Annotated in this window: 53 protein-coding genes, 1 tRNA gene and 1 pseudogene; 34 read left to right on the top strand and 21 right to left on the bottom strand. The window is 63.0% G+C overall.

What is annotated here, in order from left to right; all coding sequences use genetic code 11:
- Positions 1-177: 177 nt before the first annotated feature.
- Positions 178-954 (bottom strand): ferredoxin--NADP reductase, encoded by a 777-nt coding sequence (locus ACTHNE_RS04900; protein ID WP_324941390.1) that lies wholly within the window; start codon positions 952-954, stop codon positions 178-180.
- A 324-nt stretch (positions 955-1,278) separates the two neighbouring features.
- Between ACTHNE_RS04900 and ACTHNE_RS04895 the strand changes: the two genes are divergently transcribed.
- Positions 1,279-1,926 (top strand): dihydrofolate reductase family protein, encoded by a 648-nt coding sequence (locus ACTHNE_RS04895; protein WP_324941387.1) that lies wholly within the window; start codon positions 1,279-1,281, stop codon positions 1,924-1,926.
- Between the two features lie 82 nt (positions 1,927-2,008).
- Positions 2,009-2,653, top strand: coding sequence for a glutathione S-transferase family protein (locus ACTHNE_RS04890; RefSeq protein WP_324941384.1), 645 nt, complete (start codon positions 2,009-2,011; stop codon positions 2,651-2,653).
- A gap of 209 nt (positions 2,654-2,862) precedes the next feature.
- Here the strand turns inward: ACTHNE_RS04890 and ACTHNE_RS04885 are convergent, their stop codons facing one another.
- Complete coding sequence (locus ACTHNE_RS04885; RefSeq protein ID WP_324941381.1) at positions 2,863-3,057, bottom strand: hypothetical protein; 195 nt, start codon at positions 3,055-3,057, stop codon at positions 2,863-2,865.
- A gap of 673 nt (positions 3,058-3,730) precedes the next feature.
- Here ACTHNE_RS04885 and dusA point away from each other — a divergent pair.
- The 4 genes from dusA (at position 3,731) to ACTHNE_RS04865 (ending at position 7,189) form a co-directional block, all read left to right on the top strand.
- On the top strand, positions 3,731-4,711 hold the full coding sequence (gene dusA / locus ACTHNE_RS04880) for a tRNA dihydrouridine(20/20a) synthase DusA (RefSeq protein WP_324941379.1): 981 nt from the start codon (positions 3,731-3,733) through the stop codon (positions 4,709-4,711).
- A gap of 81 nt (positions 4,712-4,792) precedes the next feature.
- Positions 4,793-5,122 (top strand): PepSY domain-containing protein, encoded by a 330-nt coding sequence (locus ACTHNE_RS04875; RefSeq protein ID WP_324941376.1) that lies wholly within the window; start codon positions 4,793-4,795, stop codon positions 5,120-5,122.
- Positions 5,122-5,808, top strand: coding sequence for a response regulator transcription factor (locus ACTHNE_RS04870; protein WP_324941373.1), 687 nt, complete (start codon positions 5,122-5,124; stop codon positions 5,806-5,808). The genes ACTHNE_RS04875 and ACTHNE_RS04870 overlap by 1 nt, the downstream gene beginning before the upstream one ends.
- Entirely contained in the window at positions 5,780-7,189 is a 1,410-nt protein-coding gene (locus ACTHNE_RS04865) for an ATP-binding protein (protein WP_440268674.1), read from the top strand. Before ACTHNE_RS04870 ends, ACTHNE_RS04865 begins: the two co-directional genes overlap by 29 nt.
- Positions 7,190-7,194: 5 nt before the next feature.
- On the opposite strand, the gene ACTHNE_RS04860 is transcribed toward ACTHNE_RS04865, so the two are convergent.
- Entirely contained in the window at positions 7,195-7,560 is a 366-nt protein-coding gene (locus ACTHNE_RS04860; RefSeq protein ID WP_324941368.1) for a hypothetical protein, read from the bottom strand.
- Positions 7,561-7,789: 229 nt separating this feature from the next.
- On the opposite strand from ACTHNE_RS04860, the gene ACTHNE_RS04855 reads away from it, so the two are divergent.
- From ACTHNE_RS04855 to ACTHNE_RS04830, 6 genes are all read left to right on the top strand, one after another.
- Complete coding sequence (locus tag ACTHNE_RS04855; protein WP_440268673.1) at positions 7,790-8,761, top strand: biotin--[acetyl-CoA-carboxylase] ligase; 972 nt, start codon at positions 7,790-7,792, stop codon at positions 8,759-8,761.
- Positions 8,758-9,513 carry a type III pantothenate kinase gene (locus tag ACTHNE_RS04850; RefSeq protein WP_440268672.1) on the top strand — a complete coding sequence of 252 codons (756 nt, stop codon included), beginning with the start codon at positions 8,758-8,760 and terminating at the stop codon, positions 9,511-9,513. Before ACTHNE_RS04855 ends, ACTHNE_RS04850 begins: the two co-directional genes overlap by 4 nt.
- A gap of 28 nt (positions 9,514-9,541) precedes the next feature.
- On the top strand, positions 9,542-10,264 hold the full coding sequence (locus ACTHNE_RS04845) for an SPOR domain-containing protein (RefSeq protein ID WP_324941359.1): 723 nt from the start codon (positions 9,542-9,544) through the stop codon (positions 10,262-10,264).
- A gap of 30 nt (positions 10,265-10,294) precedes the next feature.
- Positions 10,295-10,370: transfer RNA gene (locus tag ACTHNE_RS04840), tRNA-Thr, on the top strand.
- A 603-nt stretch (positions 10,371-10,973) separates the two neighbouring features.
- On the top strand, positions 10,974-11,897 hold the full coding sequence (gene rocF, locus ACTHNE_RS04835) for an arginase (RefSeq protein ID WP_324941354.1): 924 nt from the start codon (positions 10,974-10,976) through the stop codon (positions 11,895-11,897).
- A 71-nt stretch (positions 11,898-11,968) separates the two neighbouring features.
- Positions 11,969-13,348 (top strand): tryptophan--tRNA ligase, encoded by a 1,380-nt coding sequence (locus tag ACTHNE_RS04830; protein WP_324941352.1) that lies wholly within the window; start codon positions 11,969-11,971, stop codon positions 13,346-13,348.
- Between the two features lie 57 nt (positions 13,349-13,405).
- On the opposite strand, the gene ACTHNE_RS04825 is transcribed toward ACTHNE_RS04830, so the two are convergent.
- The 3 genes from ACTHNE_RS04825 to ACTHNE_RS04815 form a co-directional block, all read right to left on the bottom strand.
- Entirely contained in the window at positions 13,406-13,795 is a 390-nt protein-coding gene (locus ACTHNE_RS04825; RefSeq protein ID WP_440268671.1) for a BON domain-containing protein, read from the bottom strand.
- Positions 13,796-14,083: 288 nt separating this feature from the next.
- Positions 14,084-15,667: an inorganic phosphate transporter gene (locus ACTHNE_RS04820; protein WP_324941348.1), complete on the bottom strand. Its 1,584-nt coding sequence runs from the start codon at positions 15,665-15,667 to the stop codon at positions 14,084-14,086.
- Positions 15,668-15,852: 185 nt separating this feature from the next.
- Positions 15,853-16,353, bottom strand: coding sequence for a periplasmic heavy metal sensor (locus tag ACTHNE_RS04815; RefSeq protein WP_324941346.1), 501 nt, complete (start codon positions 16,351-16,353; stop codon positions 15,853-15,855).
- A gap of 169 nt (positions 16,354-16,522) precedes the next feature.
- On the opposite strand from ACTHNE_RS04815, the gene ACTHNE_RS04810 reads away from it, so the two are divergent.
- Positions 16,523-17,218 (top strand): response regulator transcription factor, encoded by a 696-nt coding sequence (locus tag ACTHNE_RS04810; protein WP_324941342.1) that lies wholly within the window; start codon positions 16,523-16,525, stop codon positions 17,216-17,218.
- Positions 17,215-18,597, top strand: coding sequence for a sensor histidine kinase (locus ACTHNE_RS04805; protein ID WP_440268670.1), 1,383 nt, complete (start codon positions 17,215-17,217; stop codon positions 18,595-18,597). Before ACTHNE_RS04810 ends, ACTHNE_RS04805 begins: the two co-directional genes overlap by 4 nt.
- Positions 18,598-18,607: 10 nt before the next feature.
- Here ACTHNE_RS04805 and ACTHNE_RS04800 read toward each other — a convergent pair whose 3' ends face one another.
- Positions 18,608-18,991, bottom strand: a complete 384-nt coding sequence (locus ACTHNE_RS04800; protein WP_324941337.1) for a VOC family protein — start codon at positions 18,989-18,991, stop codon at positions 18,608-18,610.
- A 216-nt stretch (positions 18,992-19,207) separates the two neighbouring features.
- Here ACTHNE_RS04800 and ACTHNE_RS04795 point away from each other — a divergent pair, with 216 nt between their 5' ends.
- Entirely contained in the window at positions 19,208-20,665 is a 1,458-nt protein-coding gene (locus ACTHNE_RS04795; protein WP_440268669.1) for an NAD-dependent succinate-semialdehyde dehydrogenase, read from the top strand.
- 120 nt (positions 20,666-20,785) lie between these two features.
- Here the strand turns inward: ACTHNE_RS04795 and ACTHNE_RS04790 are convergent, their stop codons facing one another.
- Positions 20,786-21,262 carry a winged helix-turn-helix transcriptional regulator gene (locus tag ACTHNE_RS04790; RefSeq protein ID WP_324937376.1) on the bottom strand — a complete coding sequence of 159 codons (477 nt, stop codon included), beginning with the start codon at positions 21,260-21,262 and terminating at the stop codon, positions 20,786-20,788.
- A gap of 91 nt (positions 21,263-21,353) precedes the next feature.
- Here ACTHNE_RS04790 and ACTHNE_RS04785 point away from each other — a divergent pair, with 91 nt between their 5' ends.
- Positions 21,354-22,274, top strand: coding sequence for an alpha/beta fold hydrolase (locus tag ACTHNE_RS04785; RefSeq protein ID WP_324937379.1), 921 nt, complete (start codon positions 21,354-21,356; stop codon positions 22,272-22,274).
- A 288-nt stretch (positions 22,275-22,562) separates the two neighbouring features.
- Here the strand turns inward: ACTHNE_RS04785 and ACTHNE_RS04780 are convergent, their stop codons facing one another.
- The 3 genes from ACTHNE_RS04780 to pdhA all read right to left on the bottom strand — a co-directional run bounded on the left by ACTHNE_RS04780 (position 22,563) and on the right by pdhA (position 26,154).
- Entirely contained in the window at positions 22,563-23,945 is a 1,383-nt protein-coding gene (locus ACTHNE_RS04780; RefSeq protein ID WP_440268668.1) for a dihydrolipoamide acetyltransferase family protein, read from the bottom strand.
- Positions 23,946-24,084: 139 nt separating this feature from the next.
- Positions 24,085-25,065: an alpha-ketoacid dehydrogenase subunit beta gene (locus tag ACTHNE_RS04775; protein WP_324936845.1), complete on the bottom strand. Its 981-nt coding sequence runs from the start codon at positions 25,063-25,065 to the stop codon at positions 24,085-24,087.
- A 3-nt stretch (positions 25,066-25,068) separates the two neighbouring features.
- The gene (gene pdhA / locus ACTHNE_RS04770; protein WP_324936844.1) at positions 25,069-26,154 is read right to left on the bottom strand and encodes a pyruvate dehydrogenase (acetyl-transferring) E1 component subunit alpha; all 1,086 of its coding nucleotides are present in this window, start codon (positions 26,152-26,154) and stop codon (positions 25,069-25,071) included.
- Between the two features lie 270 nt (positions 26,155-26,424).
- Between pdhA and ACTHNE_RS04765 the strand changes: the two genes are divergently transcribed.
- On the top strand, positions 26,425-27,273 hold the full coding sequence (locus tag ACTHNE_RS04765) for a tryptophan 2,3-dioxygenase (RefSeq protein ID WP_324936842.1): 849 nt from the start codon (positions 26,425-26,427) through the stop codon (positions 27,271-27,273).
- Positions 27,274-27,517: 244 nt separating this feature from the next.
- Positions 27,518-29,026: a peptide MFS transporter gene (locus ACTHNE_RS04760; protein ID WP_324936840.1), complete on the top strand. Its 1,509-nt coding sequence runs from the start codon at positions 27,518-27,520 to the stop codon at positions 29,024-29,026.
- Positions 29,027-29,086: 60 nt separating this feature from the next.
- Here the strand turns inward: ACTHNE_RS04760 and ACTHNE_RS04755 are convergent, their stop codons facing one another.
- On the bottom strand, positions 29,087-29,560 hold the full coding sequence (locus tag ACTHNE_RS04755; protein WP_324936838.1) for a MarR family winged helix-turn-helix transcriptional regulator: 474 nt from the start codon (positions 29,558-29,560) through the stop codon (positions 29,087-29,089).
- 113 nt (positions 29,561-29,673) lie between these two features.
- On the opposite strand from ACTHNE_RS04755, the gene hppD reads away from it, so the two are divergent.
- The 4 genes from hppD to tpx all read left to right on the top strand — a co-directional run bounded on the left by hppD (position 29,674) and on the right by tpx (position 33,940).
- Positions 29,674-30,768, top strand: a complete 1,095-nt coding sequence (hppD, locus tag ACTHNE_RS04750; protein WP_440268667.1) for a 4-hydroxyphenylpyruvate dioxygenase — start codon at positions 29,674-29,676, stop codon at positions 30,766-30,768.
- Between the two features lie 166 nt (positions 30,769-30,934).
- Complete coding sequence (hmgA, locus tag ACTHNE_RS04745) at positions 30,935-32,236, top strand: homogentisate 1,2-dioxygenase (protein WP_414649682.1); 1,302 nt, start codon at positions 30,935-30,937, stop codon at positions 32,234-32,236.
- 55 nt (positions 32,237-32,291) lie between these two features.
- Positions 32,292-33,272 carry a fumarylacetoacetate hydrolase family protein gene (locus ACTHNE_RS04740; RefSeq protein ID WP_324936834.1) on the top strand — a complete coding sequence of 327 codons (981 nt, stop codon included), beginning with the start codon at positions 32,292-32,294 and terminating at the stop codon, positions 33,270-33,272.
- A gap of 167 nt (positions 33,273-33,439) precedes the next feature.
- Positions 33,440-33,940 carry a thiol peroxidase gene (gene tpx, locus ACTHNE_RS04735; protein ID WP_324936832.1) on the top strand — a complete coding sequence of 167 codons (501 nt, stop codon included), beginning with the start codon at positions 33,440-33,442 and terminating at the stop codon, positions 33,938-33,940.
- A 45-nt stretch (positions 33,941-33,985) separates the two neighbouring features.
- Here the strand turns inward: tpx and ACTHNE_RS04730 are convergent, their stop codons facing one another.
- From ACTHNE_RS04730 to gap, 3 genes are all read right to left on the bottom strand, one after another.
- Positions 33,986-34,777: a hypothetical protein gene (locus ACTHNE_RS04730; protein WP_440268666.1), complete on the bottom strand. Its 792-nt coding sequence runs from the start codon at positions 34,775-34,777 to the stop codon at positions 33,986-33,988.
- A gap of 190 nt (positions 34,778-34,967) precedes the next feature.
- Positions 34,968-35,381 (bottom strand): group III truncated hemoglobin, encoded by a 414-nt coding sequence (locus ACTHNE_RS04725; protein ID WP_324936828.1) that lies wholly within the window; start codon positions 35,379-35,381, stop codon positions 34,968-34,970.
- 103 nt (positions 35,382-35,484) lie between these two features.
- Positions 35,485-36,498: a type I glyceraldehyde-3-phosphate dehydrogenase gene (gene gap, locus ACTHNE_RS04720; protein ID WP_324936826.1), complete on the bottom strand. Its 1,014-nt coding sequence runs from the start codon at positions 36,496-36,498 to the stop codon at positions 35,485-35,487.
- Between the two features lie 167 nt (positions 36,499-36,665).
- Here gap and ACTHNE_RS04715 point away from each other — a divergent pair, with 167 nt between their 5' ends.
- The 4 genes from ACTHNE_RS04715 to ACTHNE_RS04700 all read left to right on the top strand — a co-directional run bounded on the left by ACTHNE_RS04715 (position 36,666) and on the right by ACTHNE_RS04700 (position 41,192).
- Complete coding sequence (locus ACTHNE_RS04715) at positions 36,666-37,478, top strand: S1/P1 nuclease (protein WP_324936824.1); 813 nt, start codon at positions 36,666-36,668, stop codon at positions 37,476-37,478.
- Positions 37,479-38,007: 529 nt separating this feature from the next.
- A complete protein-coding gene (gene pyk / locus ACTHNE_RS04710; protein ID WP_324936822.1) occupies positions 38,008-39,480 on the top strand; it encodes a pyruvate kinase in 1,473 nt (490 codons plus the stop codon).
- 130 nt (positions 39,481-39,610) lie between these two features.
- A complete protein-coding gene (locus tag ACTHNE_RS04705; RefSeq protein ID WP_324936820.1) occupies positions 39,611-40,054 on the top strand; it encodes an energy transducer TonB in 444 nt (147 codons plus the stop codon).
- Between the two features lie 133 nt (positions 40,055-40,187).
- Entirely contained in the window at positions 40,188-41,192 is a 1,005-nt protein-coding gene (locus ACTHNE_RS04700) for a class I fructose-bisphosphate aldolase (protein WP_324936818.1), read from the top strand.
- A 183-nt stretch (positions 41,193-41,375) separates the two neighbouring features.
- On the opposite strand, the gene ACTHNE_RS04695 is transcribed toward ACTHNE_RS04700, so the two are convergent.
- Both ACTHNE_RS04695 and ACTHNE_RS04690 read right to left on the bottom strand, forming a co-directional pair.
- Positions 41,376-41,975, bottom strand: coding sequence for an outer membrane beta-barrel protein (locus ACTHNE_RS04695; protein WP_440268665.1), 600 nt, complete (start codon positions 41,973-41,975; stop codon positions 41,376-41,378).
- Positions 41,976-42,178: 203 nt separating this feature from the next.
- Positions 42,179-42,889 carry an outer membrane protein gene (locus ACTHNE_RS04690; RefSeq protein ID WP_440268664.1) on the bottom strand — a complete coding sequence of 237 codons (711 nt, stop codon included), beginning with the start codon at positions 42,887-42,889 and terminating at the stop codon, positions 42,179-42,181.
- A gap of 238 nt (positions 42,890-43,127) precedes the next feature.
- On the opposite strand from ACTHNE_RS04690, the gene tkt reads away from it, so the two are divergent.
- Both tkt and ACTHNE_RS04680 read left to right on the top strand, forming a co-directional pair.
- Complete coding sequence (gene tkt, locus ACTHNE_RS04685) at positions 43,128-45,122, top strand: transketolase (RefSeq protein WP_440268663.1); 1,995 nt, start codon at positions 43,128-43,130, stop codon at positions 45,120-45,122.
- 362 nt (positions 45,123-45,484) lie between these two features.
- Positions 45,485-46,024 (top strand): hypothetical protein, encoded by a 540-nt coding sequence (locus tag ACTHNE_RS04680; RefSeq protein WP_440268662.1) that lies wholly within the window; start codon positions 45,485-45,487, stop codon positions 46,022-46,024.
- A gap of 245 nt (positions 46,025-46,269) precedes the next feature.
- On the opposite strand, the gene ACTHNE_RS04675 is transcribed toward ACTHNE_RS04680, so the two are convergent.
- Genes ACTHNE_RS04675 through ACTHNE_RS04660 form a run of 4 tightly spaced genes read right to left on the bottom strand, consistent with a single transcriptional unit; the run spans position 46,270 to position 48,401 of the window.
- A complete protein-coding gene (locus tag ACTHNE_RS04675) occupies positions 46,270-46,683 on the bottom strand; it encodes a hypothetical protein (protein WP_324940262.1) in 414 nt (137 codons plus the stop codon).
- The gene (locus tag ACTHNE_RS04670) at positions 46,680-47,141 is read right to left on the bottom strand and encodes an Mpo1 family 2-hydroxy fatty acid dioxygenase (protein WP_440268661.1); all 462 of its coding nucleotides are present in this window, start codon (positions 47,139-47,141) and stop codon (positions 46,680-46,682) included. The genes ACTHNE_RS04675 and ACTHNE_RS04670 overlap by 4 nt, the downstream gene beginning before the upstream one ends.
- Positions 47,142-47,167: 26 nt before the next feature.
- Positions 47,168-47,500 carry a DMT family transporter gene (locus ACTHNE_RS04665; protein ID WP_440268660.1) on the bottom strand — a complete coding sequence of 111 codons (333 nt, stop codon included), beginning with the start codon at positions 47,498-47,500 and terminating at the stop codon, positions 47,168-47,170.
- Between the two features lie 4 nt (positions 47,501-47,504).
- Positions 47,505-48,401 (bottom strand): phosphoribosylaminoimidazolesuccinocarboxamide synthase, encoded by an 897-nt coding sequence (locus ACTHNE_RS04660; RefSeq protein ID WP_440268675.1) that lies wholly within the window; start codon positions 48,399-48,401, stop codon positions 47,505-47,507.
- A gap of 85 nt (positions 48,402-48,486) precedes the next feature.
- On the opposite strand from ACTHNE_RS04660, the gene ACTHNE_RS04655 reads away from it, so the two are divergent.
- From ACTHNE_RS04655 to ACTHNE_RS04630, 6 genes and pseudogenes are all read left to right on the top strand, one after another.
- Positions 48,487-48,810, top strand: coding sequence for a c-type cytochrome (locus ACTHNE_RS04655; protein ID WP_324940272.1), 324 nt, complete (start codon positions 48,487-48,489; stop codon positions 48,808-48,810).
- The gene (gene djlA / locus ACTHNE_RS04650) at positions 48,807-49,613 is read left to right on the top strand and encodes a co-chaperone DjlA (RefSeq protein ID WP_324940274.1); all 807 of its coding nucleotides are present in this window, start codon (positions 48,807-48,809) and stop codon (positions 49,611-49,613) included. The genes ACTHNE_RS04655 and djlA overlap by 4 nt, the downstream gene beginning before the upstream one ends.
- 64 nt (positions 49,614-49,677) lie before the next feature.
- The gene (gene rpe / locus ACTHNE_RS04645; RefSeq protein ID WP_324940277.1) at positions 49,678-50,346 is read left to right on the top strand and encodes a ribulose-phosphate 3-epimerase; all 669 of its coding nucleotides are present in this window, start codon (positions 49,678-49,680) and stop codon (positions 50,344-50,346) included.
- 372 nt (positions 50,347-50,718) lie between these two features.
- On the top strand, positions 50,719-51,342 hold the full coding sequence (locus tag ACTHNE_RS04640; RefSeq protein ID WP_324940281.1) for a hypothetical protein: 624 nt from the start codon (positions 50,719-50,721) through the stop codon (positions 51,340-51,342).
- A gap of 376 nt (positions 51,343-51,718) precedes the next feature.
- Entirely contained in the window at positions 51,719-52,408 is a 690-nt protein-coding gene (gene pdsR, locus ACTHNE_RS04635; protein ID WP_324940284.1) for a proteobacterial dedicated sortase system response regulator, read from the top strand.
- A pseudogene (locus tag ACTHNE_RS04630) lies at positions 52,408-52,673 on the top strand (hypothetical protein); the annotation flags it as partial. The gene pdsR and the pseudogene ACTHNE_RS04630, both read left to right, overlap by 1 nt.

Here is a 52,673-nt window from a genome sequence, read left to right as displayed (position 1 = left end):
TTTACAATTTGCTCGCGCGCTGACTGTGTGGGTATTGGGATACCGAGGGGAAGGGAAGTGTGCGCGACTCGTTGGTTGGGTTAGCGCTTCGTAACCCAACGATTGTTCGCTTTGAGGAAGGTTCGTTGGGTTACGCTGCGCTAACCCAACCTACGATTGCATCCGGGTCCGCGCGGTTCACTTCTCGACAAACGCCCGTTCGATCACATAATCGCCCGGCTCGCGCGTACGCGGCGACGCCTGGAAACCACGCGCATCCAACAGCGCGCAAAGATCGTCCAGCATCGCCGGACTGCCGCAGAGCATCACGCGGTCCGTCTCCGGATTGAGCGCCGGCAAACCGATCGCGGCGGCCATCGCGCCATCCACGATGTTGTCGGTGATACGGCCGCGGTTGCGGAACGGCTCGCGCGTCACCGTGGGGTAATAGATCAACTTCTCGCGCACCAGCTCGCCCAGGTATTCGTGCTGCGGCAGTTCGTTCTTGAGGTAATCGGAATAGGCGAGATCACTGATGTTGCGCACGCCATGCGCCAGCACGATCTTGTCGAAACGCTCGTAGCTTTCCGGGTCGCGGATCAGGCTCATGAAAGGCGCCAGGCCCGTGCCGGTGCCCAGCAGGTATAGATGCTTGCCGGGCTTCAAGTCCGTCAGCACCAGCGTGCCGGTCGGCTTGCGGCTCACCGTCACGCTATCCCCGGGCTTCAGGTGCTGCAGCCGCGAGGTGAGCGGGCCGTTCTCCACCTTGATCGAAAAGAATTCCAGATGCTCTTCCCAACTGGCGCTGGCGATCGAATACGCGCGCATCAGCGGGCGACCTTCCACTTCCAGGCCGATCATCACGAATTGCCCGCTGTCGAAACGAAAGCCCGGGTCGCGCGTGGTGCGGAAGCTGAAAAGGCTCTCGTTCCAATGATGAACGTCGATTACTTGCTCGGTCGCCAAAGCCACCATGGTGTTTGTCTTCTCAGGTTGTGGAACAGGGGGAAGCACGCTGTACCAGACAGCGCGTGACTCGCGGGGAGAGGCAGGGCCGTTGCCGTGCGAGCGCCGTGTTTGCCACGGACAAGCCGCATAGATTACGGCATTTGCCCTGCTTCCGGGTTAACCGCCTCCTGACATGGGGGCCAGGGCAGGGCGGACAAGGGAAGGCTGGGATAGGCTGCCAGCCCATAGGCGCCCGCGCCTGGCCTGTTTGTCGATTTGGTGCGCGTGTCTTCGTCGTTCAGAAGCAGAAACCGGCGCCGCCGGATCATTAATCCGTTCGATGGAGTGGTTATGACCAAGCTTGTAGTGAAATGCCTCGCCGTATCGCTTGACGGCTATGCCGCCGGTCCCGATCAGAGTCTGGAGAACCCGCTGGGCGTGCGCGGCCCGGAACTGATGGAATGGTTTTTCCACACGCGCATGTGGCGGTCGATGCAGGGTGGCGACGGTGGCGAAACCGGCATTGACGACGGGATCGCCCAGCAAGGTTTTGCCGGCATCGGCGCCTGGATCATCGGCCGCAACATGTTCGGCCCCGTGCGCGGACCGTGGCCGGATGAAAGCTGGAAAGGCTGGTGGGGCGAGGAGCCGCCCTATCACGTACCGGTGTTCGTGCTGACCCATCATCCGCGCGAACCCTTGGTGATGAAGGGTGGCACTGTGTTTCATTTCGTCACCGATGGCATCGAATCGGCGGTAAAGCAGGCCACTTCAGCGGCGAATGGCAAGGACGTTCGTATCGGCGGCGGCGTGGCGACCGTACGGCAGTTGTTGAGCACATCGCGCATCGACGAAATGCATCTTGCGGTAGGGCCGGTGCTGCTTGGCAGGGGCGAGCATCTGTTCCAAGGCCTCGATATGCACGCGCTTGGCTACCGGTGCGACAAAGTGGTTCCCGGAGAGCGTGCTACGCATATGTTCTTGCGCAGAGGGGCGTGATGGTGCGATGTCGGTTTTCGACATGCCCGGTCGTCGTTCCTGCACAGGGCCCCTAGGGGCGTACCAAAAAAGGTTGGGAACGATGATCACGGTCTATGGCGAAGGAAGAGGCTTCAGGGTTGTCTGGCTGCTGGAAGAGATGGGTCTGGCCTATCGGCTGAGGCCGGTGGATCTTATGGCGGGCGTCGAGAACGACCCGGAATTCCTGGCCATCAATCCTGCCGGTTTCATTCCCGCGATCCGGGACGGGGACGTCACGATGGTCGAGTCCATTGCGATCATGGAATACCTGATGGCTCGCTACGGACCGACACCGCTCGCGCCTAACCCGCACGACGCCAACTTTCACACGTACCAGCAGTTCCTCCACCTCGGTGAAGCCGGTCTTGCAGCCTCCATCTACTTTGTCGTCGGCGCCCGCAATTTTGCGCCGGAGTCCGAGCGAAAGAACTGGAGCGCCGACCAGGCGCTGGGCGTTTTCGAAAGCCGGCTGTCATTGGTGACACGGCAGCTGGCACGCACGCCCTTCCTCGCTGGCGACACGTTCACGGCCGCCGATATTTCGGTGACCTACGCGCTGGAACTGGCGCAAACGAGTGGGGGCGTCACGCTCGGCGAGGTCGAGCGGTCTTATATGGAGCGGACGCGCGCGCGCGAAGGCTACGAGCTCGCCATGAATGCATGTCCGTCGAGGAAGGCATGGCTCGCCAAGGCAGGCGTTTCATAGCCGCTTACAGTGCGGCCCCAACGTAGTGAATTTATATGATGGGGTGACCTCCAGAAGGCGTTCCGCGCGTCTTGCACGCGGGGAGGGCACATGGATGTGCCCGGCTTTGAGGAGCGAGGAACAGACGGCCAGTCTGCCCTGCGCCGCGCAACACACCCTGCAAGCCTTCTGGAGGTCATGCCGGGTACGTGGAATAGATCAGAGCATCCTTAACTGTTGCCGCCTAGTTTTAGCTGTTCTTCCGCTAATTTGCTCTTGAGAACATCAAGCAGCATGAGGTCGTTGGCCAGCTCCATGTGCTCATCGGAATCCTCGTCGAGTTGCCTCAACTTCGCCGTGCCTTCGTCAAGCTGCTTTTTTACCAGCAAGGACAAGCAGCGTAGTTCCTTGATATCAAGCTTCATTATCCCGCCTTCTCATCTGTTGCACCCAAGAAGCACGGCACGGCAAATGGTTCGAGCTCACGAAGTTTTTCCAGATAGGTTTCAAGCGACATATCGTATAGAGGGCGGACAGTAAAATGCCGTTTGCCAGGGCTGCATCTTCATCAAGTGAAACGTGTAGACCGGGTGGCAGCTTCGTGCCCTTGGGTATCTTCCACCACAGTACCCCAAACCTTGGATTGCGGAAGTTGAATAGCGAAAGTCCTCCGGACTTTGCATCAACAAGGCCGTTTTCCTTGATTCGAATGTCCCAACTCTCCTCTTCGGTCCCTGGAGGGGAGGTTCTTATGTAGTCCATCTTTGCGATGGCCTTGCGGCCGAGCCTAAAAAGATCGCACGGAAGTACTACGTAAATTCCAGCGGCGTGTGCATATCAACTCCTGTCGATAACTAGACCGTGAGGGCGGTAATTGAACTTACGTTTGGAGGTCTGCTTAATGCCCGGGTACAAATTTAAATAATTTCCATTGCCAGCATTTACTCGGTCGATGAGGTAATACTGCTGACTGACCAAAAGCTTTGTCGATCGGTTTCAAGGGCAATGATGCCTTGAGCGGTGGTTGCTGCCTCGTTGCTTTTTGAAGATTCTGTCGCAAAAGATGCGGTTATCCCTACGCCGGGTAAACTATGCGCCATGCAACGCATCGACTCCAACGACTGGCACCTGTCCGTAGCGCCCATGATGGACTGGACGGACCGGCACTGCCGCTATTTCCATCGCCTGCTTTCCCCGCATGCGCGCCTGTATACCGAGATGGTGACCAGTGCGGCGCTGGTGCGCGGCAAGCAATTGCGCTTGCTGGAGCATAGTCAGCAGGAACATCCGGTGGCGTTGCAGCTCGGCGGCAGCGATCCGGCCGAGCTGGCGGAGGCGGCGCGGCATGGTGCGGTGGCCGGCTATGACGAGATCAATCTCAACGTGGGCTGCCCTTCCGATCGCGTGCAATCTGGTCGCTTCGGCGCGTGCCTGATGCGCGAGCCGGCGCTGGTAGGCGATTGCGTCAAGGCGATGCGCGATGCGGTTGCCGTGCCGGTCACGGTGAAATGCCGTATCGGCGTGGACGACCAGGACGACTACGCGGATCTGCAGCACTTCACCGAAACCATGCTGGAGGCGGGCGTGGAAGTGCTGGTGGTGCATGCGCGCAAGGCGTGGCTGCAGGGTTTGTCGCCGAAGGAGAACCGCGAGATTCCTCCGCTGGATTACCGGCGCGTCTATCGCCTCAAGCGCGAGTTTCCGCAGCTGGTGGTGGTGATCAATGGCGGCATCACCACGGTGGAGGCAGTGCGCGAGCATCTGCAGCACGTCGATGGCGTGATGCTGGGGCGCGCGGCGTATCACGATCCTTACGTGCTCGCGCGCATCGAGCATGCGCTGTACGACGTGCCGCTGCCGTCGCGCGAAAGCGTATTGCAGCACATGCGGCCCTATGTGGAAGCGGAGCTGGCGCGCGGCACGGCGCTCAAGCACATCTGCCGCCATCTGCTGGGCCTGTACCAGGGCGAGCCGGGGGCGCGCGGTTTTCGCCGCATCCTGAGCGAGGGCGCGCATCTGGAGGGTGCGGGCTGGTCGCTGATCGAACGGGCGGTAGCGCCGATGGCGGCGGCTGCTTGAGTTCACGGCCAGCCGTCCGGGCATTATTCAGCCCAGGTTGCGCAGTATGTTCCGTCGGCCGGTTCGCCCCGGCATTCAACCATGGGACATAAGGCTTTGAAGCAACTCGCATGGATGGCCGCGGCCGGGCTGTTGGCGACCGGCGCGGCTGCCGCCCAGTCATCGCCATCGCAGCCTGGCCTGAGCCTGGACCAGGCCGTTACGCAAGTACAGCAAAGGGTGGGCGGCAAGGTGCTGTCGGCCGAGCCGCGCCACATCGGGCGCAAGGTGGAATACCGCATCAAGGTGCTCACGCCCGAGGGGCACGTCCGTGTGATCGCCGTGCCGTCTGATGCCACGCACGTGCCGCCTGCGGCACAATCCTCCCCCAAGAAATCCCCTAACGGCGGAAGCAAAAAGGAGAAACACTGATGCGCATCCTCCTGGTCGAAGACGAAGCGCCGCTGCGCGAGACGCTGGCGGCTCGACTCAAACGCGACGGGTTTGCCGTGGACACCGCCCAGGATGGCGAAGAGGGCATCTACCTCGGCCGCGAAGTGCCGTTCGATCTGGCCATCATCGACCTTGGCCTGCCCAAGATGTCGGGCATGGACCTGGTCAGGGCCTTGCGCGAAGCCGGCCAGCGCTACCCCATCCTTATCCTTACCGCCCGCGGCAGCTGGCAGGACAAGGTGGAAGGCTTGAAGCATGGCGCCGACGACTACCTGGTCAAGCCGTTCCACGTCGAAGAGCTGCTGGCGCGCATCAATGCGCTGGTGCGCCGCGCGAGTGGATGGTCCAAGCCGGTGCTGGCCTGCGGGCCGATCAAGCTCGATACCACCGCGCAAACCGTCACGGTGGAAGGCAAGCCGGTGGATCTGACCAGCTACGAGTACAAGGTGCTGGAATACCTCATGCTGCATGCGGGCGAGCTGGTATCCAAGGCCGACCTCACCGAGCACATCTATCAGCAGGACTTCGATCGCGATTCGAACGTGCTGGAGGTTTTCATCGGCCGCCTGCGTAGAAAGCTGGATCCGGAAGGCAGCTTGAAGCCCATCGAGACGGTGCGTGGACGCGGGTATCGCTTTGCCATCCCTCGCAGCGAAGACGAATGATGCCGCCGAGCGCCGCCCGTTCTCGCTGGCGGCGCGAGCAGCGCTTACCACCGGCCTGGTACTGGCAGCCTTCCTGGGCGCCATCGGCTGGACCTTGTCGCGTACCTACAACACGAGCGAAATCAACAAGCTGCAAGGCCGGCTGCACGACTACGTCATAACCTACATCGCCGGCACCGATCCGCGGCGCGACGGCACGCCGCTGATGCCGGACACACCGCCCGATCCGATGTTTTCCCGCCCTGGCTCCGGCCTCTACGCAGTGGTGCTGGGCGATGATGGTTTCCATTGGGAATCGTCGTCCGCACTGGGACGCGATTTCAGTTTCCTGCATCCGCTGCAGCCCGGGCAGCAGCAATTCATCGGCCCGGTCGATACCGAGCTTGGACGTCTTTACTACTACAGCTTCGGCGTGGCGCTGGACGTGCCCGATCGCCCTGCGGTGCGTCTCACCTTTACCGTGGCGCAGACCGAAGACGAACTGGAAAGCAACACCACCGTCTATCGACGCAGCCTGGTGGGCTGGCTCGCCACGCTGGGCGTGATGCTGATCGTGCTGCAACTGCTGCTGCTGCGCTGGAGCCTGACGCCGTTGCGCAAGGTGGCCAGCGACATGAGTCGCGTCGAGCGCGGCCAGAGCGATCATCTGGATAGCCAATATCCCGCCGAACTGACCGGCCTCACCGATCGCATCAATGCCTTTATCGAGAGCGAGCGCGAGCAGCGCACACGTTATCGCAACACGCTCGCCGATCTGGCGCACAGCTTGAAAACGCCGCTGGCGGTGATCCGCTCGCAGGTGGAAGCCAGCGAATTGCCGCCGCCGGTGCGCGCGCCGGTGCTGGACCAGGTTCGCCGCATGGACGAACTGGTCGCCTATCAGCTTGCACGCGCGGCCACCACCGGACGCCAGACCTTCGCCGCGAGCGCGGTGCCGATCGCAGGTCACGCCGAAGACCTGGTGCAGAGCCTGGAAAAGGTCTATGCCGCCAAGAACGTATTGTGCGAATTCGATATCGAAGACGGCGCGGCGTTCTACGGCGAGCAGGGTGATCTGCTGGAATTGATGGGCAACTTGTTGGAGAACGCCTTCAAATGGGCCAACCATCACGTGCTGCTGGTGGTCAAGTCACAGCGTCAGCCGGGACGCCCGCGCAACGGGTTACTGCTCAGCGTGGAAGACGACGGCCCCGGCATCGAGGCGGATAAGGTCGAAAAGATCCTGCAGCGTGGTGTGCGTGGCGACGAGCGTGTCAAAGGACACGGCATCGGCCTGTCGATCGTGCAGGACATCGTGCGCGCCTATAACGGCGAACTGACGGTGGATCGTTCGCCGGAATTCAACGGCGCCCGTTTCAGCGTGGCGTTGCCGCCGACCTGATCCGCTTACTGGATCGAGCCGGGCAGCAGCGACTGCCAGCCGAGACCGGAGGAGCCGCGCGAAGACCCATCCGGTGCGCTATCGCTGCCGAAGCGTCCCGGGCTGTCGTCCATAGTGCTGTTGCCGCTGGAGCTGCCGGAACGGCTGTTGCCGGACGATGGCGATGAAGACGAATTCGCATTGTGCGGCACGTTCATCGCATCGCCATTGGAGGACGTTGATGCATCGTGGCTGCTGCCGCGATCGCTGCTGCTGCTGTGGGTGCAGCCGGCGCCGGTGCTGCCGGCAGCCGCAGAGGCGCCCGCGGCCCACGCATTGGCGATGGCCCCAAACCCTAGCAAGCATCCGAGCAACAGCGAAGTAGCGCGCATGGCAATCAAGCCCCCAAGGCATACAGCCTAGCTTCTCGATCGTCCCAGAAACGCGCTTCGGATGCCAGTGCCCCGCATTGCCGCGGCCGCCTGCCTTGGGGCCTGCTCGCACAATTGGCGGGCTACGCCAATCGTGCGAACAGGCCCTAGAATTGCCCGATGCGAAATCCCTGTCCTTTCGTTCTCTTGCGATCCTTGCCGGCCATTGGTCTCCAGGGCAACTGAGATCATGCAGCCGCAACAGCTTCTCGCCACCCTGGCCTCCGGGGAACCCCTTTCCGGTTCGCGCCTCGCCTCTGAGGCGGGCGTGACGCGCGCGGCGATCTGGAAGCAGATCGAAGCGCTGCGTCATCGCGGGGTACCGGTGGAATCGGCGGGTACGGCCGGCTACCGCTTGCCGTGGCCGGTGCAGATGCTGGATGAGCGAGCGATTCGCTCGCGCTTGCCGACCGACGTATCGCGCCGGTTGGGAGCGCTGGAGATCGCCTGGGAGCTCGATTCCACCTCCAGCGAGTTGCAGCGCCGTGCGGCCGGCGCGGCCGACTTCAGCATCGTGATGGCGGAAACGCAGACGGCCGGACGCGGCAGGCGCGGGCGCAGTTGGCTGTCGCCGCCGGGTATGAACATCTATCTTTCGTGCCTGAAGCGATTCGAAGCCGGCTTTGCATCACTGTCGGGCCTGTCGCTGGCCACCGGCGTGATCGTGTTGCGCGCATTGCACGCGCTAGGTATCCGCGGGCCTGCTTTGAAATGGCCCAACGATGTACTGGCCGACGGCGGCAAGCTGGCTGGCATCCTGGTCGAGCTCAGCGGTGAATATCAGGGGCCTTGCGCAGCGGTGATCGGCGTCGGCCTCAATCTGCGGCTTACCGATGCGTTGCGCGAGCAGGCCGGGCAGCCGGTCTGCGATCTGGCCACGCTCGCGCACGGCGCGCCGCCGGACCGCAACCATGCCGCCGCCGCGCTGATCGCCAGCCTGATCGACGGCCTGAGCAAGTTCGAGCGCGAAGGTTTCGCGGCGTTCGTCGACGACTATGCCGAGCACGATGCCTTGCGCGGTGTGCCATTGCGTGTGAGCAGCGCAAGCGGTGATATCGATGGCGTCGGCGCCGGCATCGATGCGCGTGGCGCCTTGCAGTTGCAGACGGCCACTGGCCTGCGCAGCATCGATAGCGCGGATGTCACGGTGCGGCGCGCATGAAGCTGCTGCTGGATCTGGGCAATACGCGCCTCAAATGGGCCATGGTGTCCGCCGATGCGTGGATCGAGCGTGGCGCGGTGGCCTGGGACGAGGATGTCGCTGCGGCGCTGGCGCAGGCATGGAAGGGGGTGGCGCAACCGCTGCGCGTACTCGGCGCATCGGTGGTGGATGCGTCTCGCGAAAACCAGATCGAACAGCTGGTCAGCCAGGGTTTTGCGCATCGCATCGAATGGGTGCGCACGCCTGCCGAAGCGTGCGGCGTGCGCATTGCCTACGCCGAACCGCAACGCCTGGGTGTAGATCGCTTTCTGGCGATGGTCGCCGCGCGCCACGAGGGTCGCGCGCCGTGCGTGCTGGCCGGTATCGGCACCGCCTTGACGCTCGATGCCTTGACGGCGGATGGCCGGCATCTTGGCGGTCTGATCGCGCCCGGGCCGCTACTGATGCAGCAGTCCCTGCTGGGCGCGACGGTGCGCGTGCGGCCGGAGCATCCCGGCGCTATACACGCCATCGCCGACAACACCGCGGACGCGGTGGTCTCCGGATGCTGGCAGGCCGTAGCCGCCCTGATCGAGCGCTTCGCCTTGCACGTAGCAAAGTCGTCCGACGGTGCGCAACGACTGCTGCTGGATGGCGGCGATGCAGCCACCTTGCTGCCGCTGCTGGATCTGCCAGCCGAACTCGCCGCCGACAGCGTCCTGTGTGGCCTGCATGTGTGGGCGTCCTCACATCCATCGCCTTCATCCACCTAGAATCGAGCATCCTCGGGGGGCATGGCTGATGGTTCTGCGGCTGCTGTTTGTGCTGTTGATTGCTCTGAACATTGCGGTGGGCGCTTGGCTGCTGCTGGGCCAGAACGAAACGCACGCCCGCTTCGCCACCGATCCGGGCGTTCCCAAGCTGCGCCTGCTTTCGGAACTGCCGCCGCCGGTTACCACTGCTGCGCAGGCGGCCTCGGTGGCGTTGCCGGCGACAACGGCGGCACCTGCGACCTCGACCGGCGCGAATGCAATGGCAAATGCGCCGGCCAACGCCAACGCCGTGCTCAGCTACGCATGCATGGCGCTGGGCCCGTTCGCCACGCAGGAAGACCTGCGCATCGCCCGCAACGCGCTGAGCGGACAGGTCCAGCGCATGCGCGCGCGCCAGGAGCAGATCACGCAGCCGCGCGGCTGGTGGGTGCATCTGCCACCCAGCCCGAATCACGCTGCGGCCCTGGCGCAGGCGCGCCAACTGGGCGCCCGCAACATTCAGGACTACTTCGTGGTGAGCGCCGGCGACAATCAGAACACCGTGTCGCTGGGCCTGTTCAAGGACCCGGCCAATGCACGCAAACGCCGCGATGAAATCACCGCCGCGGGCTTCCAGGTGCAGATGACCGAACGCATCGAAACTGTGCCCGAATACTGGCTGGACCTGATCCCCACCGACAGCAAGCACTTCGACTGGCGCAGCCGCGTCCGCGACCCCGGCATCGGCTCGCACAGCACGGGCTGCTTTTAGGGCAGAGCCTGCTAGAATCTATGGCCCGGCGCCGGCATAGCTCAGTTGGTAGAGCAACCGCCTTGTAAGCGGTAGGTCGTCTGTTCGAGTCAGACTGTCGGCACCATTTCGCGCCATAGCTGCTACGCGGGCTTTTCGTAAGTGAAATGACGCGCGGGTTGCCTCGTTTAGGCAAAGAACACTTGCGGATTCCAGCGCGCAGCCTTGTAGAGATCGCGAATGACGCGTTCGAGCCGATAAGCTTGCGAGTCTTCGATACTCACCGCTGCGATGGTCAAATACCGCGACGATCCACCTCTGCCGTAGGGTAAGTCGAACCCAGGTCGCCGCTTTCGTCCACGAAGATGTGCAGAGCCATCCTTGCTCCCATGAAAAAGGCCCCTTTTCAGGGGCCTCGGATATTAGGTGACAGACCCTGGGGCTGGCGCGCTTGCATCGCGCTTACGACGCCTTTTGGGGTATCGCAGCGAATCCAGGCTTTACCTGTCGGCGGAAAGTCTGTCGGCGCGGACCCGGAATGTCAAGCACATAGGTACTCGGATTGATACGAAAAAGCATCCATTTTTCAGCGGGTTAGAGAGTGCGCGCGCCGTGCTGGCTGGGGCGCGCCGTTCATATGCAACCATGTTGCGGCGGGCCTTGTGACCACGCTAATTATCCAATCTGAGCCGTTAAACTTGGCGTTCTTGCATCAGCTAAGCAGGGCGGTATGAAAAAACAGGCGGTTGCATTGGTCGGCGTGCCGACCGATATCGGTGCGGGGCATCGCGGCGCGTCGATGGGGCCGGAGGCGCTGCGTGTGGCGCAACTGGCGGAAAAGCTGCGCCGCCGCGGCGTGGATGTGATCGACCGCGGCAACCTGCATGGTCCGATGAATCCCTGGCAGCCGCCCGAGCAAGGCTATCGGCATTTGCCGGAAGTGGTGGCGTGGAACCTTGCCGTGCATGTGGCGATCCACCAGGAACTGCAGGCCGGCCGGCTGCCGATCATGCTGGGCGGCGACCACAGCCTGGCGATCGGCTCGATCAGCGCGGTGGCTCGCCATTGCCATGAGCAGGGTCGCCAGCTGCGCGTGCTGTGGCTGGATGCGCATGCCGATTTCAATACTTCGCAAGTCACGCCTTCGGGCAACATCCACGGCATGCCGGTGGCCTGCCTGTGCGGCAATGGTCCGCGCGAGCTGGTGGAAATCGGCGATCGGGTGCCTGCGGTAACGCCCGACGTGTTCCGGCAGATCGGCATCCGTTCGGTGGACGAAGGCGAGAAGCGACTAGTGCGGCAGGCGAAGATGGACATCTATGACATGCGCCACATCGACGAAGTGGGCATGAAGCGCACGATGGAAGAAGCGCTCGACGGCGTCGACGAAAACACGCATCTGCACGTGAGCTTCGACGTGGATTTCCTCGACCCGTCCATCGCCCCCGGCGTGGGCACTACGGTGCGCGGCGGTCCGACCTATCGCGAAGCGCAGCTGTGCATGGAGATGATCGCCGACACCGGCCGCCTGGCTTCGCTGGACATCGTGGAGTTGAACCCGGCCTACGACAAACGCAACCGCACCGCGCGGCTGGCGGTGGAACTGGTCGAATCCTTGTTCGGCAAGTCCACCTTGATGCGCGAGCCGGATTGACGCAACACTGCCGTTCCATCCGCGCCAACCGCGCGGTTTTCCATCTTTTCTGACCGAGCCGATCACGCCGCATGCAAACTCGCGTCCTTACAGGCATCACCACCACCGGCACGCCGCATTTGGGCAACTATGTCGGTGCGATCCGGCCGGCCATCGCCGCCAGCCGCCGTCCCGAGGTGGATGCGTTCTTCTTCATGGCCGATTACCACGCGCTGATCAAGAGCGACGATCCGGCCCGCATCGAACGCTCGCGCCTGGAAATTGCGGCGACTTGGCTGGCGGCGGGACTCGATCCGAACAAGGTCACGTTTTATCTGCAGTCGGATATTCCGGAAATTCCGGAACTCACCTGGCTGCTTACCTGCGTCACTGCGAAAGGTTTGCTCAATCGTGCGCATGCCTACAAGGCGGCCGTGGACAAGAACGTCGAAGCAGGCGAGGACGCGGATGCCGGCGTGACCGCGGGCCTGTACATGTATCCGGTGCTGATGGCGGCCGACATTCTTGCGTTCAACGCACAGCAGGTGCCGGTGGGACGCGATCAGATCCAGCACATCGAAATGGCGCGCGACATCGCGCAGCGCTTCAACCATATCTATGGCCGCGATTTCTTCGTGTTGCCGGAGGTTGTGATCGAAGAACAAGTTGCGACGCTGCCGGGACTGGACGGCCGCAAGATGTCCAAGAGCTACGACAACACCATTCCGTTGTTCGCCGGCGGCGCGAAGCAGTTGCGCGAAACCATCCTGCGCATCGTGACCGATTCGCGCACGCCGGGCGAACCGAAAGATCCGGACAGCTCCGCGCTGTTCACGCTTTTTCGCGCCTTCGCCAGCGAAGCCGAAAGCGCCGCGTTTCGCCGCGCACTGGAAGAGGGCATCGGCTGGGGCGAAGCCAAGCAAGTGTTGTACGAGCGCCTCGAAGCGGATATCGCGCCGATGCGCGAGCGTTACGAAAGCTTGATTGCGCGGCCCGCCGATATCGAAGGCATCCTGCGCGAAGGTGCACGTAAGGCGCGGGCAATTGCCGGTCCGAAAATTGCCGAATTGCGCGATGCGATCGGATTGCGTTCGATGGCGTCCGCCGCCGCGCCCGCGACCGACACGGCTCGTCGCCAAGCTGCAAAAGCTGCGCGCCCGCCACGCTTCGCCAGCTTCCGCGATAGCGACGGCAGCTTCCGCTTCCGGCTGTTCTCCTCGGAGGGCGACGAATTGCTGCTATCCAAATCCTTCAAGGATCCAAAAGAAGCCGGCGCGGTGCAGAAGCGCTTGAAGACGTTGGGCGGCGCTGCCGCAACCCTGCACAGCCTGCCACGCTCGCTGGTGCTCGAACTGGACAGCGATCCGGTCGCCACCACCCCGGATTACGCCGACGACCGCGAACGCGACGAAGCGTTGGCCTACCTGCGCGCCGCGCTGGATCTGCTCGCCGAGCAGGAAAAAGTCGAGTAAACACCTACGCGACACTCCCCGCGCGGGGAGTGTCGCTAACCGATGCAAGCCACAGCGTTATTTGCTGCTTGAGCCGCCAGGCGTCGAGCCCGACTCACTTACCGTCAAGCCGGAGGCATCGACCGTCTTGACACCTTTCACGCCCTTGGCGATGTGAATGGCGCGAGTCTTTTCCTTCTTGGACGTCGCCGTACCGGTCAAGGTGACGGCGCCATCGGTCGTGCTGACCGAGATGTCGGAAGCCTTCACGCCTTTGGCGGCGGCGAGCTTGGATTTCACCTTGGTGGTGATCCAGCTGTCATCGACCTTGCCGGGCACGGTTTCGTTGCTGCGCGTGCTGGTCGACTGATCGTTGCTCGGCGTCTGCTGCATGGTCGACGGGGGTTGCTGCATGGTCGAAGGCTGCTGCTGTTGCTGCGGCATCGATGACGGCGTGCTCTGTGCCATCAAGGAGAATGGCATAGCGGCAAAGGCCATCATCACTCCGGTGGCGATTAGGGATTTGCGCACATGAGACAGGTTACGCATTGGCAATCTCCTTAAGAGCTGTGGACTGCCTGCGAAGCGCAGGCAGGCGCATCGCTATCGATCCACCTGCACATGGCAACAGGGCAGGCGTGAAGCCTGCGTTGCAAAAAGTCGAGGACGGTTGCGACGGTTCAGTGATGTGGTGGTGCTGCCAACCGATTGTTTCCCAACCGTTGCGCATCCAATCCAGAGCCGTGTTCGAGCGGTTCAGAACACATGCTTGAGCCCAATGAACAGTCCGCCTGCCAGCACGATCGACGCCGGCAGCGTCAGTACCCAGGCCATCAGCAGATTGCGCACCGTGCTCCACTGCAGGCCCGAGCCGTTCGCCGCCATCGTGCCGGCCACGCCGGAAGTGAGCACGTGCGTAGTACTGACGGGCAGGTGATACATGTCGGCGGCCTGGATCAGGCCCATCGCCACCAGTTCCGCGGAGGCGCCCTGGGCGTAGGTGAGGTGCTCCTTGCCGATGCGTTCGCCGACCGTGACCACGATGCGCTTCCAGCCGACCATCGTGCCCAGCCCCAAGGCCAGCGCGACCGCCACCTTCACCCACGCCGGAATGAACTGGGTGGCCTTCACGCCAAGCCCGCGCCAGGTGGTGAGCGTATTGGTTTGTTCACCGCTCAGACCCGTTTGTGACAGCACCAGCGGAATGGCGGCATTGGCCAGATAGATGTCGTTGCGCACGTTGCCCATCTGTTCCTGTGGCACCGCACGCAGCGAAGAGCGATTGCCGACCTGCCGATCGATTTGCGCCATCAGCGCCGCCAGCGCCGGCACCGTATCGGGCAGCAGCTTGCGTTGCTGGAGCGCCGCGGTGACCCGATCGCGCGGGTTGCCATCGACCTGTGCACCGTGATCGATCGCGTTCAATACCTGCTGCGCCTCCACGGAAACCTGATGGAACGTCTTCACCTGATTGCCGGACACGGCGCCGTTGAGCGCATAAGCGGTAGGAACCGTGCCGATCAGGATCAGCATGATCAGACCCATGCCCTTCTGGCCATCGTTGGAGCCGTGGCTGAAACTCACGCCGGTACAAGTAAGCACCAGCAAAAGGCGAATCGGCCACGGCGGCGGCTTGCGCCCTTCCGGTGCACGGTAGAGCGCGGGAATCTTGATCAGCGCCTTGAGCAACAGCATCAACAGGCCGGCCAGCAAGAAACCGGCGATCGGCGAAAAAACCAGGCCCCTCAACACGCCGAAGGCGGCGTTCCAGTCCACGCCGCTGGTGCCGCTTTTCACCGCGGTGAACTGATTGGCGAGGCCCACGCCGATGATCGACCCGATCAGCGTATGCGAGGAAGAATTGGGCAGCCCGAAATACCAGGTACCGAGGTTCCACACGATGGCCGCAAACAGCAGCGCGAACACCATCGCAAAGCCAGCGCCGCTTCCTACCTGCAGGATGAGCTCGACCGGCAATAGCGATACCACCGTGAACGCTACCGCGCCGGACGAATTGAGCACGCCGAGAAAATTGAAGATACCCGACCAGATCACCGCCAGGTTGGCCGGCAGCGAATGCGTGTAGATCACCGTGGCCACCGCATTGGCCGTGTCGTGAAAGCCGTTGACGAATTCGAAGCCCAGCGCGATCAGCAACGCGACGCCCAGCAAGACAAACGGTGTGGCCGAATGCGAGCGGACGATGGAAAGATCATCCACCAGATGCAAGCCCGCGTATGCGGCGCCCGCCAGCAGGATCAAGCCGAAGATGATGGCGAACACGCGCCCGGAACCCTGGGTGGTGGTGGCGGTACTGGCTACAGCGGCTTCCGTCTGCATAAGCGTGCCCTCGGAGGTCAGCCCGGGGAAAGCTAAGCGCTATGCACGACAAACACGTGACAGCCGGCTTGATCGAAACGTGAAGAAACCGTGGTGCCAAAAAAAGCGATCGCCGCGCTGCGGCGATCGCCAGATGCGGTCAGGACATTCGCCTGACATCCGCTAACGGTTTTTTTAGTTGTGGATTACTGGGCGGAGCCCGCACTTGCCGGCAGCGGATGTTCCGCCTTGAACTGTTGCCACTGTGCCTTGCGCGCCGCGAACGCCGCCTTCTGGGTGGCGTACTGGCTCTGCTGCGCAGCGTTCAGCACGCTGTTGTAGATCTGCGCCGTGACAGCGGCACGGGCGGTGATGCGTGCGCTGGTGAGATTGGCTTCCGCCTGTGCCAGGCTGGCCGCCGCCGACTGGTAGTTGGACGCGCTCGGCGACAAGGCTTCGAAAGCTTCGCGCTGCTGGCGCACGGCTTGTTCCTGCGTCTTCAGCGTCGCAAAACTTTGCCGGACGATCTGCTTGACCTGCGCCTTCTGCGCGTCGGTGAGATTCAGGCCGCGCATGGCCATCATCCCTTCGGCGTGATGGTCGCGCGGACCCGCGCCGAATCCGCCGTCGCCCGGGCCGGCAAAGGCCAGCGCGGAAACGCCGAAGGCGGCCGAAAGCGCGAGGGAAAGCATCATGGATGTACGCATGGTGAGGCTCCTGCTTGGGTGAGGGATTGCGGTAACTATTGGAAAGCAGGGGCGGGTTGAAGATCTTTGCCGTGGCGTAAAGAAGGGTAAAGTCAGCCTGCTGCAAGCGACACGTCGGCGGTTTGCGGTTGTCATGCGATAGTAAGACCTACTGCCGATGGCTACCTGCATGTCCCGGATCCTGATTGGTGATGACGATCGCGAGCTGTGCGCACTGCTCGCCGAATACTTGCGCCGCGAAGGCTTGCAGGTGGATGTCGTGCACGACAGCGAGAGCGTGCTGGCACGGTTGCGCGATCCGGCGTTGCGGCCGGACCTGTTGATTCTCGACGTGATGATGCCGGGCCGCAGCGGCCTGGATACCTTGCGCGACTTGCGTGCGCAACATCGCCTGCCGGTGATCATGTTGTCGGGGCGCGGCGAACCGGTGGACCGCGTGGTCGGGTTGGAACTCGGCGCGGACGATTATCTTTCCAAACCCTGCCTGCCGCGCGAATTGCTGGCGCGCGTGCGCGCACAATTGCGGCGCCACACGGTGGAGAGCGTGGGCGAACTGAGCACAGGCGTGCTTCGTCTGCTGCCTGGCGAACGGCGCGCCTATGCCGGCGAACAGGAGCTCAATCTCACCGGCGCGGAATTCGCCCTGCTATTGATGCTGGTGCAACGCGCGGGCGAAGTGATCGACAAGACCTCGCTCACGCGCGTGGCGCTGGGACGCGAGCTGGAACGCTTCGATCGCAGCATCGACGTGCATGTCAGCCGGCTTCGCCACAAGCTGGCGGAAGCCTCGAGCCAGGCGCCGCGTATCGATTCGGTGCGTGGCGCAGGTTATGTGCTTGTGCCCAACAGCGTGACGCAGGCATGACCAGCTTCAACAGTCCGTTCCGTAGCCCGCTGTTCTGGCGCTTGCTCATCTCGGTATGCATCGCCAACGTGCTGGTGCTGATGTTGGGCGGATTGCTTACGCGCAGCTTTATCGCCTATTCGATGCAGCAGGCGTTCGACTGGCCGGCGCTGGCGCAAGCCGCCAACCAGGCCTACGAAAAAGGCGGGCACGATGGCCTGGACGCCTGGGTCAGGCAACAGCGCGAGCAAGGTGTGGATGCCACGCTGTACGAAAACGGTGAGCCGTTGCGCGAGATCCGCATGCCGACGACGATCCGCCACACGCTTCCGGATTGGCTGTCTTCCGGACACGACATCGCGTTGAACCCATGGCCGGGCTTCTATATCGCCGTGCAGAACGTGAGCGGCAGCGACGGCCACGTTAGGCAGATGGTCGCCGTAAGCAGCGCGCGCAGCCGCGTGCCGCCACGCACGCGCGAGAAGATTCTGCTGATCGTGGAATGGCTGCTGTCGTTGCTGACGATCGGCATCATCGGCTGGTGGGTGGCGCGCAGCGTATCGCAGCCAGTGGAGGCGATGCGTGCCGCCACGCGCCGGATGGCATCCGGCGAATTCACCACGCGCGTCGAGCAACGGTGGCTCGGCCAGCGCGACGAGCTGGGCCAGCTTGCGCGCGATTTCAACGCCATGGCCGAACGCATCGAGATCCTTGTCGCGCACGAGCGCGGCGTATTGCAGGATCTCTCGCATGAACTGCGTTCACCGCTGGCGCGTCTGCATCTCATTCTGGATCTTGCGCAACACAGCACCCAGCCGGACGAAGCGGCCGCGCATTTCCGGCGCGCCGAAGAGGAGATCGTTCGCATGGATCGCATGACGGCGGAAATGCTGGCGCTGTCGCGGCTGGAAGGCGGGCTGCCAGGCATGCTGCACGAATCTGTTGACCTCACGGAACTGCTCAAGGATCGCGTGGCGGCGGCGCACATCGACGCTGAGGCGCGCGGCATCGTTTTGCAGATGAGCGAGATGGGACCAATGGTGGTGCAAGGCAGCGGTTTGCTGTTGGAGCGTGCGGTGGACAATGTGCTCGCCAATGCGATCAAGTTCAGTCCGGTCAATGGCACGGTGCATATCGGATTGACCGCGCCGGACACGCAGCTTGAACTGCGTGTCCGCGATCATGGTCCGGGCGTGCCACAGGACGAGCTCGATCTGCTGTTTCGTCCGTTTTTCCGCGGCACCAACGCCGCTCAGGCTGGCGGCCATGGCCTGGGCCTGGCGATCGTCCAGCGCGTGATGCAGGCGCACGGCGGCGAGGTGGAGGCGCGTGGCGCGGACGGTGGGGGATTCGAAATCGTCATGCGTTTGCCGATGTACCAGCCAGCCGAAAGCGTCTGATCGGCGCTGATCAATCCCAGCGGTTGAGGTGCGGCCCGAACGTCTTGCGCTGTTTGTGCACGATGCAGAATCGATGGCCGCTTGGCGCCTCCATCACCCACCAGCGGCCGCGCACGTAGGCGATGCGTTTGGCGCCGAGCTTCTCCAGCCGCAGCGCTTCGGCTTCCTGGTCGTCCGTTTCGATGTCCAGGTGCACGCGGCTGGGATGATCCACTTTCTGGAGCAGCATCAGCGGTTCGTCGTCGGCGGTTTCCAGTTCGGCATATTTGCCGTCGCCATCCACGTCCATATTGGCGATGGGCTTGCCCAGCGCCGCGCTCCAGAAGGCGGCGGCCTTGCGAAGGTCGTCGCCCTCGCAGTCGAGTACCAGCGTGCACAGTCTGCTGTGATGCATGATCTGCTCCCTCGTGTGGTCTCGGGCAAGTGTGCCCAGCGCAGCGTGAAGAAGGCGATGTGTTGCGGCGCAGCGGTAAAGATACGAGATCGCTGTAGGCATAACAGTACGCCACATACAGCGATTGCCAGCCGCACATATCGGAATAGATGGACTCACAGGCCCGTCGTGCCCACCGCACAATCGATCTCCGGCAGCATTTCAGACGGCGAAACGATGAACGCAACGGACAGCAAGCAGTTTTACGTCGGCAGTGGTCATTACATCGACGGTCAATGGCGCACGGGCGCGGAAACATATCCCGTCTACAGCCCTGCCACGGGCGACGTCATCACGTATGTAGCCAAAGGTGGCGCCGCCGAGGCGCAGCAAGCCGTCGACGCTGCCGCCCGAGCGTTCCCGGCCTGGCGCGCGCTCACCGCGAAGGAGCGCGCCGGCAAGGTTCGCCGATGGGGCGAGCTGATGCTTGCGCATCGCGATGCATTGGCCGAGCTGCTGTCGCGCGAACAGGGCAAGCCGCTGGCCGAAGCGCGCGGCGAAGTGGTGTATGCCGCGAGCTTTCTGGAGTGGTTTGCGGAAGAAGCCAAGCGCAGCTACGGCGACGTGATTCCAAGTCCGTCCCCTCATTCAAGAATCCTGGTGGTGCGCGAACCGGTGGGCGTGGTCGCCGCGATCACGCCGTGGAATTTCCCGCAGGCGATGATCACGCGCAAGGCCGCTCCCGCATTGGCGGCCGGTTGCACCATGGTGCTGAAGCCGTCCGAAGAAACGCCGCTGTCGGCCTTTGCCCTGGCTGTGCTGGCGGAGCAGGCGGAGATTCCGGCGGGTGTGTTCAATATCGTCTCCGGTGATGCGGTGGCGATCGGCCAGGTGCTCACCGGTTCGGAGATGGTGCGCAAACTGTCGTTCACGGGCTCCACGCGCATTGGCAAGCTGCTGGCTCGCCAGTGTACGGATACGCTGAAGAAGCTGTCGCTTGAACTCGGCGGCAATGCACCGTTCATCGTGTTCGACGACGCCGACCTCGACGCAGCGGTGCGCGGCGCGATGGCATCGAAGTTTCGTAACACCGGCCAGACCTGTGTCTGCGTGAACCGCTTCTACGTGCAAAGCGGCATCTATGATGCCTTCACGCATGCATTGGCGGACGCCGCGCGCAAGCTGCGGGTGGGCGATGCATTGACGGGTGATTTCGAACAAGGCCCACTGATCAACCGGGCGGCGCTCGCCAAAGTACAGCAGCACGTCGAGGATGCAGTAAGCAAAGGCGCCTTGATTCTTGCCGGCGGCAAACCGCACGCGCTCGGCGGTAACTTCTACGAACCCACGGTGTTGGTGGATGCCACGCATGACATGCTGATTGCGCAAGAGGAAACCTTTGGCCCGGTGGCTGCCTGTTTCCGCTTCGATACCGAACAGGAAGCGATCGCCGCCGCGAACGGCACGCCCTTCGGGCTATCGGCCTACTTCTACACGCGCGACATGGCGCGCAGCTGGCGCGTCGCCGAGGCGCTGGAAAGTGGAATGGTCGGCATCAACGAAGGCATCATCTCCACGGAGGTGGCGCCTTTCGGCGGCGTCAAGCAATCGGGCCTGGGCCGTGAAGGTTCCAAGTACGGGCTCGATGAATACGTCGAGTTGAAATACCTCATGTTGGGCGGCTTGCAAGAATGAGGTGAACGACGCGCGCCTCGGGCGGCGGATGCGCTGGGCGCCATGCGCCTGAACGAATGTGTTGAGGCCCGATCGCTCTTTGGCGGGGCACAAGCAACGGCCGCGGATGGACCAGCATGCTCAGGTTTGCCGTTGCGTTCGCCTCGTTCGAACGGGTGGCACCTGTACGACGGTGTCTTCAGGTTTCAATAGCCGGCCGTCTTGCGTGCGTGGCAATAGTCTTTGCACGGGCAAGCCGGTCTTTTTGTGCACCAGTTGCGCGTGAGGTTCATCGCGCTCGAAGAAAAACATCTCACCCCACTGCCTGAGCGCAACCAGGAGCGGAAACAGGCCGCGACCTTTCTCCGTCAGCACGTATTCCTGATGAGCGCTTCCATCCGAAGCGGGCACTGCATCGAGGATGCCGTGAGATATCAGATGACGAAGGCGAGCCGCGAGGATGTTCTTGGCCAGGCCAAGGCTCTTCTGGAATTCCCCGAAGCGACGCAGGCCGCCGAACGCATCGCGCACGATAAGCAGCGACCAGCCGTCGCCGATGGCGTCCATCGGGCGCGCCACGCCGCACAGGGAATTCTCGTGGGTGGTTCGTTTGACCATCGTTCTTCCCGTTGTGAACGGTTGCAAAATAAAACCGCTAGGCCTATAAAGCAAATAGTTTCAATTTGAAACCAACGTCAAGGCCAGGAACATGATCCGATCCGATGCAACGTTCAACGGCACGTATCCGTATGCGCCGCACTTCACTGACGCGCCGGGTTTCCCCATGCACTACGTGGACGAAGGCCCGCGGCAGGGGCAGGTAGTGCTGTGCCTGCATGGCGAACCGACCTGGGGCTATCTGTTTCGACACCTGATTGCTGCCTTGCGCGGCGCATATCGCGTGGTCGTGCCCGATCACATGGGCTTCGGCAAGAGCGCCACGCCGCAGGAGCGCAGCTATTGGCTGCAGGACCATATCGACAATCTCGAGCGCTTCGTGCTGGCGCTGGACCTACGCGACATCACGCTGGTCCTGCACGATTTCGGCGGGCCGGTCGGCATGGGGTTGGCCGCGCGTCACCCGGGTCGCGTACGACGCATCGTCTCCTGCAATGGCCCCACGCCTTTCGGTCAAGCCGATGCGGCCGAACGGCTGAGCGCCAATGCCCAGGTGTCGCCCTGGTTCCAGTGGATACTGAAAGCGTATGCAGAAAACCGGCTGGAAACCGTGCTGGGCGAACTCGGCTACAACATCTTGAGCACGCTCAAGCTCAATGGATTCGAGAACCATGCGCTGATCGACGACACGTGGTTGCGGGCTTATGCGGCGCCTTTTGCCACGCCCGCCGAATGCGCGGGTGCGATCGGTTGGGCCAAGGGCTTCGCTTCCGGCGCGCATCAGATCGAAGTGCCGAGTGTGCGGGCGTTGGATGAAATCAGGTCAAAGCCCGCGCTTGCCGTGTGGGGCTTGGCCGATCGCACCCTGCATGCGGAGCATTTCTTGCCTATGTTCACGGCGCTGTTTCCGCAAGCGACTATCCATAGGCTCGATCGCGTGGGTCATTACTGTTTTGAAGATGCGCCGGAGGCAATCGCCGCGCATATCGCCGCGTTCCTGCAGCAAGCCTAGGTAGGTTGGGGTGCAAACCCGGACGTATCCCCACGTTTTTGCTCGATGATTTCAATAAAATCAGCGAGCTATACACCTTGCACATGATCTTCCAGATTACTGGGCCGTCATTCCCGCTTTCGCGGGAATGACGGCATTTCGGGCACATATGCACCAAACGAAAAAACGTGGGGATATATCAGGGTGCAAACCCCAACGCTGCCATGCACGGGCATTACCATGTTGAGGTTTGCACCCCAACCTACAAAAACGCCCCGCGAAGGGGCGTTGTTGAGGTCGAGAGTGCGATCAGTTGGGTAGCGACAGATCGTCCAGCAACGCCTTGAGGAAACGCGCCGCTTCGCCACCGGTCGCCGCGCGATGATCGAAGGTGAGGCTGATCGGCATGCGGCGGTGTACTTCGATGCCGCCCATCACTGCCACCACGTCGTGGCTGAGCTTGCCGGCGCCGATGATCGCCACGCACGGCGGCACCACCACCGGCGTCGCGTAGCGGCCGGCGAACATACCGAAGTTGGACAGGCTGATGGTGTAGCCGCTCAATTCCGATGCGGGGATCGTGCGCTCTTCCACCTGCGCGCGCAGGCGCTTGATACCGGCGCGGATACCGTTGCCGTCGAGCACGTCGGCGTTACGCAATGCGGGCACGAATAGCCCGTCTTCCGTATCCACGGCGATGCCGATGTCCACGTGCGGATGCCGGGTGCGGGTGAGGTTCTTGCCGTCGAACCAGGCATTGAGCGCGGGCACCGCCTTGCATGCGGCGACGATGGCGCGGATCAGGCGCGCGGTGATGTCCTGCTTGCCGATCCATGCGTGCAGGTCGGCATCGTCCACCAGCGTAGTCGGCACCACGTTGGCGTGTGCTTCGGCCATCACGCGCGCCATGTTGCGGCGAACACCCTTGAGCTGTTCCGGCTGGCCGCTGGCCTGCACGCTCGGTGGCGCCGTGCGTACCGGCTTGCCGGCCAGCGACACGGCGGTACGCGCCGGTTCGGGCTGCGGCAGTTCCGGTGCGAGGTGGCGGCCGGCGGAAGCGGGAACCTCGCGCGGCGGTGCCGCACCGAGTGCTGCAGAGCCGTTCGCCGCAGCGTTTTTCACGTCCTGCATGGTCACCACGCCGTCGGCGCCGGTGCCGCGTACGCGGGTGATGTCCACCTTGAGTTTCTTGGCGAGCGCGCGCACGGCCGGCACGGCCTTCACGCCGCCCACGCTGGAGGCTTGCTCCACGTGCACGTGGCTGCCGCTGACCATGGCGCCGACAACGGTGCCTTCGTCTTCGCGCTCGGCCTTGCCGTTGGCTTCGATCACGCCGCCTTCGTCGGACGCGCTGACCTTCTTCGGTTCAGCCGCCGCGGCTGCAGCGGTTTTCTTGGGGCCGTGGTGATGACCGGTGGATTCGGCTTCGGCACGCTGCTTGGCGTTCGGGTCGGGTTCGAACTCGGCCAGCGCGGCGCCGGTTTCGATCACGTCGCCGGCGGCACCGTGCAGCTTGGCGACCTTGCCCGTGTACGGCGAAGGTACATCGACGACCGCCTTGGCGGTTTCCATCGACACCAGCGGCGCGTCGAGCTTGATCTGATCGCCTTCCTTCACGTGCCACTCGACGATGGTCGCGTCGGGCAGGCCTTCGCCGAGGTCGGGGAGATAGAACGTCTTGATGTTGGCCATGTGTCTTGAATCCGAAGTGAGTGATGAGGCTCGTTGGCCGTAAATCGTCAATCGTGAATCGTCAATCGGAAAAGCGGGAAGTCAATGTGCGAACGATTGCTTTCAACTATTTACGATTCCCGATTGACGATTCGCGCGCTCAGCTTGCTGCCAGCGTACGCTTGGCCGCTTCCACCACGCGCTCCGCGCTCGGCAGGTACTTCATCTCCAGGCGGAACAGCGGAATGTGCGTATCCCAGCCGGTGACGCGCTCGACCGGAGCGAGCAGGTCGTACAGGCATTCCTCGGCGATGCGCGCGGCAATCTCGGCGCCGAAGCCGGCCGTTTTCGGCGCTTCGTGCAGGATCACGCAGCGACCGGTCTTCTGCACCGATTCGGCGATGGTGTCGAAATCCAGCGGCGTGAGCGTAGCCACGTCGATCACTTCGGCGCTGATGCCTTCCTCGGCCAGTGCGTCGGCTGCTTCCAGCGCTTCTTTCACCTGCGCACCCCAGGTGACGATGGTGACGTCGGTGCCATCCCGCAGCACGAAACACACATCGAGCGGCAGTGCTTCGCCGTCGTCCGGCACTTCTTCCTTGTACTGGCGATAGATGCGCTTCGGTTCGAAGAACATCACCGGATCCGGATCGCGGATCGCCGCCAGCAGCAGGCCGTAAGCACGTGCGGGCGATGAAGGCATCACTACACGCAAGCCGGGGATGTTGGTGAACAAATGCTCGTTCGCTTCGGAGTGATGCTCCGGCGCACGAATGCCGCCGCCCCACGGCGCGCGCCATACCGCCGGCACGGTGATGCGCCCGCGCGTGCGGTTGCGCATGCGCGCGGCGTGGCAGGCTATCTGCTCCATCATCGGATAGATAAAGCCTTCGAACTGCGCTTCGGCGACCGGCTTCATGCCGGCGGCGGCGAGGCCCACGGTGACGCCGGCGATGGTGGTTTCGTCTAGCGGCGTATCGAGCACGCGCAGCGCACCGAATTTTTCCTGCAGGCCCTGGGTGGCGCGGAACACGCCGCCGTTCACGCCGACGTCTTCACCCAGCACGACGACGCTTTCGTCGTGGGCCATTTCATACGCAAGGGCCTGAGTGACGGCTTCGATAAGAGTGATCTGTGCCATGGATTAGTGCGCCTTCTTGTCGAGCGAGAGCGCGAGGTCGCGCTGTTTGGCGAGGTCCGCGGGAACTTCGGCGAAGGTGTAGTCGAACATCGCAGTGACGGGCTGGGTCTTGGTCTGCAGGTAGGCGTTGACCTCGTTGTCCATCCATTCGTCGCACTCGGCCTTCCAGGCTTCTTCCTTCTTGTCGTCCCACACTTTCTTGGCGACCAGCCAGTTGCGCAGGCGCTTCATCGGCTCCTTCGCCCAGGCATCCTTCACTTCCTGCTCGCCGCGGTAGCGGCGAGCGTCGTCGGCGGTGGTGTGATCGCTCAGGCGATAGGTGACCAGTTCCAGCACGCTGCCGCCTTCCCCGTTGCGCGCGCGTTCCAGTGCATCTTCCATCGCCTTGCGCACGGCGATGATGTCGTTGCCGTCCACCTGGATGCAGTAGAGGCCGGCGGCGATGCCTTTCTGCGCCAGCGTCGGCGCACCGGACTGGATCTTGCGCGGCACCGAGATCGCCCACTGGTTGTTGACGATCACCGCCACCATCGGCAAGTTTTGCGCGCCGGCGATGTTGATGGCGCCGTAGAAGTCGCCCTTGGACGATCCGCCGTCGCCGATCGTGCACACCGCGACACGCTTTTCGCCGCGAATCTTGAAGGCGAGCGCGGTACCCGCCGCATGCAGGCATTGCGTGGCGATCGGCACGGACCAGGCGAAATCGTGGCGCGCCGGTTCCTTTTGATAGTCGTTGCCGCGCTCGTCGCCGCCCCAGTACATGTACACCTCGCGCGGCTGCACGCCGCGGTAGAGCTGCGCGCCGTATTCACGATAGCTCACGGACAGCACGTCTTCGGGCTTCATGGCGCTGCCGATGCCCACGTGCGAGGCTTCATGGCCGAGGCAGCTTGCGTAGGTGCCGAGCTTGCCGGTGCGCTGCAAGGCCACCGACTTGGCGTCGAATACGCGGGTGGACATCATCAGCTTGTACAGCTCGACCATATGGTCGAGGTCTTTGGTGAACGCGGGCAGATCATCACGAACCTGCTTGCCTTCGGCATCGAGGTACTGCAGATATTCGATTTCAAACTTGGCGGCGATGGACACGACTCGCTCCCGGAAGGGGTAGGGAAAACGTTGCGGGGGGAGGCGCGGCCCATCCAGTGGGGCCGGACGCACTTGAGGATGCTTCGGCTTATTTTACGCGGTCATCACCGGCGCTGTCCGTACAGTCAAAGCAGCCTTTTGGACCCAGACAAACGCCAATTGATAGCAGGCAGGCTTGCTGCGTCGCAAGGTACACTGCAGCATGCGAACCCGTACGTGGATGTTCGCGATAGCGGTTAACATCAATCTTTTTGCGGGTTTGCGGGCGTCATGACGGATAACCAGCGGGACCTCGAAGCCGGTATCGAGCTGGACTTGAGCGGCCGGATGACCTATGGCGGTTATCTGCGCCTGGATCAACTGCTTAGCGCCCAGCAACCGGTAACCGAACCGCCGCATCACGATGAGATGCTGTTCATCGTGATGCACCAGGTGGCCGAGCTGTGGATGAAGCTGGCGATCCACGAGCTGAAGGCGGCGGTCGCGCACCTGCGTATCGACGACGTGAACGAGTGCCTGAAAATTCTTGCGCGCGTCAAGCACGTGCAACGGCAGCTGTTCGAGCAATGGGCGGTGCTGGAAACGCTGACGCCGTCGGAGTACCTGGAATTTCGCGATGCGCTCGGTTCGTCGTCGGGATTCCAGTCGCTGCAGTACCGCATGATCGAGTTCATGCTGGGCAACAAGAATGCGCAGATGCTCAAGGTGTTCGATTACGACCCGGCAGCACAGGGCCAGTTGCGCGAAGTGCTGGAAGCACCGGGCTTGTACGACGAATTCCTGCGCTATCTCGCGCGTCACGGCCACGACGTGCCGGCGGCGCGGCTGGAGCGCGACTGGACCGAAGCATATCAACGCCACGAAGGCTTGTTGCCGGTGTTCAAGCGTATCTATGAGCAGCGCGCGGCGTTCTGGCCGGAATACCACATGTGCGAGCAATTGGTGGACGTGGAAGAGAGTTTCCAGCTCTGGCGTTTCCGCCATATGAAAACGGTGGAGCGCATCATCGGACACCGGCGCGGCACGGGTGGTTCCTCGGGCGTGGCGTTCCTGAGGAAGGCGCTGGAGCTGGAATTCTTTCCCGAGTTGCTCGACGTGCGAACCATACTCGGCAGCTAGTCAGGCGAAGATGTCCAGTAGGTTGGGTTAGCGCAGCGTAACCCAACGTTTTCGCAGACTTTGTTGGGTTACGCTGCGCTAACCCAACCTACGCACTACAAGCGGGCGAGGCGAAGACCCAACGTATCTTGTGCCGAATTCGGCTTTGTTCGCAGCGATAACAGCTGAAGTTGCTGCGTTGCGTTTGACTTCCACGCACTCAGCCCGTTACATCTTCGAAAATCCAATTCAAGGGGAAACCTGCGTGAACCAGCCTTCCGAAGCCGGCGTTCAGACCACGCCCGACTTTCCGCAGCTGTTCGGTCATCCGCGCCCGCTGTGGATGCTGTTCATGACAGAGTTCTGGGAACGCTTCGCCTACTACAGTCTCAGCTGGGTGTTGGCGCTGTATGCGGTGGCGCAGTTCTACAACGGCGATCCGACCGGGCAGGGCTGGGCCAGCAGCATCTTCGGTGCCTACGTGGCGCTGGCATTTGCCTTCGGTGTGTTCGGTGGCTACGTCGCCGACAAGATCATCGGCTATCAGCGTTCGATCCTGCTTGGCGCGGTGGTCATGTCAGCGGGCCTGTTCGTGTTGATGATCCCCAGCCGAGAGGCCTTGCTGTTCGGCCTGGCGATGGTGATCGTGGGCGATGCCCTGTTCAAGCCGAACATCTCCTCGATGGTCGGACAGCTATACCCGCCCGGTGACGAACGTCGCGACCGCGGCTTTACGCTGTTCTACATGGGCATCAACTGCGGCGCGTTTCTGGCGCCATTGATCACCGGCTGGATGGCCAGCTATTTCACCAAGACCCCGCTGCAGCAGAACTTCCGCATCGTATTTGCGGCGGCGGGCGTGGGCATGCTTTTGAGCCTGCTGTGGTTCTGGTTCGGGCGGCGTAGCCTGCGCGGCGTGGGGCGCCCGGCACCAGGTAGCGAAAGCCGTATGCGTGTGCTGCAAGTGGTGGTTGGCGTGGCGATCGCCGTGCCGGTGACGTATCTGCTGCTCGCCAAACTGGGCGCCGTAGGCCTGCAATGGGTGATGGGCGTGCTGTTCGTCGGCATGGTGGTGGTGCTGATCGCCGAAGCTCTGCGTCATGATCGTGTGCAGCTCCATCGCGTGATCGCCATGCTGATCATCTTCGCCTTCAACGTGCTGTTCTGGGTGTTCTATTACCTCTTCGGCACCACCTTCAATTTCCTGGCGGAAAACCTGGTGGATCGACAGATGTTCGGTGGCTGGATGTTCCCGGTTGGCTGGTTCCAGGCCATGACGCCGCTGTGGGTGGTCGCGCTGGCGCCGGTCACCGCGCTGGCCTGGGGCTGGTTGGCCAAGCGCCATAAGGAGCCGTCCATTCCGCGCAAGTTCGGCCTCGGCCTGATCTTCGAGGGCGTCGGCTTCATCAGCCTGATCTATGCGTTGTCGCACCTGCTCGACAGTCGCGGGCTGATTCCGTTCTGGCCGTTGGCCATGTGCTACCTGTTTCAGTCAGTGGGCGAGCTGTGCCTGTCGCCGATCGGCCTGTCGATGGTGACCAAGCTGGCGCCGCCGCGTTTGGTGGGGCTGGGCCTGGGCGGGTGGTTTCTCTCCACCGCGTTGGGTGGAAACCTGTCCGGCATGCTGGCCTCGCATATCAGCGGCGCCACCGGCATGACCGCGGCGTCGGCGCTCAGCGGCTTCACCTTCTGCTTCTACGTGCTGGCCGGCTCAGGCGTGCTGCTGCTGCTGATCTCGCCCTTGGTAAACCGATTGATGCATGGGGTGAAGTAGGTTGGGGTGCCAACCCCAACATCGCTAGATCAATAGATACGTTGGGGTTTACACCCCAACCTACGCACCCTGGCCGCCTAGCAGCTTGTCCAGGATGCGCGTCAGCCATTGCTGTTCTTCCGTATCCAGCTTGGCCAGCACCTCGCGTTCGTGCGCACGCGCCATCGGCGCGATGTCGTCGTGCATGATCCAGCCCGCTTCGGTCAGGCTCAGCACCGAGCGGCGCTTGTCGCCGCCATGGGTTTCGCGATGCACGCGGCCGGCCTCCACCAGGCGGGCAAGCGCGCGGCTGACGGCCACCTTGTCCATCGCCGTGCGCTCGGCCACTTCACGCGCCGACAGCCCGTGGAAGCGGGCCAGCACCGCCATCACGCGCCACTCGGTCATGCTGAGGTCGTAGCGGCGCTGGTAGTCGTTCGCGATCGCCTGGCTCACCGTGTTCGACAGAATCGACAGCCGATAAGGCAGGAAGCGCTCCAGTTCCAGGGGGGCGTGTTCGGCTCCGGCGGGGGCGGGCTTGCGCGGATGGGACATTGTGGCGGTGTTCCTTGCAATTAGTTGCAGTTGTAACTATAACATTGGGCTGATTCCGATGGTGGCACGCTGGCTGCGCCTCCATCGCGTACGAACTATGTCAGGAGAGCGCCATGAACGCCCAGCCCAACCTCGGCATGCACGTCACCACCTTCGAGAACCCCATGGGCATCAACGGATTCGAATTCGTTGAGTTTGCCGCGCCGGCGGGCCGAAGCGGCGAACTGCATAGGTTATTCCAGAACATGGGTTTTACGGCGGTGCTCAAGCACAAGCGCCGGCCGATCACGGTATACCGCCAGGGCGACGTCAACTTCCTGGTCAACGAAGATCCGGATTCCTTCGCCGCCGACTTCGCCGCCAAGCACGGCCCCTGCGCATGCGGCTTCGCCATCCGCTTCAAGCAGCCCGCCAGCGAGGTGCTGAAGAAAGTGCTGGCCAACGGCGGCGAAGCGCCGGCCGACAAGGCCGACACCAAGGCGGCGAACGCGCCGGTGGTGAAGGGCATCGGCGATTGCATGCTCTATCTGGTGGATCGCTATGGCGACCACGACAGCATCTACGATGCCGACTACGCGCCGATCCCGGGCGTGGATCAGCATCCACGCGGGTTCGGCCTCACCTTCATCGACCACCTTACGCACAACCTGTACTTCGGCAACATGCAGAAGTGGTCCGATTACTACGAGCGCCTGTTCAACTTCCGCGAGATCCGCTACTTCGACATCAAGGGCGCCAAGACTGGCCTGGTGTCCAAGGCGATGACCGCACCCGATGGCATCGTGCGCATTCCGCTCAACGAATCGAACGACCCGAAGAGCCAGATCAACGAATACCTCGACGCGTACCATGGCGAAGGCATCCAGCACATCGCGTGCTTCACCGACGACATCTACGAAACGGTGGAAGCGATGCGCGCCAAGGGCGTGGCATTTCTGGACACGCCCGATACGTATTTCGACGTGATCGACCAGCGCATTCCCAACCACGGCGAAGACGTGGCGCGGCTGGCGAAGAACAAGATCCTGATCGACGCCGATCCGGAAACCAAGCAGCGCAAGCTGCTGCAGATCTTCACGCAGAACAACATCGGCCCGATCTTCTTCGAGATCATCCAGCGCAAGGGCAACGAGGGCTTCGGCGAAGGCAACTTCCAGGCGCTGTTCGAATCGATCGAGCGTGATCAGATGCGGCGCGGCGTGCTGTGAGCTACCCCTTCTCCCCAGCGGGGAGAGGGTTGGGGTGAGGGGGCAAGACTTGCCTTGAGCTTCAACGAAACCTCGCTCCGCTTTTCCTTCTATGCAAGATTGGCCCCGCACCCCAGTCCTCTGCCCGTAGGGAGAGGGAGTAAATAAACCAGCAAGAGTGACGTTCATGATGCAATCGAACGGCTACCAATCCGGCTTCGGCAACGAATTGGCCAGCGAGGCGATCGCGGGCGTGTTGCCGGTCGGCCAGAATTCGCCGCAGCGGGTGGGGCATGGCCTGTATGCCGAACAGCTTTCCGGCACCGCCTTCACCGCGCCGCGCCACGGCAACCGCCGCAGCTGGCTGTATCGCATTCGCCCGGCGGCGATGCACAAGCCGTTCGAACCGCGCGCGCATGCTGCGTTTCACAACCGTTTCGACGAAGCGCCGGCGACGCCCAATCAACTGCGCTGGGACCCATGGCCGATGCCGACGCAGCCGACGGATTTCGTCGATGGCCTGGTGACGCTCGCCGGCAACGGCGGTCCGGCCGAGCAGGCCGGTTGCGGTATCCATATCTACGTTGCGAATCGCTCGATGCAGGGTCGATTCTTCTACGATGCCGACGGCGAGCTGCTGATCGTGCCGCAGCTTGGCCGCCTGCACATCGCGACCGAACTGGGCGTGCTGGAGGTCAAGCCGCTGGAGATCGCGGTGATCCCGCGCGGCGTTCGCTTTCGGGTGGAACTGGTGGATGGCGAAGCGCGCGGCTATGTCGCCGAAAACTTCGGTGCGCTGTTGCGCTTGCCGGATCTGGGCCCCATCGGCGCCAACTCGATGGCGCTGCCGCGCGACTTCCTCGCGCCGCATGCCGCCTATGAAGACGCGGAAGGCGATTTCGAGCTGATCGCAAAATTCCAGGGCGCATTGTGGAAGGCGAGCATTGACCACTCGCCGCTGGACGTGGTGGCCTGGCACGGCAACTACACACCCTACAAATACGATCTCACGCGTTTCAACACGATCGGCTCGATCAGCGTGGATCATCCCGATCCGTCCATCTTCACCGTACTGACCTCGCCCAGCGACACGCCCGGCACCGCGAATGTGGACTTCGTTATTTTCCCGCCGCGCTGGCTGGTGGCCGAACACACATTCCGCCCGCCGTATTTCCATCGCAACGTCGCCAGCGAATTCATGGGCCTGATCGAAGGCGTGTACGACGCCAAGGCCGGCGGCTTCGCGCCCGGCGGCGCCAGCCTGCACAACTGCATGAGCGGGCATGGTCCGGACGCGGCGAGCTTCGAGAAGGCAAGCGCGGCTGACGTCAGCAAACCGGATCACCTCACCGGCACCATGGCTTTCATGTTCGAAACGCGCAAGGTGATCCATCCGACGCGGCAGGCGCTCGACGCGCCGCAGTTGCAGCATGATTACTACCAATGCTGGCAGGGCATCGCCAAGCATTTCGACCCGAAACAAGCGTGAAACGCGCACATTGATGACATGAAGGTTGCTCGCAATGCAGCCGACGGAGTGAAGCATGAAATTGGGCAGTCTCAAGGAGGGCGGCCGTGATGGCACGCTGATCGTGGTAAGCCGCGATTTGCAGCACGCGGTCACGGCCACCGGTATCGCAGCGACCATGCAGGCCGCGCTGGACGATTGGTCGAATACCGCGCCGCGCTTGAACGCTTTATCCGATGCGCTCAACGCAGGCCAGGCGACGGGTGCCTTTGCGCTGGACATGGCCGCATTGGCCGCGCCGTTGCCGCGCGCCTATGAATTCGTCGACGGCAGTGCGTATCTGCCGCACGTCGAACGCGTGCGTCGTGCGCGTGGTGCGGAAGTGCCCGAATCCTTCTACGTCGATCCTTTGATGTACCAGGCGACCAGCGCGGGTTTTCTCGGGCCCCGCGACGCGGTCGTGGTGCCGAGCGAGGAATACGGCATCGACCTGGAAGCGGAAGTCGTGGTCATCACCGACGACGTGCCGATGGCGGTGACGGCCGAACAGGCGGCGGGCTATATCCAGCTCGTCGGGCTGGTCAATGACGTGAGCCTGCGCAATCTGATTCCCGGGGAACTGGCCAAGGGTTTCGGCTTCCTGCAATCGAAGCCGCGCTCGGCGCTATCGCCCGTGTTCGTCACGCCGGATGAACTGGGCGATGCGTGGCAGGGTGAAAAGTTGCACCTGCCCATGCGCACCTGGCTCAACGGCAAGTGGTTCGGCGAGGCCGAGTGCGGCGTAGATATGCAATTCAACTTCGCGCAACTGGTGGCGCACGCAGCCAAGACCCGGCCGCTTACTGCCGGCACCATCGTGGGTTCGGGCACCATCGCCAACGAGGACACCAGCAAGGGTGCATCCTGCCTGGCCGAGCAGCGCACGGTAGAAACCTTGCGTGACGGCAAACCGAGCACGCCGTTCCTGGCATTCGGCGATACGCTGCGCATCGAGGTTACCGACAAGCAGGGGGCCTCGATCTTCGGCGCCATCGAGCAGCGTATTGCGTCGTTGTAGGTTGGGGTGCAAACCCCAACTTCGTGAGACACGTGCGCATGACAATGTTGGGGTTTGCACCCCAGCCTACGATGGTCGGCGTCATGCGTATCGATATGAGCAGGTGACGCACGACGACATCGGCGTTATCTTCGGGCGATTCCTCTCACAGACGCCAGGAGATACGCATGTCCCAAGTCACTCTCAAGGGTAATCCAGTCCAAGTCGATGGCCAGCTACCGGCCACCGGCAGCAAGGCGCCAGCCTTCAACCTGGTCGCCAAGGATCTTGCCGACGTGTCGCTCGCCAGCTTCAACGGCAAGCGCAAGGTGTTGAATATCTTTCCCAGCGTCGACACGCCCACCTGCGCCATGTCTGTGCGCAAGTTCAACGAAAAGGCCAGCCAGCTCAGCAACACTGTGGTGCTGTGCATCTCGGCCGATCTGCCTTTTGCGCAAGCGCGCTTCTGTGGCGCCGAGAGTTTGAGCAACGTGGTCACGTTGTCGACGCTTCGCGGCCATGATTTCCTGAAGAACTACGGCGTCGCGATCGCGTCCGGCCCGCTGGCCGGTCTCGCCGCGCGTGCAGTCGTAGTGCTGGACGAGCAGGATAAGGTGCTGCACACCGAGCTGGTCGGCGAGATCGCCAACGAGCCGAATTACGGCGCGGCGTTGCAGGCGCTTAACTGACCGGCTTCGACGTGCGCCGCGCCAGGTGCGGTGCACGTCGCGCCATCAATGCCGGGTGGTCGTGCGGTAGCGGCGGTCGTCCATCATGACCGGCATCCAGCCGTAGCGAAGGGCCTGGCCGGTGCCGGGCTTCACCCTAAGGCTCGCCGCGTACTCGTGCATCATCGCCGCGAGCTCGGGACGCGGCATCGCGTCGACCACGCGTACGTCCGACACCGAACCATCGGGCCGAAACGCCACGATGAAATCGGCGATGCCGGCTTCGGGAAGACGCTCGTCCAGAGCGGGCTTGTAGCGATGACGCGAGGTACTCGGATGCAACTGGTCGAGGCTTGATTCTTCTTGCATGCCCACGCGGATGCTTGCGTCGTACGCGGCGACGAAGCTGTCCACGTCCTTCATGATCGCGGGCATTTGTGCATCGCCGATGTGTTCCATGATCCGTTGGATCAGCTCGCCGGCGTAGCTTTGCCGGTCTTGCTTGTCCGTTTTGGATTGCAGGGCGTAATGGGCGTAGATTTGCGCCCAGTTCATCGCCTCGCGGTATTGGCCTTGGGTCAGTTTCAGTTCCGCCATCTTCGCCATCGCCAGCATGCTGCCGCGGATGGCGGCATTGCCCAGATACAGGCTGGCCTTGGCCAGATCCTGTTGCACGGGGGAATCGGTGGCGTGCTGGCCCATGTGATAGAGCGAACCGAGCATGTACAGCGCATGGGCGTCGTTGCTTTGTGCCGCTTTCGCTTCCAGATCGGCCAGCATGCGCTGGCGCTCGGCGAGCGGAACGTCATGGTCAAGTACCCGTGCCCACGCTGTATCGAGCGCGGGGTTCATGTTCACGGCCGAGGATATATCTGGTGTCGTCGTGGAATCCGCAGCAGCCATACTGCCGTATGTCAGCAGTAACGCGATTGCTGCACCAAGCAGGCATGCCTTTGGCTGCGCCATGGGTAAAACCCTCCATGTGTTCCTTGTCCGGGCGCAACACTATCACCCGTCCGAAGCCCGGGCATCGCGTAATTTTTTGCGCTCAGGCGCTGCGTATCTGCAGGATGTCCAGCGGTCGCGTGCCCAGCCGCTCCGGCAGCCCCATCCCCAGCCGCAGGCTGCGGCCGATGCGGTCGGCATGTTCCAGCATCACGCTGGCGTCGGCTTCGTCCAGCACTTCGCGCGTGGTGGCTTGCCACAGCGCCAGCCAGCGCTCGAAGTGTTCGGCGCGAATGGCCGGCTGCGCGCGATGCACCGCCATCGGGTTGCCGCGATAGCTGTTGGCGCGCAGGGCAACGGAGCACCAGAACGAGGTCAGCGTGCGCTTGTGGTCGTCCCAATCGTCGACGGCGGCGTTGAAGACGGGGCCGAGCTGGGAGTCGACGCGCACCTTGTCGTAGAAGCGATCGACCAGCAAGGCGATGCGCTCGGCGTCGAGTTTGGAGGGTTCTTGCATGCCGCCATGATACTACCGGCGGGCTTTGCGCTGATGCGGCAAGACGACGCTGAGAACAAAAAAGCCGGGCAAACCCGGCTTTTTCTTGAGGCCATGCTTGAGCTTACTTCGCCGCCATCAGGGCGAGCGTCATGTCCAGCATGCGGTTGGAGAAGCCCCACTCGTTGTCGTACCAGCTCAGCACCTTCACCAGGGTGCCGCCCATCACGCGCGTCTGGGTGGAGTCGTAGATGGATGAGTGCGCGTTGTGGTTGAAGTCGATCGACACCAGTGGCTTGGTGTTTACCGCCAGGATGCCTTTCAGCGCACCGTTGGCGGCTTCGTTGATGGCCGTGTCGATTTCTTCCTTGGTGGTGTTGCGCGCGGCGACGAAGGAGAGGTCTACCACTGACACGTTGATGGTCGGCACGCGGATCGCGAAGCCGTCCAGCTTGCCGGCAAGTTCCGGCAGCACCAGGCCGACCGCCGCGGCGGCGCCGGTCTTGGTGGGGATCTGCGAATGCGTGGCCGAACGGGCGCGGCGCAGGTCCGAGTGATAGACGTCGGTCAGCACCTGGTCGTTGGTATAGGCGTGGATGGTGGTCATCAGGCCGTGCACGATGCCGATCTTCTCGTGCAGCACCTTGGCCAGCGGCGCCAAGCAGTTGGTGGTGCAGGAGGCGTTGGAGATCACCTGGTGCGAGCCGGTGATCTTGTCGTGGTTGACGCCGTACACGAAGGTGCCGTCCACGTCCTTGTCGCCCGGCGCGGAGATGATCACCTTCTTGGCGCCGGCGGCCAGGTGCGCGCCGGCCTTGGCCTTGGAAGTGAACAGGCCCGTGCATTCCAGCACCACGTCGATGCCCAGCTCAGCCCACGGCAGCTTGGCCGGATCGCGCTCGGCGAACACCTTGATGCGGTCGCCATTGACGACCAGCTCGCCGCCATCGACCGACACTTCGCCCGGGAAGCGGCCGTGCGCCGTGTCGTACTGGGTGAGGTGCGCGTTGGTCTCGGCGTTGCCGAGGTCGTTCACCGCGACGATCTGGATTTCGTTCGTGCGCTTGGCTTCGTACAGCGCGCGCAGGGTATTGCGGCCGATGCGACCGTAACCGTTGATGGCGACCTTGATGGCCATGAGACAGCGTCCTCCAAAGGATGATGGGGCAGCGAAGCGGCTTTGAGAGCCGCGAAACCCGCATTCTAGCCCGAACCGGCCGCCGCCCTCATCCGCGCGCGTCGTCACGCCGGATTGTCATAACGTGTATGGCATCATCGCAGGCTTGTTTACCAGGGGATTTCCGCATGCGTTCCATCCGCCGCCTAGCTGCCGCCATGTTCGCCACGCTCGCCCTCGCACCTGCCGCGCAGGCATGGGGACCGCTTGGGCACAGCGTGGTGGCCGAGCTGGCGCAGCGGCACCTGAGCCCTGCGGCCGAAGCGGAAGTGGAACGGCTGCTGGCGCCGGATCACACCAAGTCGCTGGCCGACATCGCCAGCTGGGCCGATGAGATCCGCAACGACCCGAAGCAGCAGGTGCTGTGGAAGGACACGCGCCCGCTGCACTACATCGACTTTCGCGATCCCTCATGTGTCTATGTGCCGCCGCGTGACTGCAAGAACGGCCAGTGCGTGGTCGAAGCCATTCCGCGCTACCTCGCCATCCTGGGCGACCGCAGCCAGCCCGACGCGGCGAGGTTGCAGGCGCTGAAATTCGTGGTGCATTTTGTCGGCGATATCCACCAGCCGCTGCACGCGGGCTACCGCGACGATGCTGGCGGCAATGCCTACCAGGTGCAGTTCCAGGGCCAGGGCATGAACCTGCACCGCGTGTGGGATTCGGGCCTGCTCGGCACGCGTGGCCTGGACTGGAAAGCCTATGTGAAGCGGCTCAATGCAGAAGGCATCGCGCCGCTGCCGGCACCGATCGCGCCGCTCGACCAGCCGGCGGTGCAGTGGGCTGAGGAATCCTGCCAAATCACGCGCGACATCTATCCGTCCAATCACAAGATCAACCAGGACTACATCGATACCGAGCTGCCGGTGGCCGACAGCCGCCTGCGCGAAGCGGGCAGGCGGCTGGCCGAGGTGTTGAACCTGGCGTTGCAGAACGGCTGACCGGTATCCCCGACAGGCATGTAGATTGGGGTGCAAGCCCCAACGTTGCTATGTCGATCAACATGACTATGTAGGGGTTTGCACCTGAGGTATCCCCATGTTTTTTAGGCAGCGGCCCCAACAAGATCAAAGACTAATCAGCAATCCGGATCTTGCCGGCCGTCATTCCAGCGAAAGCGGGAATCCATCTTCGCCTATGCACCAGAGCAAATGGATTCCCGCTTTCGCGGGAACGACGGCATCTGGGCAGGTGTGCACGTAAAGAAAAAACGTGGGATATATCAGGGTTTGCACCCCAACCTACGCACCATGCGCGGCGGTATCGAAGCTGCAATGTTGCTGATTGCTTACACGCGCAAGCCAAGGTCGCCTGCCGCATAAAGCCCGATTTACGTCTAGCCGTCCAATCGCAAGAGGCATTTGCGGCGGCGCCACACGCAATCTTGCATACGATTGCACGCAAAAAGATATTGCAGGGTCGGCCGGGGGTTCTGTTAGTCTCGTCCGACAATTTTGAACAGCTCCCGCAATGGCCACCGAAACCCACTCCCGTCGTACCAAGATCGTCGCCACCCTCGGCCCCGCTACCGACGCGCCCGGCATGCTCGAAAAGATCATCGCCGAAGGTGTCAACGTCGTGCGCCTGAACCTCTCGCACGGACAACCCGACGATCATCGCGCCCGCGCGGTGGCGGTGCGCCAGGCGGCGGAGAAGCTCGGCAAGGAAGTGGGCATCCTGGCCGACCTGCAGGGGCCGAAGATTCGCGTGGAGCGTTTCGCCAACGGCCCGATCCAATTGCAGGACGGCGATCCGTTCGTGCTCGATTGCCGCTCCGATGCGCCGCCCGGCGACACCACCCGCGTGGGCGTGAGCTACCTGGGCCTGCCCAGGGACGTGAAAGCCGGCGACATCCTGCTGCTCGACGACGGCCTGGTGGCGCTCACCGTGCTCGAAGTGGTCGGCGCCGAAGTGCGCACCCAGGTGCTGATCGGTGGAAAGCTCTCCGATCGCAAGGGCCTGAACCGCCAGGGCGGCGGCCTGTCCGTCGACGCGCTGTCGGACAAGGACAAGGCGGACATCAAGCTCGCCGCCGAGATCGGCGCGGATTTCCTTGCCGTGTCGTTCGTGCGTTCGGGCGCCGACATGGATCTCGCGCGCCGCCTGCTCAAGGAAGCCGGCGGCAATGCCTCGCTGGTGGCGAAGATCGAGCGCGCCGATGCGATTCCCGTGCTCGGCGAAATCATCGATGCGTCCGACGTGGTGATGGTGGCGCGCGGTGACCTGGGTGTCGAAATCGGCGACGCCGAACTGCCCGGCCTGCAGAAGAAGATCATTCGCGAATCGGTGCAGCGCAACCGCGCGGTCATCACCGCGACACAGATGCTGCAATCGATGGTGCGCTCGCCGATTCCGACGCGCGCCGAAGTGCTCGACGTGGCCAACGCGGTGATCGATGGCACCGATGCGGTGATGCTGTCCGAAGAATCCGCCGCCGGCGCGCATCCGGATAAGGCGGTGGCGGCGCTGCGCCGCATCTGCCTAGGTGCGGAGCGTCAGTTTGAGCCGAAGGAAACGCTAACCAAGGACGGGCACCATCTGGATCGCACCGACCAGGCCATTGCGCTGGCGGCGATGCTGCTGGCCAGCGAGATCGGCGTGCGCGCGATCGTGGCGCTGACCGAATCGGGAGCTACGGCGCAGTGGCTGTCGCGCTATCGCAGCGCGGTGCCGATCTACGCGCTGTCGCCGTTCGAGGATGCGCGTCGCCGCATGCTGGTGCTGCGCGATGTGCAACCGGTGAAATTCACCCACGACACCTTGAACCCAGCCGTGTCTGCGCGCGAGGCCGTGCGCCAGTTGTTCGCCGCCGGTAAGCTGTCCGAGGGCGATCGCGTGGTGCTCACGCACGGCGACCACATCGGCAAGGGCGGCGGCACCAATACGCTCAAGCTGCTGTCGGTCGGCGCGGACGGCATGGTGGAAAGCCTGCGCGATCTGTAATCGATATCAGTGGGTTCGGTTTCCCCAAACCCTCTCCTCGCTGAGGAGAGGGTGACGCAGGCAGTGCCGGCGCTTTTTCTGTTTGGCTAGACTGACGCTACGTCCCCAGCTCTACATCGGAGGTTTCGCCATGCGCACGACGATTCGTTTCGGCCAATCCTTGGCTCTGGCCATGGCGCTGGCCGCCGCCCTGCCGGCGCTGGCGCAGCAGGCGCGCAAGGTGGCGCCGGAGGAGCTTTCCCATGATTGGTCGCTGTTGAACCGCGACGTCGCGGTGGATGTGCCCAACAGCGGCGTGAACATCTACAAGCCCAGCTGCATCGCGGTCACCTATGTAATCGGCACTGACGGCGTGCCGATGAACGTGCAGGTGGCCAAGATGGTGCCCAGCAGCGACCTGGGCAAGGCAGCGGTCAGCGCGGTGTCCAATTTCCGCTACGGCCCATCGCTCACCAACAAAAACCACACGCCGGTCGCCACGTACTATGTCATTCCCTTCAACGCACCGGACGATCCGGCCAAGCGCGCGCTGGTGACGGCACCCTGCAAACTGCCGGGTTACGGTGAGGGCTGACCCTCGCCTGGGTGGGCCGCGAACGCCCCAACGACGGGTTGGCGCTATAATTGCGCCTTTTCCGCCTGCCCGCCCGCACGGGTGGCCTCCCACCTTGCGGCCCCGCGCCGCCAAAGTTTTACGGAGTCGTCCAATGAGCATTGAAGATCTCGAGAGCGTTGCCCTGGCCATGGTCGCGCCCGGCAAGGGCATCATCGCTATTGATGAGTCGACCAACACCATCAAGAAGCGCTTCGAGGCGGTCGGCATCGAGAACACCGAAGAAAACCGCCGCGCCTATCGCGAACTGCTGCTCACCGCGCCCAATCTCTCCGAACATATCTCCGGCGCGATCCTGTACGACGAAACCATCCGCCAGTCCACCAAGGACGGCGTGCCGTTCACCCAGCTCATGAAGAAGAACGGCATCATTCCGGGCATCAAGGTGGACAAGGGCACCGTGCCGCTGGCCGGCTTCCCGGGTGATGTGGTCACCGAAGGCCTCGACGGCCTGCGCGAGCGCCTGGCCGAATACGTGAAGCTGGGCGCGCAGTTCGCCAAGTGGCGCGCGGTGATCAACATCAGCGAGGACAACCCCAGTTCCACCGCCATCGAAGCCAACTGCCACGCGCTCGCCCGCTACGCCGCGCTGTGCCAGGAAGCCGGCCTGGTGCCGATGGTGGAGCCGGAAGTAATCATGGACGGCGACCACTCCATTGAAGTGAGCTACGAAGTGCATGAAGCCGTGCTGCGCAGCCTGTTCAACGCGCTGTACGAGCAGAACGTGCTGCTGGAAGGCACCATCCTGAAGGTCAGCATGGTGATTCCGGGCAAGGACGCGGACGAGCAGGCCAGCGTCGAGGAAGTGGCCGAAGCCACCGTGCGCGTGCTCAAGACCACCGTGCCGGCCACGCTGCCGGGCATCGTGTTCCTGTCCGGTGGCCAGACCGACGAGCAATCCACCGCGCATCTCAATGCGATGAACCGCATGGGTCCGCATCCGTGGCCGCTGTCGTTCTCCTATGGCCGCGCGATGCAGCAGGCGGCGCTGAAGCTGTGGTCGAAGGACATGAAGGCCAACTACAGCGAAGCGCAGAAAGTGGTGCATGCGCGCGCCAAGGACAATGGCCTGGCCGCGCTGGGGCAGTGGAAGGGCTGATTTCTTCCTTCCCTTCGCAAAAAAAGAGCGCCGCGAGGCGCTCTTTTGCTTTTGGAGGATCAGGTAAGGGGGCAATCTTGCAAAGTTGCTACTTCGGCAACTTCATCTTGTTGAGGTGTGAGGCCAGCCTTGGCCCCTCACCCCAGCCCTCTCCCCGAAGGGGGGAGGGAGTGGTTCACGTGCTTAAAAGCGGTATTCCGCCGCCACCGTGTACGCGTTGGTCTGCAACTGCACGCCGCGGTCGCCGCCACGGCTGGTACCGTCGTAGTAGTTGTAGTTCACGCCCACGCTCCAGTGCTGGTCGATGTTGTAGCCCACGCCGACGCCGGCGTAGTAGCGGGTGCGTTCGAAGCGCTCATAGCTCGGGCTGGCGGTATTGGTCAGACCCTGGCCCTGTGCGTAGAAACCACCGGCGCGCACTTCGCCGTACCAGTTGGGGGTGAAGTTGTAGCGCAGGTTCGCGCCGAGCGTCGGGCCGTACAGCTTGGAGCGGAACGACGACCCAGCCTCATCACGCGCGTCGATCCGGCCCAGGTACTGATAGCCGGCTTCCACGCCGATCGAGGTTTCCGGATTAATGGCGAAGCGGTAACCGCCCTTGATGCCGCCGATGGCATCGCCATGGGAATCGTATGGGCCTTTGTTGATCTGGCCATAGCCGGCTTCAGCGCCGACATACCAACCCTGCTGGGCCGTCTGGGTGGGCGCGCTCTGCGCGAAGGCGGCGGGAATGGCCGCAAAACCCACGGCAGCCAGGGCAACAGCAAACAGCGTCTTCTTCATGGAGCTACTCCTTGTTATTAGGGGTCGGGAAGCTCGGCACAGAGGGGGAAGCCGAGCGCCCGTACGCATGCTTGAGCGATGCGTAGCCCATCAGATAAGGACGCGTCCGTTAGATTCAATACCGTGCAGTACAGTATTAAGAGTTGATTAAGATTACGTGTCGAGAGGGATGGACGGATACAGGTTCCGCCCATCCCTGACCGTCAAAATCGATATTCGCCGGTAAGCGAAACGATGCTGCTGGAACGCTTGAGGGTAGCCGTTTCGCTGCCATCGCCCAGCCGCAGCTTGCCCGCGTTGGCGTGGTAGTAGTCGTAGCTCACGCCCACGCCCCAGTGCTCGTTGATGTCCCAGCCGGTGCCCACGCCGGCGTACCAGCTGCCGCGCCCGGCCTTGGCCGTGGTGACCACGCCGAGCTCCTGGTCGGCGGCCGCGCCATACACGTGGTTGTAATCGTTGGCGTGGAAATAGCCGCCACGCGCGGACAGGTACCAGCCGGTGGTCAGGTTGATGCGGCCGTTGGCGCCCAGCAGCCAGCCATGCAGCGCCTGGGTGGTGGAGGTCTGGTCGACCTTGTCGCCGTTGAAGGTGTTCTGCAGCTTGAAGTTGCCGAGGTCCGCGTATCCCGCCTCCAGGCCCAACGCCAGGTTCTGACCCAGCTTCCAGCGGTAGCCGCCGAACAGGCCGTAGCCGGTCTTGCGGCCGCGCTGGCTCTTGGTGATGTTGAAGTCGTTGCCGAAGTTGGAACCGAAGCCGCCGTCGGCGCTGCCGGTGCGACCGATGCTGCCATCGATGAACCAGTTGCCGGAACCGATCGGCTGGTTGGGGAGATAGCCCGACGTGTCCTGGGCCAAGGCGGGGAGGGTGACAAGGGCGGCGGCGGCGATCGCCGCGGCGAGGAAGGTCTTGCGCATGAAATGCTCCTGTTGTCTTTCTGTGTCCTGATCCGGATCGGCGGGGAGGCGATCCGTGGAACCACTGCGGGGATGCAGCGGCGCTATTAGAAGGGAAGGCTTGCGAAAATCCGCGCGGCCCGGGGGCGGAATTAAGGACGCGTTTATCCCGAGAAATCAGGGCGATGTCGGTATCGGACGACAGAACGCAAACGATCGGCGACAATATTTCTTTTGCGCCTGCCACGGAGATCCCCTGATGACGTCTCGCCGCGAACTCGCCAACGCCGTCCGCGCCCTTGCCATGGATGCCGTGGAGGCAGCCAAGTCCGGTCACCCCGGCATGCCGATGGGCATGGCCGATATCGCCGAAGTGCTGTGGAACGATTTCCTGAAGTTCAATCCGACCAACCCGAAGTGGCCTAACCGCGATCGCTTCGTGCTCTCCAACGGCCACGGCTCGATGCTGCAGTACGCGCTGCTGCATCTGACCGGCTTCGATCTGCCGATGGCCGAGCTCAAGCGTTTCCGCCAGCTGCATTCGAAGACCGCCGGTCACCCGGAAGCGAGCGAAACGCCCGGCGTGGAAACCACCACCGGTCCGCTCGGCCAGGGCTTTGCCAATTCGGTGGGCCTGGCACTGTCGGAGAAGCTGCTCGCCGAGCATTTCAATCGCCCCGGCCATACCGTCGTCGACCATCACACCTTCGTCTTCATGGGCGACGGCTGCATGATGGAAGGCGTGTCGCACGAAGCGGCGTCGCTCGCCGGCACCTGGAAGCTCGGCAAGCTCGTTGCGATCTACGACGACAACAACATCTCCATCGACGGCGAAGTGGAAGGCTGGTTCACCGACGACACGCCCAAGCGTTTCGAAGCCTACGGCTGGAACGTGATCCGCCACGTGGACGGCCACAACGCCGAGGCGATCAAGCAGGCGATTGCCGCCGCCACCGCGCAGAGCGATAAACCCACGCTGATCTGCTGCAAGACCATCATCGGCTTCGGCGCCCCGCACAAACAGGGCAAGGAAGAGTCGCACGGCGCGCCGCTGGGCAAGGACGAAGTGGCCGCTGCGCGCGACGAACTTGACTGGCGCTACGGTCCGTTCGAAATCCCGCAGGAAATTTACGCCGCGTGGGACAAGAAGAAGATCGGCGCCGAACGCGAGCAGCAGTGGAACGAGCTCTTCGCCAAATACGAAGCCGCACATCCGGAACTGGCTGCCGAATTCCGCCGCCGCATGGCCGGTGAACTGCCCGCCGATTGGGCGAAGCAGTCGCAGGCATACGTGGAGAAAGTCCACACCGATGGCCCGGACGTCGCCTCGCGCAAGGCCTCGCAGATGGCGTTGGATGCGTTCGGTCCGCTGCTGCCGGAAATGCTCGGCGGTTCGGCGGACCTCGCCGGTTCCAACCTCACCATGTGGAAGGGCAGCAAGAGCGTTACCGGCCCCGACGGCAACTACGTGCACTACGGCGTGCGTGAATTCGGCATGAGTGCGATCGCTAACGGGCTGGCGCTGCATGGCGGCTTCATTCCGTACGATGGCACCTTCCTGGTGTTCTCCGACTACGCACGCAACGCCGTGCGCATGAGCGCGCTGATTCCGGCGCATTCGATCCACGTCTACACGCACGATTCGATCGGGCTGGGCGAAGACGGCCCCACCCATCAGCCGGTGGAACATCTCGCCTCGCTACGCCTGATCCCGAACAACCGCGTGTGGCGTCCCTGCGATGCGGTGGAATCGGCAGTGGCATGGAAGGAAGCGATCGAGCGCAAGCACGGTCCGTCCTGCCTGATCTTCTCGCGCCAGACGCTCAAGCATCAGCAACGCACAGCGCAGCAATTGGACGATATCAAGCGCGGCGGCTACGTGCTGCTCGATCCGGCCGATACCAAGTTCAAGGCGATCCTGATCGCGACCGGTTCCGAAGTGGAGCTGGCGATGGAGGCGGCGCGCACGCTGGCGCAGCAGAACGTGCCGGTGCGCGTGGTGTCGATACCGTGTACCGAAGCGTTCGACGCCCAGCCGCTGGAATACCGCGAAGGCGTGCTGCCCGGCTGGTGCCGCGCGCGCGTCGCGGTGGAAGCGGCCAGTGCCGATTTCTGGAGCAAGTACGTGGGCCTGGATGGCGCGGTAATCGGCATGACCACCTTCGGTGCATCTGCGCCGGCGCCGGCCTTGTTCGAGCACTTTGGCTTCACCGTGTCGCATGTGGTGGACGCGGTGAAGCGCGTGATTGGCTAATAGGACGCCGCCCACCCTCTCCCCTTCGGGGAGAGGGTGGGCGCTGGCTGTCATCTTTTGCGGGCAGCCGATTGCAGCATATGAATCATCGGCGCGTACATCACGCGCCGTTCGATCACGTTCGCAGAAGTAGTGCTTGGGTTCGTCTTTCCCTATACACGAGAGAAAGAGGGGCAGGCTGCTTCATCAAGGCATGCGCGCAGCATGGCTATGGCCGAATACGGTATCGGCCTGCATCCGACTGGTTTGACACTGCATGCACGCGATGGGTGATACTCCACAGCGGCGCCGCTGGGGATTGCGTTTCCGCTCCCTGCAACGTGGTGGCGTCCACACACATGGAACACAAGGAGGTATGTGTCATGAAAGCCATCGTATTCGCTTTTCTGCTGTGTGCGTTTGCTATTGTTGACCTCAGTGTTTCGCCACCCGTTTACGCCCAAACGTCTCAAGCAACGTTGCTGACGTGCACAGGCACGGGGGAGGTTACATACAGCCCTGGCCTTACATTCACTCCTACGTTCAACACCTACCAGGTGAATGCCACGCTGGCGCCCTGCTTGGGCACCGTTGCAAATGTGGCGACTGCTCGGTTTTCCACGAGCGGCGCGGCAACACTGTCGTGTGAAGTGCTGACCGATACCGTTACCAAACCCTCGTATGCTTTCGTTTGGGGTGATCGCACGCAAAGCCAGACCCAGACCGATACGGTGGTCGTTCAACGGCCACTTGGCGAGATCGTGCGTGTCGAAACCGGGCACGTGGTCAGTGGCAGGTTCGCAGGGGACACCGTCGTCAGTACGTACACGTTCCTAGACTCTAATCTCACCGCATGTCTTGCCGGCGGCGTTACCAGCACGGGGGGGCGGGTCGTAGTGGCAGTGCTTGGATCATCACCATGAGCGGAGTAGGGTGATCGCTCTTGCATTGGCCTATGGCCGGCGAAGGTGGCGTGCGTGATGCGCAAGGCGTTGTAGCCATGCTGCGCAAATTATCGTCACCCCATTGATGCAACTGGGGAGCGAGCGTGCATAGCCATGAACATCATGCATTTTTGCCAGAATACCTGTTGGTCATGCAGGGGCGTAGGGTGCAAACCCCAACGTCAATGACAGGTAGATGCCGCTGTTGAGGTTTGCACCCCAGCCTATGTGCTGACCAAGGTGGTGGCGACGCCGAAAGCGATCGCCATCACCACCGCAACGGCCACGCACGCACTGCTTATGCGAATACGCCGAGCATCGATGCGCGGAACCAATCGCCACAGCGCGATCACGCCGGTCAGCATCGATACCACCAAGGCTGCGCGAAACGCCCCGCTGGCAATCAGCGGTCCAAACGGCGGACGCGTCACGCCTGCATGGGCTGCCGCCATCGCGCCCAGCAACAGCGTCAGCAAGCTCCAGATCAGGCAGGCCAGATACGTGCGGTTGAACACCACCGGCGCGCCTTCGTTCCAGCGCAACACCAGCCAGGCGATCACGCTCGGCACGATCGCGCCGATGCTGCCGTAAAGCACCCACCAGATCAGGCTGCTGAGCAGCGCCAGAAAACCCGTCATGGTTTTTCCTTCAGGCCGATTCGGTTCAACAGCTTGTCCATCAACCACGCAGGGCCGACCAGCAGGTAAGCCAGGTCGGTAAAGAAGCTCGGCCGCCGTCCTTCAAACAAATGACCTATGAACTGGCCGACCCACGCGACGAAAAAAACGCCAACGGCCAGCCAGCGCATCGACGCCGGCGTCCATCGCTCGAACACCCATGCGCAGATGAGTGCGAGGAACGCCAGCGCAATCAGCAAGGCAGCGCCCAGGCGATGCGAGCGTTTCCAATACCACGCAAACGCCAGCACGATCGCGAACACCGCCCACGCGCCGGGTTTCAACAATGACGACGGCACCGGCGCCGTCCACAGCAACGCGAGCACGCTCCAGACGATCAGCGGCACGCAGATCCAGTGCAGCAAGCGATTGATGGGATGCCGGTGATCCTGGCTGTAGCTGTCGAGCCAGTCGCGCATGCTGCGTTGATCGGAAGCGAGCGCCATCAGTGCGCCGAACTCTTGGAAAAGAGATTGAGCACCAGTACGCCGGCGATGATCAAGCCGATACCGCAGATCGCCGCAGCATCGAGCCGCTGCTTGTACAGCACCACGCCGATCAGTGCGATCAACGCAGTGCCCGCGCCCGACCATATCGCGTAGGCGATGCCTAGCGGCACGCTGCGCAGCGCCAGACTCAGGCAGTAGAACGCGGTGCCGTAGCCTGCAATCACCACGATGCTGGGCCACAGCTGGCTGAAGCCGCTGGAGGCTTTCAGCGCGCTGGTGGCGATCACCTCGGCAAGAATCGCCAAGCTCAGGTACGCCCACGCATTCATGCGCTCAGTCCAGCGTGATGCCAGCCAGGCACTGTAGCGCTTCGGCGTATTTGGCCGAGGTGCCGGCGATGACGTCGGCAGGAACGTGCGGGCCCGGCGCCTTCTTGTTCCAGTCGAGCGTTTCCAGGTAATCGCGCACGAACTGCTTGTCGTAGCTGGGCGGGCTGATGCCCACCTGGTACTGATCGGCCGGCCAGAAGCGCGAGGAATCGGGCGTGAGCATTTCGTCCATCACGTACAGCTTGCCGTCTTCATCGGTGCCGAATTCGAACTTGGTGTCGGCGATGATGATGCCGCGTTCGGCCGCGTACGCCGCAGCCCACTTGTAGATGGCCAGCGTCGCGTCGCGAACCTGTTCGGCCAGTTTCTTGCCGACCGCGGCGACCACGGCGTCGAAGCTCACGTTTTCATCGTGATCGCCCACCGCCGCCTTGGTCGATGGGGTGAAGATCGGTTCCGGCAATTGCTCGGCCTGGCGCAATCCTGCCGGCAGCTTGATGCCGCACAGCGAGCCGGTCGCCTGGTAGTCCTTCCAGCCCGAACCAATCAGGTAGCCGCGCGCGATCGCTTCCACCGGCACCGGTTTCAGCCGCTTGGTGACGACCGCGCGTTTGCGATACAGCGCCACGTCCGTGCCTGGCGGCAGCACCTCTTCCAGCGGCGTGTGCAGCAGATGGTTGGGCACGATGTGAGCGGTCTTGCCGAACCAGAAGTTGGAAATCTGCGTCAGCATTTCGCCCTTGCCGGGGATCGGATCGGGCAGCACCACGTCGAAGGCGGACAGGCGATCGGTAGCGACGATCAGCAGGCGATTGCCGGACAACGCGTACACGTCGCGCACCTTGCCGCGATGGATCAGCTCCAGGCCGGGCAGGTTCGATTGCAGCAGGGTGGTGGGCACGGTGCGCTCCGATGGGTGTGACAAGCCCGCTATTGTACCGGTGGCCGCTGCTAGAATCGGTGGCTTTGATGCCTGTGTGTTCCTGATGCGATTCGTATTGATCGCGGCACTCGGTTTGACCTGTGCCCTGCCAGCGCTCGCTGCCGATCTGCCGCCCAAGCCGGTGCGGCTTGGCTTATGCGCGGCCTGCCACGGTGAAACCGGCATGGCGCAGATGCCCGGCGCGCCCAACCTGGCGGGCCAGCGCCTGGACTACTTGCGCAAGGCCTTGCACGACTACCGCGACGGCACGCGCAACGTACCGCTGATGCGTACGGCGATCGGCCCGCTCAGCGAGGCGGAGCTGGATCAACTGGCGCGCTGGTACAGCGCGCAAACCCCTCAACCACAGGCCGCCGCGCGTCCATGAGCTACACCTATACCTTCTGGTTCGCCATGGCGGGCCTGCTGCTTGGCCACGGCTTCGTCGGCATGGGCGTGGGCGGCATCATCGGCTTCGTGCTCGACAACCTGCGCTACAGCCAGCGCCGCAGCGCCATTCCGGAAGCGGGCGGCTACATCGCGCCGCTGTTTGCCCTGCTCGGCGCGATCGCCAAATCCGACGGCCGTGTTTCCGAAGCGGAAATCGCCACCGCCGAGCGCGTCATGGCGCGCATGGGCCTGAGTGGCGACGTGCGCCAGCAGGCGATCCAGGCCTTCAACAAGGGCAAGCAGCCGGAATTCGACGTGACCGGCCCGATCAATGCATTGCGCCAATGGGTGGGCCTGCGCCGCGATCATGCGTTTCCGTTGCTGGACGTGGTGATCGAGACGGTGCTGGCCGAAGGCAGCCCGTCGCCGGAAAAGATGGCGATCCTGCGCCAACTCGCCTTCGCCTTGCGCATCAGCGACATGGAGCTGATGGCGCTGATGGCGATGAAGGGCTATGTGTGGCAAGGCGCGGCCGGCGCGCGTGGGCGTGCCTACGGTCCCGGCAGCGGTTACGTGCCGCCGCAGCGGAACACGCAGGGGCCAGACCCTTACGCCGTACTCGGCGTCACCCGCGATGCCGACGAGCGCACCATCAAGCGCGCGTATCGCAAGCTGATTTCCGAACACCACCCCGATCGCCTGGGCGACCTGCCGGAAGAGATGCGCAAGCGGGCCGAGGCGCGCGCCAGCGAGATCAACGCGGCGTACGAGCGGATCCAGGCCGAGCGCGGGTTCAAATAGCCGGGAACGAGGGCGATTCCTATCCCGGTAGAATGGCCGCTTCTCTCGCGCGTGCTTTCAAGTCATGAGCAAACAATCCCCCGTCATCGCCCCCTCCATTCTTTCCGCCGACTTCGCGCGACTGGGCGAAGACACCGCCAAGGTGCTGGCCGCAGGCGGTGACTGGGTTCATTTCGACGTGATGGACAACCATTACGTGCCCAACCTCACCATGGGGCCGATGGTGCTCAAAGCGCTGCGCGACTACGGCATCAGCAAGCCGATCGACGTGCATCTGATGGTGAAGCCGGTGGACCGCATTGCGCCGGATTTCGCCAAGGCAGGCGCCAGCCTGATCAGCTTCCATCCGGAAGCCAGCGAGCACGTGGATCGCACCATCGGCCTGATCAAGGACGCCGGCTGCCAGGCGGGCCTGGTGTTCAACCCGGCCACGCCGCTCAACTGGCTCGATCACGTGCTGGACAAGCTGGACCTGGTGCTGATCATGTCGGTGAATCCCGGTTTCGGCGGCCAGAAATTCATCCCGCAGGCGCTGGAAAAGCTGCGCCGCGTGCGTCGCCTGATCGACGAGAGCGGCCGCGCCATCCGCCTGGAGATCGACGGCGGCGTCACCGCGGACAACATCGGCCAGATCGCGGCCGCCGGCGCCGATACCTTCGTGGCCGGCTCGGCGATCTTCGGTGCGCACGACTACCAGGCGGTAATCGGGAAAATGCGCGCCGCGGTCGGCTGAGGCCGCACCTGCGCACATAAGAAACCCGGCGCAGGGGGAAATCTGCACCGGGTTGGAGGGGCGTCGATAAGACGCTAGAGGAGACACCATCGGCAGGTCATCCTGCATTGGGCTGAAGGACGGGAGGCTCGGCCGTCCATCAGCTTTCCTGCAGTTCCACGGCGGACTATGCGCCTGCCGTAGAGTGGGACCGGGCTCTTCGGGATTGGTTCCCGGCTTGGCGATGATTTCCAAACGGCATTGGATGCAACGCCTGCGGCCATCTCACGCATGTGGAGGACGCTTACACGCGGGTTTCATGAAATCGCTGCCTAAATAAATGCGCGTTTGAGTCGTACCGCGTTATCTCGCACGACAACCTGGAGGTCTGGCATGGATAAGATTCGCGCAGTCGCGTTCGTTCTTTTCGCTACAGGTTTGTGTTCCGGCGTCATTCCTGCCGGAAGTTATGCCGCCCAGGCAGAGCATGGCGGCAAAGGCAAGTCAGGTACTTGCACGGTGGATTATTCCGGCAGCTACGATTGGGGCAATGTCGACGTAAGCGGGTTCCACTCCATCTCCCCCAATTACCTGGGGGATGCTCCGGCGGTGCGGTTGCATGTGAAGTGTGCCGAGCCGACCGTATTTGCGCTCAGGTTCAGCAGTGATTACTCCGCGCCTGGCGGCATGCCCCATTTCTTCGGAATGGCCCCGCATAATGGCGGCTCGCCCGGCGGCTACAGGTTGTTCGTGGTCGGCGAACCTTCGGCGGATGGCAAGCAAACCGCCATCGTGCGTCGTGAGGACGGAAGATGGCTGGGCTACTCCAACCTCGATGGTGTCAGACCAGAGATGGTCATCGGATTCATCACCAACGGCAAAAGCCCGCATGCGATTGAAGAGGCTACCGTCGACCTGAAGGCTTCCGGGCAAGGCAGTCCCAGCAATGAGCTGCCACCGAACAATGGGCATATTCATTTCCACGGCACCGTGAAGGTCACGCTGGAATACCTGTAAGACTCAAAACGACATGGCCGGTATCCGTCCCTGGGTACCGGCCATGTCTGCGCCTTCCACGGCAGCTTCCACGGGAAAACGTCAGTGCAGGCTCAAGAGCGCCGCGAGCAGCAAGGAGCCCAGCGCCAGCACCACCCGCAGCGGCTCGAAGCTGCGAAGTTCGGCGTTGGGATCGACGGAGGGGTCTGCGCGCATGGAATGAGGCCTCGTTGCGGTTCGGCGTTGGTGTTATCAGACACCCCGTCAGGGCCGTGCTGCCGGCAAGGCAAGGGCGACGGGACGACGGAATGTGGCAGAACGCGGGCAAGCCCCGCGCCCGGCTTGCGTAAGTCCTGATCGCATAGCACGCTTCGCGCCGACCTCACGAGGAATCCACATGGGCCGCAGCATCGCCATCGTCGAAGACGAACCCCTGATCCGCGCCAACTACGTCGAAGCCCTCAATCGTTTCGGCTACGACACGCGCGGCTACGGCTCGCGGCAGGACGCCTCCAATGCGTTCGCCGTCCGCCTGCCGGAGCTGGTGATCATCGACATCGGCTTGGGCGACGAGCCGGAAGGCGGCTTCGACCTGTGCCGGGAGCTGCGCGCAAAATCGAGCACGCTGCCGATCATCTTTCTCACCGCGCGCGATTCGGACTTCGATGTGATCTCCGGCCTGCGCCTGGGTGCCGACGACTACCTGAGCAAGGACACCAGCCTGCATCAGTTGGCGGCGCGCATCGCGGCGCTATTCCGTCGCATCGAATCGCTGAAGGCGCCGGCTTCCAGTGAAACGGTGATCGGGCACGGGCCGCTCAAGCTCGAATCCGAGCGCATGCGCGTCACCTGGAACGACGTGGAAGTGCCGCTCACCGTGACCGAATTCTGGATGGTGCACACGCTGGTGCGCTTCCCCGGTCACGTGAAAAACCGCGATCAATTGATGCGCGAAGCGGAATTGGTGGTGGACGACGCCACCATCACCTCGCACATCAAGCGCATCCGCAAGAAGTTCATTGCGGTGGCGCCGGAATTCGACGCCATCGAAACCGTGCACGGCGTCGGCTACAGGTGGCGTCCGTGATGCGTAGGATGATGGTTTTGCTGCTGGGCATGCTCGCGGCCCAGGCGTACGGCAAAAACACGGATGCGCATACGGTGATGGTGTACGGCGGCCAGGATGGACCCGGCTGGGCGATCATGACCGAGCTGCCGGCCGGCTGGAACAAGGACTGCTGCACGTATGCCAAGGCGATCGGCGTCAATCTCGTGCTGTACCAAGGCGAATGGACCGGCAAGCCCGAGCGCGTGATGGTGCTCAACGTCTGGCCGGACAGGCTGCCCACGCT

Source organism: Dyella sp., from assembly GCF_051954575.1.
In the GTDB taxonomy this organism is placed as follows: Bacteria; Pseudomonadota; Gammaproteobacteria; order Xanthomonadales; family Rhodanobacteraceae; genus Dyella_B.
The sequence above is the reverse complement of the archived record's forward strand: the minus strand, read 5'-3'. Positions and strand labels throughout refer to the sequence as shown.

What these genes read in the sequence shown, in the direction of transcription:
- ACTHNE_RS04900 (WP_324941390.1), bottom strand. Translation starts at nt 954, where the DNA reads ATGGTGGCTTTGGCGACCGAGCAAGTAATCGACGTTCATCATTGGAAC.
- ACTHNE_RS04895 (WP_324941387.1), top strand. Translation starts at nt 1,279, where the DNA reads ATGACCAAGCTTGTAGTGAAATGCCTCGCCGTATCGCTTGACGGCTAT.
- ACTHNE_RS04890 (WP_324941384.1), top strand. Translation starts at nt 2,009, where the DNA reads ATGATCACGGTCTATGGCGAAGGAAGAGGCTTCAGGGTTGTCTGGCTG.
- ACTHNE_RS04885 (WP_324941381.1), bottom strand. Translation starts at nt 3,057, where the DNA reads ATGAAGCTTGATATCAAGGAACTACGCTGCTTGTCCTTGCTGGTAAAA.
- dusA (WP_324941379.1), top strand. Translation starts at nt 3,731, where the DNA reads ATGCAACGCATCGACTCCAACGACTGGCACCTGTCCGTAGCGCCCATG.
- ACTHNE_RS04875 (WP_324941376.1), top strand. Translation starts at nt 4,793, where the DNA reads ATGGGACATAAGGCTTTGAAGCAACTCGCATGGATGGCCGCGGCCGGG.
- ACTHNE_RS04870 (WP_324941373.1), top strand. Translation starts at nt 5,122, where the DNA reads ATGCGCATCCTCCTGGTCGAAGACGAAGCGCCGCTGCGCGAGACGCTG.
- ACTHNE_RS04860 (WP_324941368.1), bottom strand. Translation starts at nt 7,560, where the DNA reads ATGCGCGCTACTTCGCTGTTGCTCGGATGCTTGCTAGGGTTTGGGGCC.
- ACTHNE_RS04855 (WP_440268673.1), top strand. Translation starts at nt 7,790, where the DNA reads ATGCAGCCGCAACAGCTTCTCGCCACCCTGGCCTCCGGGGAACCCCTT.
- ACTHNE_RS04850 (WP_440268672.1), top strand. Translation starts at nt 8,758, where the DNA reads ATGAAGCTGCTGCTGGATCTGGGCAATACGCGCCTCAAATGGGCCATG.
- ACTHNE_RS04845 (WP_324941359.1), top strand. Translation starts at nt 9,542, where the DNA reads ATGGTTCTGCGGCTGCTGTTTGTGCTGTTGATTGCTCTGAACATTGCG.
- rocF (WP_324941354.1), top strand. Translation starts at nt 10,974, where the DNA reads ATGAAAAAACAGGCGGTTGCATTGGTCGGCGTGCCGACCGATATCGGT.
- ACTHNE_RS04830 (WP_324941352.1), top strand. Translation starts at nt 11,969, where the DNA reads ATGCAAACTCGCGTCCTTACAGGCATCACCACCACCGGCACGCCGCAT.
- ACTHNE_RS04825 (WP_440268671.1), bottom strand. Translation starts at nt 13,795, where the DNA reads ATGGCACAGAGCACGCCGTCATCGATGCCGCAGCAACAGCAGCAGCCT.
- ACTHNE_RS04820 (WP_324941348.1), bottom strand. Translation starts at nt 15,667, where the DNA reads ATGCAGACGGAAGCCGCTGTAGCCAGTACCGCCACCACCACCCAGGGT.
- ACTHNE_RS04815 (WP_324941346.1), bottom strand. Translation starts at nt 16,353, where the DNA reads ATGCGTACATCCATGATGCTTTCCCTCGCGCTTTCGGCCGCCTTCGGC.
- ACTHNE_RS04810 (WP_324941342.1), top strand. Translation starts at nt 16,523, where the DNA reads ATGTCCCGGATCCTGATTGGTGATGACGATCGCGAGCTGTGCGCACTG.
- ACTHNE_RS04805 (WP_440268670.1), top strand. Translation starts at nt 17,215, where the DNA reads ATGACCAGCTTCAACAGTCCGTTCCGTAGCCCGCTGTTCTGGCGCTTG.
- ACTHNE_RS04800 (WP_324941337.1), bottom strand. Translation starts at nt 18,991, where the DNA reads ATGCATCACAGCAGACTGTGCACGCTGGTACTCGACTGCGAGGGCGAC.
- ACTHNE_RS04795 (WP_440268669.1), top strand. Translation starts at nt 19,208, where the DNA reads ATGAACGCAACGGACAGCAAGCAGTTTTACGTCGGCAGTGGTCATTAC.
- ACTHNE_RS04790 (WP_324937376.1), bottom strand. Translation starts at nt 21,262, where the DNA reads ATGGTCAAACGAACCACCCACGAGAATTCCCTGTGCGGCGTGGCGCGC.
- ACTHNE_RS04785 (WP_324937379.1), top strand. Translation starts at nt 21,354, where the DNA reads ATGATCCGATCCGATGCAACGTTCAACGGCACGTATCCGTATGCGCCG.
- ACTHNE_RS04780 (WP_440268668.1), bottom strand. Translation starts at nt 23,945, where the DNA reads ATGGCCAACATCAAGACGTTCTATCTCCCCGACCTCGGCGAAGGCCTG.
- ACTHNE_RS04775 (WP_324936845.1), bottom strand. Translation starts at nt 25,065, where the DNA reads ATGGCACAGATCACTCTTATCGAAGCCGTCACTCAGGCCCTTGCGTAT.
- ACTHNE_RS04765 (WP_324936842.1), top strand. Translation starts at nt 26,425, where the DNA reads ATGACGGATAACCAGCGGGACCTCGAAGCCGGTATCGAGCTGGACTTG.
- ACTHNE_RS04755 (WP_324936838.1), bottom strand. Translation starts at nt 29,560, where the DNA reads ATGTCCCATCCGCGCAAGCCCGCCCCCGCCGGAGCCGAACACGCCCCC.
- hppD (WP_440268667.1), top strand. Translation starts at nt 29,674, where the DNA reads ATGAACGCCCAGCCCAACCTCGGCATGCACGTCACCACCTTCGAGAAC.
- hmgA (WP_414649682.1), top strand. Translation starts at nt 30,935, where the DNA reads ATGATGCAATCGAACGGCTACCAATCCGGCTTCGGCAACGAATTGGCC.
- ACTHNE_RS04740 (WP_324936834.1), top strand. Translation starts at nt 32,292, where the DNA reads ATGAAATTGGGCAGTCTCAAGGAGGGCGGCCGTGATGGCACGCTGATC.
- tpx (WP_324936832.1), top strand. Translation starts at nt 33,440, where the DNA reads ATGTCCCAAGTCACTCTCAAGGGTAATCCAGTCCAAGTCGATGGCCAG.
- ACTHNE_RS04725 (WP_324936828.1), bottom strand. Translation starts at nt 35,381, where the DNA reads ATGCAAGAACCCTCCAAACTCGACGCCGAGCGCATCGCCTTGCTGGTC.
- gap (WP_324936826.1), bottom strand. Translation starts at nt 36,498, where the DNA reads ATGGCCATCAAGGTCGCCATCAACGGTTACGGTCGCATCGGCCGCAAT.
- ACTHNE_RS04715 (WP_324936824.1), top strand. Translation starts at nt 36,666, where the DNA reads ATGCGTTCCATCCGCCGCCTAGCTGCCGCCATGTTCGCCACGCTCGCC.
- pyk (WP_324936822.1), top strand. Translation starts at nt 38,008, where the DNA reads ATGGCCACCGAAACCCACTCCCGTCGTACCAAGATCGTCGCCACCCTC.
- ACTHNE_RS04705 (WP_324936820.1), top strand. Translation starts at nt 39,611, where the DNA reads ATGCGCACGACGATTCGTTTCGGCCAATCCTTGGCTCTGGCCATGGCG.
- ACTHNE_RS04700 (WP_324936818.1), top strand. Translation starts at nt 40,188, where the DNA reads ATGAGCATTGAAGATCTCGAGAGCGTTGCCCTGGCCATGGTCGCGCCC.
- ACTHNE_RS04695 (WP_440268665.1), bottom strand. Translation starts at nt 41,975, where the DNA reads ATGAAGAAGACGCTGTTTGCTGTTGCCCTGGCTGCCGTGGGTTTTGCG.
- ACTHNE_RS04690 (WP_440268664.1), bottom strand. Translation starts at nt 42,889, where the DNA reads ATGCGCAAGACCTTCCTCGCCGCGGCGATCGCCGCCGCCGCCCTTGTC.
- tkt (WP_440268663.1), top strand. Translation starts at nt 43,128, where the DNA reads ATGACGTCTCGCCGCGAACTCGCCAACGCCGTCCGCGCCCTTGCCATG.
- ACTHNE_RS04680 (WP_440268662.1), top strand. Translation starts at nt 45,485, where the DNA reads ATGAAAGCCATCGTATTCGCTTTTCTGCTGTGTGCGTTTGCTATTGTT.
- ACTHNE_RS04675 (WP_324940262.1), bottom strand. Translation starts at nt 46,683, where the DNA reads ATGACGGGTTTTCTGGCGCTGCTCAGCAGCCTGATCTGGTGGGTGCTT.
- ACTHNE_RS04670 (WP_440268661.1), bottom strand. Translation starts at nt 47,141, where the DNA reads ATGCGCGACTGGCTCGACAGCTACAGCCAGGATCACCGGCATCCCATC.
- ACTHNE_RS04665 (WP_440268660.1), bottom strand. Translation starts at nt 47,500, where the DNA reads ATGAATGCGTGGGCGTACCTGAGCTTGGCGATTCTTGCCGAGGTGATC.
- ACTHNE_RS04655 (WP_324940272.1), top strand. Translation starts at nt 48,487, where the DNA reads ATGCGATTCGTATTGATCGCGGCACTCGGTTTGACCTGTGCCCTGCCA.
- djlA (WP_324940274.1), top strand. Translation starts at nt 48,807, where the DNA reads ATGAGCTACACCTATACCTTCTGGTTCGCCATGGCGGGCCTGCTGCTT.
- rpe (WP_324940277.1), top strand. Translation starts at nt 49,678, where the DNA reads ATGAGCAAACAATCCCCCGTCATCGCCCCCTCCATTCTTTCCGCCGAC.
- ACTHNE_RS04640 (WP_324940281.1), top strand. Translation starts at nt 50,719, where the DNA reads ATGGATAAGATTCGCGCAGTCGCGTTCGTTCTTTTCGCTACAGGTTTG.
- pdsR (WP_324940284.1), top strand. Translation starts at nt 51,719, where the DNA reads ATGGGCCGCAGCATCGCCATCGTCGAAGACGAACCCCTGATCCGCGCC.